At 62.7% G+C, this 57,092-nt stretch carries 52 protein-coding genes (1 of these 52 running past the window's edge); 23 read left to right on the top strand and 29 right to left on the bottom strand.

Features of this window, described 5'->3' with window-relative positions; all coding sequences use genetic code 11:
* Positions 1-562: 562 nt before the first annotated feature.
* The 3 genes from LMTR21_RS16885 to LMTR21_RS16875 all read left to right on the top strand — a co-directional run bounded on the left by LMTR21_RS16885 (position 563) and on the right by LMTR21_RS16875 (position 3,514).
* Complete coding sequence (locus LMTR21_RS16885) at positions 563-2,308, top strand: ATP-binding protein (RefSeq protein ID WP_141688315.1); 1,746 nt, start codon at positions 563-565, stop codon at positions 2,306-2,308.
* 108 nt (positions 2,309-2,416) lie between these two features.
* Positions 2,417-3,001, top strand: coding sequence for a peroxidase-related enzyme (locus LMTR21_RS16880; protein WP_065753111.1), 585 nt, complete (start codon positions 2,417-2,419; stop codon positions 2,999-3,001).
* A gap of 18 nt (positions 3,002-3,019) precedes the next feature.
* On the top strand, positions 3,020-3,514 hold the full coding sequence (locus tag LMTR21_RS16875; protein WP_065753092.1) for an MgtC/SapB family protein: 495 nt from the start codon (positions 3,020-3,022) through the stop codon (positions 3,512-3,514).
* A gap of 9 nt (positions 3,515-3,523) precedes the next feature.
* Here LMTR21_RS16875 and LMTR21_RS16870 read toward each other — a convergent pair whose 3' ends face one another.
* Positions 3,524-4,141, bottom strand: a complete 618-nt coding sequence (locus LMTR21_RS16870) for a ParB-like protein (protein ID WP_065753112.1) — start codon at positions 4,139-4,141, stop codon at positions 3,524-3,526.
* A gap of 279 nt (positions 4,142-4,420) precedes the next feature.
* Between LMTR21_RS16870 and LMTR21_RS16865 the strand changes: the two genes are divergently transcribed.
* Both LMTR21_RS16865 and LMTR21_RS16860 read left to right on the top strand, forming a co-directional pair.
* Entirely contained in the window at positions 4,421-4,759 is a 339-nt protein-coding gene (locus tag LMTR21_RS16865; protein WP_065753093.1) for a hypothetical protein, read from the top strand.
* A gap of 286 nt (positions 4,760-5,045) precedes the next feature.
* Complete coding sequence (locus tag LMTR21_RS16860; protein ID WP_084030614.1) at positions 5,046-6,086, top strand: alpha/beta hydrolase; 1,041 nt, start codon at positions 5,046-5,048, stop codon at positions 6,084-6,086.
* 91 nt (positions 6,087-6,177) lie between these two features.
* Here LMTR21_RS16860 and LMTR21_RS16855 read toward each other — a convergent pair whose 3' ends face one another.
* From LMTR21_RS16855 to LMTR21_RS40040, 3 genes are all read right to left on the bottom strand, one after another.
* Entirely contained in the window at positions 6,178-6,756 is a 579-nt protein-coding gene (locus tag LMTR21_RS16855) for a hypothetical protein (RefSeq protein ID WP_065753094.1), read from the bottom strand.
* Positions 6,757-7,015: 259 nt separating this feature from the next.
* A complete protein-coding gene (locus LMTR21_RS16850; RefSeq protein ID WP_084030612.1) occupies positions 7,016-7,618 on the bottom strand; it encodes a PEPxxWA-CTERM sorting domain-containing protein in 603 nt (200 codons plus the stop codon).
* A 287-nt stretch (positions 7,619-7,905) separates the two neighbouring features.
* The gene (locus LMTR21_RS40040; protein WP_187399361.1) at positions 7,906-8,043 is read right to left on the bottom strand and encodes a hypothetical protein; all 138 of its coding nucleotides are present in this window, start codon (positions 8,041-8,043) and stop codon (positions 7,906-7,908) included.
* Between the two features lie 107 nt (positions 8,044-8,150).
* On the opposite strand from LMTR21_RS40040, the gene LMTR21_RS16845 reads away from it, so the two are divergent.
* From LMTR21_RS16845 to LMTR21_RS16820, 6 genes are all read left to right on the top strand, one after another.
* Positions 8,151-9,140: an OmpA family protein gene (locus tag LMTR21_RS16845; protein WP_065753096.1), complete on the top strand. Its 990-nt coding sequence runs from the start codon at positions 8,151-8,153 to the stop codon at positions 9,138-9,140.
* A 307-nt stretch (positions 9,141-9,447) separates the two neighbouring features.
* Complete coding sequence (locus tag LMTR21_RS16840; protein WP_028346689.1) at positions 9,448-9,741, top strand: acyl carrier protein; 294 nt, start codon at positions 9,448-9,450, stop codon at positions 9,739-9,741.
* Between the two features lie 9 nt (positions 9,742-9,750).
* Positions 9,751-10,224 (top strand): 3-hydroxyacyl-ACP dehydratase FabZ family protein, encoded by a 474-nt coding sequence (locus LMTR21_RS16835; RefSeq protein WP_065753097.1) that lies wholly within the window; start codon positions 9,751-9,753, stop codon positions 10,222-10,224.
* Positions 10,217-11,416, top strand: a complete 1,200-nt coding sequence (locus LMTR21_RS16830) for a beta-ketoacyl-ACP synthase (RefSeq protein ID WP_065753098.1) — start codon at positions 10,217-10,219, stop codon at positions 11,414-11,416. The genes LMTR21_RS16835 and LMTR21_RS16830 overlap by 8 nt, the downstream gene beginning before the upstream one ends.
* A gap of 97 nt (positions 11,417-11,513) precedes the next feature.
* Positions 11,514-12,791, top strand: a complete 1,278-nt coding sequence (locus LMTR21_RS16825) for a beta-ketoacyl-ACP synthase (RefSeq protein ID WP_065753099.1) — start codon at positions 11,514-11,516, stop codon at positions 12,789-12,791.
* A 19-nt stretch (positions 12,792-12,810) separates the two neighbouring features.
* Positions 12,811-13,746: a lipid A biosynthesis lauroyl acyltransferase gene (locus LMTR21_RS16820; protein ID WP_065753100.1), complete on the top strand. Its 936-nt coding sequence runs from the start codon at positions 12,811-12,813 to the stop codon at positions 13,744-13,746.
* A gap of 755 nt (positions 13,747-14,501) precedes the next feature.
* On the opposite strand, the gene LMTR21_RS16815 is transcribed toward LMTR21_RS16820, so the two are convergent.
* From LMTR21_RS16815 to LMTR21_RS16795, 5 genes are all read right to left on the bottom strand, one after another.
* Positions 14,502-15,662, bottom strand: a complete 1,161-nt coding sequence (locus tag LMTR21_RS16815) for an IS110 family RNA-guided transposase (RefSeq protein WP_148635973.1) — start codon at positions 15,660-15,662, stop codon at positions 14,502-14,504.
* Positions 15,663-15,770: 108 nt separating this feature from the next.
* Positions 15,771-16,877 carry a polyamine ABC transporter substrate-binding protein gene (locus LMTR21_RS16810; protein ID WP_065753679.1) on the bottom strand — a complete coding sequence of 369 codons (1,107 nt, stop codon included), beginning with the start codon at positions 16,875-16,877 and terminating at the stop codon, positions 15,771-15,773.
* A 3-nt stretch (positions 16,878-16,880) separates the two neighbouring features.
* Entirely contained in the window at positions 16,881-18,053 is a 1,173-nt protein-coding gene (locus LMTR21_RS16805; RefSeq protein ID WP_065753678.1) for an aminotransferase, read from the bottom strand.
* Positions 18,054-18,061: 8 nt separating this feature from the next.
* Positions 18,062-18,394 carry a rhodanese-like domain-containing protein gene (locus LMTR21_RS16800; protein WP_057857062.1) on the bottom strand — a complete coding sequence of 111 codons (333 nt, stop codon included), beginning with the start codon at positions 18,392-18,394 and terminating at the stop codon, positions 18,062-18,064.
* 154 nt (positions 18,395-18,548) lie between these two features.
* A complete protein-coding gene (locus LMTR21_RS16795) occupies positions 18,549-18,998 on the bottom strand; it encodes a GNAT family N-acetyltransferase (protein WP_065753677.1) in 450 nt (149 codons plus the stop codon).
* A gap of 423 nt (positions 18,999-19,421) precedes the next feature.
* On the opposite strand from LMTR21_RS16795, the gene LMTR21_RS16790 reads away from it, so the two are divergent.
* The 3 genes from LMTR21_RS16790 (at position 19,422) to LMTR21_RS16780 (ending at position 23,712) form a co-directional block, all read left to right on the top strand.
* The gene (locus LMTR21_RS16790; protein ID WP_084030663.1) at positions 19,422-22,091 is read left to right on the top strand and encodes an AMP-binding protein; all 2,670 of its coding nucleotides are present in this window, start codon (positions 19,422-19,424) and stop codon (positions 22,089-22,091) included.
* A gap of 197 nt (positions 22,092-22,288) precedes the next feature.
* A complete protein-coding gene (locus LMTR21_RS16785; RefSeq protein WP_065753676.1) occupies positions 22,289-22,918 on the top strand; it encodes a L,D-transpeptidase in 630 nt (209 codons plus the stop codon).
* A 206-nt stretch (positions 22,919-23,124) separates the two neighbouring features.
* A complete protein-coding gene (locus tag LMTR21_RS16780) occupies positions 23,125-23,712 on the top strand; it encodes a GNAT family N-acetyltransferase (protein ID WP_065753675.1) in 588 nt (195 codons plus the stop codon).
* A 3-nt stretch (positions 23,713-23,715) separates the two neighbouring features.
* Here the strand turns inward: LMTR21_RS16780 and LMTR21_RS16775 are convergent, their stop codons facing one another.
* The 3 genes from LMTR21_RS16775 to LMTR21_RS16765 all read right to left on the bottom strand — a co-directional run bounded on the left by LMTR21_RS16775 (position 23,716) and on the right by LMTR21_RS16765 (position 27,444).
* Complete coding sequence (locus tag LMTR21_RS16775) at positions 23,716-24,465, bottom strand: ThuA domain-containing protein (RefSeq protein ID WP_065753691.1); 750 nt, start codon at positions 24,463-24,465, stop codon at positions 23,716-23,718.
* A 49-nt stretch (positions 24,466-24,514) separates the two neighbouring features.
* Positions 24,515-25,105, bottom strand: a complete 591-nt coding sequence (locus tag LMTR21_RS16770; protein ID WP_065753674.1) for a hypothetical protein — start codon at positions 25,103-25,105, stop codon at positions 24,515-24,517.
* A 146-nt stretch (positions 25,106-25,251) separates the two neighbouring features.
* Positions 25,252-27,444, bottom strand: a complete 2,193-nt coding sequence (locus LMTR21_RS16765) for an ATP-binding protein (protein ID WP_084030662.1) — start codon at positions 27,442-27,444, stop codon at positions 25,252-25,254.
* A 231-nt stretch (positions 27,445-27,675) separates the two neighbouring features.
* Here LMTR21_RS16765 and LMTR21_RS16760 point away from each other — a divergent pair, with 231 nt between their 5' ends.
* A complete protein-coding gene (locus tag LMTR21_RS16760; protein WP_065753673.1) occupies positions 27,676-29,052 on the top strand; it encodes an ABC transporter substrate-binding protein in 1,377 nt (458 codons plus the stop codon).
* 10 nt (positions 29,053-29,062) lie between these two features.
* Here LMTR21_RS16760 and LMTR21_RS16755 read toward each other — a convergent pair whose 3' ends face one another.
* The 10 genes from LMTR21_RS16755 to LMTR21_RS16710 all read right to left on the bottom strand — a co-directional run bounded on the left by LMTR21_RS16755 (position 29,063) and on the right by LMTR21_RS16710 (position 41,730).
* The gene (locus tag LMTR21_RS16755) at positions 29,063-29,620 is read right to left on the bottom strand and encodes a hypothetical protein (protein ID WP_065753672.1); all 558 of its coding nucleotides are present in this window, start codon (positions 29,618-29,620) and stop codon (positions 29,063-29,065) included.
* 404 nt (positions 29,621-30,024) lie between these two features.
* Positions 30,025-31,950, bottom strand: a complete 1,926-nt coding sequence (locus tag LMTR21_RS16750; protein WP_065753671.1) for a potassium transporter Kup — start codon at positions 31,948-31,950, stop codon at positions 30,025-30,027.
* A 156-nt stretch (positions 31,951-32,106) separates the two neighbouring features.
* Positions 32,107-34,005, bottom strand: coding sequence for a potassium transporter Kup (locus tag LMTR21_RS16745; RefSeq protein ID WP_065753670.1), 1,899 nt, complete (start codon positions 34,003-34,005; stop codon positions 32,107-32,109).
* A 162-nt stretch (positions 34,006-34,167) separates the two neighbouring features.
* Complete coding sequence (locus tag LMTR21_RS16740) at positions 34,168-34,995, bottom strand: OmpA/MotB family protein (protein ID WP_065753669.1); 828 nt, start codon at positions 34,993-34,995, stop codon at positions 34,168-34,170.
* A 33-nt stretch (positions 34,996-35,028) separates the two neighbouring features.
* A complete protein-coding gene (locus LMTR21_RS16735) occupies positions 35,029-35,802 on the bottom strand; it encodes a motility protein A (RefSeq protein WP_057857086.1) in 774 nt (257 codons plus the stop codon).
* A gap of 366 nt (positions 35,803-36,168) precedes the next feature.
* Positions 36,169-37,137, bottom strand: coding sequence for a Bug family tripartite tricarboxylate transporter substrate binding protein (locus LMTR21_RS16730; RefSeq protein ID WP_084030661.1), 969 nt, complete (start codon positions 37,135-37,137; stop codon positions 36,169-36,171).
* Between the two features lie 38 nt (positions 37,138-37,175).
* Positions 37,176-37,895 (bottom strand): RraA family protein, encoded by a 720-nt coding sequence (locus LMTR21_RS16725; RefSeq protein WP_065753667.1) that lies wholly within the window; start codon positions 37,893-37,895, stop codon positions 37,176-37,178.
* A 131-nt stretch (positions 37,896-38,026) separates the two neighbouring features.
* Positions 38,027-38,911: a CDP-alcohol phosphatidyltransferase family protein gene (locus tag LMTR21_RS16720; protein ID WP_065753666.1), complete on the bottom strand. Its 885-nt coding sequence runs from the start codon at positions 38,909-38,911 to the stop codon at positions 38,027-38,029.
* A 74-nt stretch (positions 38,912-38,985) separates the two neighbouring features.
* Positions 38,986-39,684 (bottom strand): phosphatidylserine decarboxylase, encoded by a 699-nt coding sequence (locus LMTR21_RS16715; protein WP_065753665.1) that lies wholly within the window; start codon positions 39,682-39,684, stop codon positions 38,986-38,988.
* Positions 39,685-39,738: 54 nt separating this feature from the next.
* Entirely contained in the window at positions 39,739-41,730 is a 1,992-nt protein-coding gene (locus tag LMTR21_RS16710) for an ABCB family ABC transporter ATP-binding protein/permease (RefSeq protein ID WP_065753690.1), read from the bottom strand.
* 212 nt (positions 41,731-41,942) lie between these two features.
* Between LMTR21_RS16710 and LMTR21_RS16705 the strand changes: the two genes are divergently transcribed.
* Entirely contained in the window at positions 41,943-42,563 is a 621-nt protein-coding gene (locus tag LMTR21_RS16705; RefSeq protein WP_065753689.1) for an LOG family protein, read from the top strand.
* Positions 42,564-42,574: 11 nt separating this feature from the next.
* Here the strand turns inward: LMTR21_RS16705 and LMTR21_RS16700 are convergent, their stop codons facing one another.
* The 4 genes from LMTR21_RS16700 to cysS all read right to left on the bottom strand — a co-directional run bounded on the left by LMTR21_RS16700 (position 42,575) and on the right by cysS (position 46,722).
* Positions 42,575-42,952, bottom strand: a complete 378-nt coding sequence (locus tag LMTR21_RS16700) for a VOC family protein (protein ID WP_065753664.1) — start codon at positions 42,950-42,952, stop codon at positions 42,575-42,577.
* 132 nt (positions 42,953-43,084) lie between these two features.
* Positions 43,085-44,683 carry a citramalate synthase gene (gene cimA, locus LMTR21_RS16695; RefSeq protein ID WP_065753663.1) on the bottom strand — a complete coding sequence of 533 codons (1,599 nt, stop codon included), beginning with the start codon at positions 44,681-44,683 and terminating at the stop codon, positions 43,085-43,087.
* Positions 44,680-45,189: a GNAT family N-acetyltransferase gene (locus LMTR21_RS16690; RefSeq protein WP_057857096.1), complete on the bottom strand. Its 510-nt coding sequence runs from the start codon at positions 45,187-45,189 to the stop codon at positions 44,680-44,682. Before LMTR21_RS16690 ends, cimA begins: the two co-directional genes overlap by 4 nt.
* Positions 45,190-45,306: 117 nt before the next feature.
* Positions 45,307-46,722, bottom strand: a complete 1,416-nt coding sequence (gene cysS / locus LMTR21_RS16685; protein ID WP_065753662.1) for a cysteine--tRNA ligase — start codon at positions 46,720-46,722, stop codon at positions 45,307-45,309.
* A gap of 459 nt (positions 46,723-47,181) precedes the next feature.
* Here cysS and LMTR21_RS16680 point away from each other — a divergent pair, with 459 nt between their 5' ends.
* Together LMTR21_RS16680 and LMTR21_RS16675 are read left to right on the top strand one after the other, a co-directional pair.
* On the top strand, positions 47,182-47,487 hold the full coding sequence (locus tag LMTR21_RS16680; RefSeq protein ID WP_065753661.1) for a hypothetical protein: 306 nt from the start codon (positions 47,182-47,184) through the stop codon (positions 47,485-47,487).
* Positions 47,488-47,655: 168 nt separating this feature from the next.
* Positions 47,656-48,822 carry a DUF2865 domain-containing protein gene (locus LMTR21_RS16675; protein WP_065753660.1) on the top strand — a complete coding sequence of 389 codons (1,167 nt, stop codon included), beginning with the start codon at positions 47,656-47,658 and terminating at the stop codon, positions 48,820-48,822.
* A 54-nt stretch (positions 48,823-48,876) separates the two neighbouring features.
* Here the strand turns inward: LMTR21_RS16675 and LMTR21_RS16670 are convergent, their stop codons facing one another.
* Positions 48,877-49,794 carry a DUF2189 domain-containing protein gene (locus LMTR21_RS16670; RefSeq protein ID WP_065753659.1) on the bottom strand — a complete coding sequence of 306 codons (918 nt, stop codon included), beginning with the start codon at positions 49,792-49,794 and terminating at the stop codon, positions 48,877-48,879.
* A 539-nt stretch (positions 49,795-50,333) separates the two neighbouring features.
* Here LMTR21_RS16670 and coxB point away from each other — a divergent pair.
* The 5 genes from coxB to LMTR21_RS16645 all read left to right on the top strand — a co-directional run bounded on the left by coxB (position 50,334) and on the right by LMTR21_RS16645 (position 54,858).
* Entirely contained in the window at positions 50,334-51,167 is an 834-nt protein-coding gene (coxB, locus tag LMTR21_RS16665) for a cytochrome c oxidase subunit II (RefSeq protein ID WP_065753658.1), read from the top strand.
* Between the two features lie 76 nt (positions 51,168-51,243).
* Positions 51,244-53,019 (top strand): cbb3-type cytochrome c oxidase subunit I, encoded by a 1,776-nt coding sequence (locus LMTR21_RS16660; protein ID WP_065753657.1) that lies wholly within the window; start codon positions 51,244-51,246, stop codon positions 53,017-53,019.
* On the top strand, positions 53,016-53,720 hold the full coding sequence (locus tag LMTR21_RS16655; RefSeq protein WP_065753656.1) for a cytochrome c oxidase subunit 3: 705 nt from the start codon (positions 53,016-53,018) through the stop codon (positions 53,718-53,720). Before LMTR21_RS16660 ends, LMTR21_RS16655 begins: the two co-directional genes overlap by 4 nt.
* Positions 53,721-53,730: 10 nt before the next feature.
* Complete coding sequence (locus tag LMTR21_RS16650) at positions 53,731-54,453, top strand: heme-copper oxidase subunit III family protein (RefSeq protein ID WP_065753655.1); 723 nt, start codon at positions 53,731-53,733, stop codon at positions 54,451-54,453.
* Positions 54,454-54,462: 9 nt separating this feature from the next.
* Positions 54,463-54,858, top strand: a complete 396-nt coding sequence (locus tag LMTR21_RS16645; protein WP_065753654.1) for a cytochrome C oxidase subunit IV family protein — start codon at positions 54,463-54,465, stop codon at positions 54,856-54,858.
* A 24-nt stretch (positions 54,859-54,882) separates the two neighbouring features.
* Here LMTR21_RS16645 and LMTR21_RS16640 read toward each other — a convergent pair whose 3' ends face one another.
* Both LMTR21_RS16640 and LMTR21_RS16635 read right to left on the bottom strand, forming a co-directional pair.
* Positions 54,883-56,631, bottom strand: coding sequence for an NAD+ synthase (locus LMTR21_RS16640; RefSeq protein WP_065753653.1), 1,749 nt, complete (start codon positions 56,629-56,631; stop codon positions 54,883-54,885).
* Positions 56,632-56,778: 147 nt separating this feature from the next.
* Positions 56,779-57,092, bottom strand: partial view of a diacylglycerol kinase gene (locus LMTR21_RS16635; protein WP_057839226.1) — the 3' portion only. Its footprint extends 40 nt past the window's final position; only the last 314 of its 354 coding nucleotides appear in the window; its start codon lies off the right edge, out of view — the gene reads right to left on this strand; it ends in the stop codon at positions 56,779-56,781.

The following is a 57,092-nucleotide window of genomic DNA, read 5'->3' as shown; positions in this document are numbered from 1 at the left end:
CAGCACCGCGAGCAGGATCCCGCACACCACAAGAAGCTTGACCGTTCCGCTTCCCAGCACGAATCCAGCCGAACCGACTGATATCTGATAACCACCCTTGTTGCTCACCCGACATGCCTTTGGAATGCGATGGGAGTCCCTGCAATGGAACTCAGACCGCAGATCGCGTCCCCCGCGACCATTGTTGCGCGGTACTAATGGAAGTCGCGTTACAACTTGCGGTTAGCAATCGGTTACCTCGCACACGCGCCGGCTCCGATCGGCAATCCCAAATCAAGAGGTTATCGGCAGGCGGCCCGCGGGCTGCGCCTCTCGTCTGAAGTGGTAAATGAACGATTAATTCAGAACATGCGGCGCGCGGGACCGAAAATGCAAGAAAGCCCTTGTTTTCCGGCACAACTCGCATCCGGCAGCGCTGACGGAGCTCCGCTGCGAAAACGAATCCTGACCGAGATGCCGCAGATTTAGCTGATACGGAAATGCGCCGGTTTAACCGTTTCGCTAGTCGGCGCCGCCCATAATGGAGATCAGACCCCAATTCTAGAGATCCAGGTTCAACACCGTGACATCCTTCGGACGTGTCATTTCCGTGCGTGGCTCGCTCGCCCGGGTCGGACTTCTGGCGACGGGCCAGATGCCCGTCTCCGAAGTCCGCGCTACCGTCGGCCGCTTCATCAGCATCCGCTGCAACCAGTCCACGATCGTCGCGATGCTCACCGAGGTGTCCTGCGAGGATCTGCCGAGCTCCGACAACTATATCGCCAGTGCCTCGGTCGATCTGCTCGGCGAAATTTCCGGCGGCGAGCGTCCAAAATTCCAGCGTGGTGTCACCAATTATCCGACGATCGGCGATGACGTCGACCTCATCACGGCCCAGGATCTGCGTACCGTCTATGCGCCGAGCGGATCGGACCAGATCAATGTCGGCACCCTGCAGCAGGACCGCTCGGTGATCGCCTATGTCGACGTCGAGGAAATGCTCTCCAAGCATTTCGCGGTGCTCGGCTCCACCGGCGTCGGTAAATCGACCAGCGTGTCGCTGCTGCTCAACGAGATCCTGAAAGCGCGGCCGAACCTGCGGGTTTTCCTGCTCGACGTGCACAACGAATATGGCCGCTGCTTCGGCGACCGCGCGCTGGTGCTCAACCCGCGCAATCTGAAACTGCCGTTCTGGCTGTTCAACTTCGAAGAGATCGTCGACGTGCTGTTCGGCGGCCGGCCCGGCGTGCCCGAGGAGCTCGACGTTCTCGCCGAGGTCATCCCGATGGCGAAGGGCCTCTACACCCAGTATCAGAACTCCGACCGGCTCGGGCTGAAGCGCGTCGACCCGAAGTCGGGCGGCTTCACGGTGGATACGCCGGTGCCGTACCGGCTGGTCGACCTGATCTCGCTGATCGACGAGCGGATGGGCAAGCTGGAGAACCGCTCCTCGCGCATCATCTATCACAAGCTGATTTCGCGCATCGAGACCGTGCGCAACGATCCCCGCTACGCCTTCATGTTCGACAACGCCAATGTCGGCGGCGATACCATGGCGGAGGTGATCAGCCATCTGTTCCGCCTGCCGGCCAATGGCCGGCCGATGACCATCATGCAGCTCGCCGGCTTCCCCGCCGAAGTCGTCGATTCCGTGGTGTCGGTGCTGTGCCGCATGGCCTTCGATTTCGGCCTGTGGAGCGACGGCGTGTCGCCGCTGCTGTTCGTCTGCGAAGAGGCGCACCGCTATGCCTCGGCCGACCGCAATATCGGTTTCGGCCCGACCCGGAAAGCCGTCTCGCGCATCGCCAAGGAAGGCCGCAAATACGGCGTCTTTCTCGGCCTCGTCACCCAGCGCCCGGCCGAACTCGACGCCACCATCATCTCCCAGTGCAACACGCTGTTTGCGATGCGCCTTGCCAACGACCGCGACCAGGCGCTCTTGCGCTCGGCGGTCTCCGACGCCGCCGCGAACCTGCTGTCCTTCGTGCCGTCGCTCGGCACCCGCGAGGTGCTGGCCTTCGGCGAAGGCGTGGCGCTGCCGACGCGCCTGCGCTTCAAGGAGGTGCCGGTCCACCAGCTGCCGCGCAGCGAAGCCACCATCGCGTCCGTGCCGTCGGTCGCCGCCGGCCACGACATGCACTTCGTCTCCGCCGTGCTGGACCGCTGGCGCGGCGCCACCTCCAACCGCGACGTGCCGAACGATCCCTCGGTCGGCGGTGGCGAGCGGCCCGCCGCCCGCCTCATGACGCCGGTGGAAGCGCCGATGCTGCAGCCCTCGATGGGGCTCGATCCCGACCGCTTCTCGCTGTTGAAGAAGCCGCTGCGCTGAGACGCTAAAGCCTCGCGCGATTCTTGCCCGCGCGGTATCCACCCGGCCGCAAAACGCGATATGGTTCCGGCAACGCCGCATCCCGCGGCCTTGAGCCGGAACCCTTCCATGACCAAGCCTGCCGCCCCGCGATTTCAGCCGCCCGCCATCGACAAGCTGCCGGAGGATATCCGCACCCGGATTCTTGCGGTGCAGGAGAAATCCGGCTTCGTGCCGAACGTCTTCCTGACACTGGCCTACCGTCCGGACGAATTTCGCGCCTTCTTTGCCTATCATGACGCGCTGATGGAGAAGGACGGCGGGCTGACCAAGGCCGAGCGCGAGATGATCGTGGTGGCGACGAGCAGCGCCAACCAGTGCCACTACTGCGTGATCGCCCATGGAGCCATCCTGCGCATCCGGGCCAAGAACCCGCAGATTGCCGACCAGATCGCGGTCAACTACCGCAAGGCCGACATCACGCCGCGCCAGCGCGCCATGCTCGACTTCGCCATGAAGGTGAGCCGGGCAGCGAACGAGGTGTCGGAGGCCGATTTTGCCGAGATCGCCGGCCACGGCTTTTCCGACGACGACATCTGGGACATCGCGGCGATTTCGGCCTTCTTCGCGCTGTCGAACCGTCTGGCCAACATCACCGCCATGCGGCCGAACGACGAGTTCTACATGATGGGCCGGCTGCCGAAGCAGGGCTGAGCCCGGAGGTTGCCCGCGTTGCTGGACTGGACCGAAATCATATTGCGTCTCGGCGTCGCTGCGCTTGCCGGCGGCCTGATCGGCCTCAACCGCGATCTGCACGGCAAGCCGATCGGGTTGAAGACGCTGGGGCTGGTCAGCCTGGCGACGGCCATGCTGCTGGTGATGGTCCATTCGGACGACGTCAAGATCGTCTCGGACGCCGGCAGCCGGGTGATCCAGGGAATTTTGACCGGGATCGGCTTTCTCGGCGCCGGGGTCATTGTGCACGCCGGACGTCATTTCAGGGTTCGCGGGCTCACCAGCGCCGCCTGCACGTGGCTTGCGGCCTGCATCGGAATTGTCTGCGGCCTCGGACAATGGCGACTGGTCACCGTCGCACTGGTCATCACCTTCGGCATCCTGACCATTGGCGGCCGAATGGAACGCTGGCTGCACAACAAGCTCGGCGGCGAGAACGAAGCCGCGCTGCAACCTCCTTCCGCGACTCCGTCGGACAAGCAGCCGACGTAGCGCCGCCACCTAGTCCGGCCCGCACCAGCCCGGCAGATAGACTGCATCCTTGCTCTTCGCACAGTCGAGCGCCTCCTCCATCGCCTTGGAGAAATCCTCCTCCACGCTTTTGCGGAAGACTTTCCGGCGCAGGAAATCCGCCCACAGAAATTCGCTGAACGGGGTGACGTCCTTTGCAAAGCCGCCGACACGGCGCAATTCCCCGGCGAGGCTGCGGAACGGATCATCCTTCAGCCCGGACACCGATTTCGGAAGATCCTTGTAGTGCCGGCGCTCGCCCGTGGCGTCATAGGGATAGGCCCATCGCTTGTGATCCATCACGGTCCAGAACGCGTCGGGTTCGACCATGGTGAGATCGCCGATGACCGTCACCAGGACATGCTCGACGCCCTCATCATGCAGTGCACGCGCCAGATGATGATGATCGACGACGTAATGGTGCTCGTCCGGCCCAAGCACGACGGGGATCATGTGCTTGCCGAGCAACTCGGCGCGTTTCTTGTCGGACTTGTGCTCCCGCCAGCGCTTGCGCTTTTCCTTCACCTCCCGCATGCCGACCGTCATCTGGGTCGGACGCAATGACAGGATCGGGATCGGCTTGAGGATCGGGTCGCGCGTATTGGCCATGGCTTGCCCCACTACGTCAATCTTCATGCTCTAACCGGCAAAATTGCCCCGCTGATTCACTATGCCGTGATGCGGGAGCCCACAAACGGGCCCAAGCATCCCAATTTTGCGGAAACCGCGATCGCCCGGAATGCCCGAAAGACCGCCGGGCCGCCAATCAAGGGCGGCAGGTTCCATCAAACGTTGCGCGGACGGATGGCTGCCACGCCGAAACATTTCATGTTGGAAGCGCAGCCGCCGTGCTAGAAAGACGGTCTGATTTCTCGCGGATCGACGGCAGTGAAAACCCAGCGGCCCATTAGCTCGGACGAAGAGCATGTCGTGCTCAAGTTCCGGCCGCGCACCTCCGCCCATCCGCCTGGCCGCCGCGATGAACACGAGCCGGCGAAGGCACAGCCGGCGGCGAACGATTTGTCCCGCTATGAGCGGCCGGGCGACGAGGGCGATGACTTCCGTCATCGCATGCTCGCCAACGTCGCCGCGCTCGCCTTCACCGTGGCGCTGACCGCGATCGGCATCTGGCTCGCCGTGAGCATCGCCGATCTGCGCAAGACCCAGGATTGCGTGTTGATGGGCCGCCGCGACTGTGCGCGGATCTCGGTGACGCCGCAGGGGTAGCTCCCATTTCGATGAAGCGGCCAAAGGCCGTCATATCCCGCGCATGCGGGGTTCCAGTACGCCGCGGCCTGTCGATTCATTCACTGGCGTCTCTGGGATACTGGGTCGCGCGGTCAAGCCAGGCAATGACAGCGAGTACGTGTCAGCGTTCTCGCGACACGATCCGCCCTTTCCGCTCCGATCAGGTCCCATCTGCCCTCGTCACCGGCCGAGAATTCGATGCATGGGAACGCAATTGCCGTTACATTAGCCAGGCCGAAACAAAGAGAATACGAGGGAGGCTATGGTGAGACTTTCGATCGCGACCGCAGGCTTTTTTCTCGCAACGCTGCTTTCCGTTCCGGCGCTGGCACAGACGAGGCCCCTGGTGACTGAAGAGATGATGGTCAAGACTGCCGATCCTGGCATCGAGATCTACGTCCGCAACAAGCGGCCGGCTGACATGACGTCGTTCCGCCCCGAGCAGACCGTACTCTACGTGCACGGCGCGACCTATCCCGCCGAGACCGCGTTCGACCTCAAGCTCGATGGCCTGTCCTGGATGGAATACATCGCCGCGCGCGGCTACGACGTGTGGCTTCTCGACCTGCGCGGCTACGGCAAATCCACGCGACCGAAGGAAATGGCCGACAAGCCCGAAGCCAATCCGCCGATCGTAACCGGCCAGACCGCGGTCAAGGACATCGGCACCGCCGTCGATTTCATCCTGCGTCACCGCAACATTCCGCGCCTCAACCTGCTCGGCTGGTCGTGGGGCACCACGCTGATGGCGACCTACACCACGCAGAACGCTGCGAAGGTCGAACGCCTCGTGCTCTATGCGCCGAGTTGGATCCGGCAAACGCCCTCGCTGGCTCAGGCCGGCGCCGGCAAGCTCGGCGCCTACCGCATGGTCAATCGCGATCAGGCACGGGAGCGCTGGTACACCGGCGTGCCCGAGGACAAGAAAGCCAGCCTCATTCCCGCCGGCTGGTTCGACGCCTGGGCCGATGCGACCTTCGCCACCGATCCGGACGGCGCAACGATGAATCCGCCGGTGCTTCGCGCGCCCAACGGCGTCGTGCAGGACGGCGCCGAATTCTTCGGCGCCGGCAAGCCCTATTACGATCCTTCGAAGATCACGGTCCCGACGTTATTGGTCGGCGCCGAATGGGACCGCGACACGCCGCCCTACATGGCGCAGACGCTATTCCCGCTGCTGGTGAACTCGCCGGACAAACGCTACGTGGCGCTGGCCGAGGGCACACACACCATCATCATGGAGCGCAACCGCCTGAAGCTGTTCGAGGCGGTGCAGGCGTTTCTCGATGAGGCGAAGCGGTCGTGAGAAGTGCGTAGCCCGCATGAGCGCATGCGATATGCGAGACCGCTGGACGTAAAGACCCGGATGTCGCTTTGCTCATCCGGGGTACGCTTGCTCATCGGGTTTTTATCGCCGCGCAGAACTGTTCCGTGACCGCCGTCGTTTCCTCGGTGACGTTCCAGCCGTTCGTCTCTGCCTTTTCCCTGGCCAACTTCTGCTCGTTCTGAAGCATCTTTTTGATGGACGCGTACGATTTCCAGTCGGCCCTGGACAGCCTGGCGGGGGGCGCACCGCAGACGTTGTGGGCGATCGCTTTCTGCACACCAGTGCTGACGTCGCCCAGTTCGCCCTCGACCACGGCGGTGAAGCGCGCCTTGGCGTATTGGCTGTTGTCTGCGATGAAGTCCCTGCAGAAGGCGACCCGTTGACCTCCGTCGCGGGCCTTGATGTAGGCCGTCTGCGTTTCGTAGTGGAGGCGGTAGGCGAGTTTGTTGGCGTTCGGGTCGGATTTCACCGCTTCGAGCATGGCGCGGTGTTCACCCAAGGTAGCGTCATTGATCCTGAAGTCACATACTTTGGCGAGGGAGACGACGGGAACGTAGGCCCGCATCTTGGCTTCCAGGGTATCGTCGGCGTGCGCAACCGGCGCGAACAGGCTGGCGGCGATTGCGAAAGCAGCAAGGCAGCGTTTCATTGTTGACGTACCTCCACAAGCGGTGGCGGTTTGTGAGCACAGCGGCCCAACCGGGGAGCGTCCAGCCCAAAGCGGATTACTTGAGGCGAATTCCTTGGGCGGCTGTCAAGCGCCCGTCTTGATCTGGATCATGCCGTTCCGCATCCGGACCGGGTCGTCGGTCCCGCCCATGTCTCACATGCGGAAAACGGAGACGGTCTGTATAACAAGAAAGCCGCCCCAAAAGGACGGCTTTTTCAGATTACATGCGCCGGTGCGATCAGGCGATGCGGAGCGCAGCATCCGACTTGCGGCGATAAGCGAGGAAACCGACGCCGAAGAAACCCAGGATCATCATCGCCCAGGTGGAGGGTTCAGGCACTGCGGCATTGATCGTGATCGTACCCGTAAGCGGATCAGCATCCTTACCGAACGGGCCCAAGGTACCCAGCCAGACATCATTGATGGCCAAGGTATAAGAATTGCCGCCGAAGGCAATCGTTTGCGGATCGAAATCGATGTGAACGACGCCAGCTATCAGAGTAACCAGGCCCTTCACATCGGCGAAGACGTCCGCGGTCGCAACGACCGGACTGGTGAACTTGACTTGCAGGTCGAACGTATCATCGAACAGTTCGAAGATTGCGCTGCTGAGCGTGAACTTGCCCAGGGTCACCGCAACAGACGTATCTGGAGACGACAGAGATTCATTAAAAGCAGCCCCCTTGAATTTCAACGGCCCGTCAGACGCATTGAGCGTAGGGGTGCAAGGTGTGCCAAAACATCCAGCAGTGCTGCCAGCGAAGACAATCGACGCGCTCGCTGCGGTCGAACCGATCATCAGCGCCAGCGCTGCTGCGCTCAGAATACCGAGCAATCTCATAAAACCCCCGAAAGCGAATTAAATCGAACCAGGCCGAATCAGTTTAGCCATTAATAATCGATTAAAATTTCCGGTATTGCCTTGTCAACATACCTTCCGGAAAGATTGCCGATAATAAATTTAATAACTTCAATCGAAGCGCGACATGAATATTAAATCGAGATGGATTGATTGCGCGCGTTTCATCCTTTTTGCAAACCCTGCCCCAATGAAAAGATTCGCGCGGAGTCCGCTAAGACGAGGTCGGCCATCGCCGACCTCATCCATCGTCACGTCTCGCAGGGCCTCTATTGGGTTCGTTCGCCGACGATCGCCGTCGCGGTTCGTAGCGCCTGCTCATAGCGCGGCAGCTGAGCCTGCGAATACGCCTGCATGGTTCCCGATTCGTCCGGCGTCTTGTTCTTCAACTGGGCGAGGCTGGGCATTGCAATGACAGTGCGCAGAGCGGAGAGCGGAGAGCCCGCAGCTTGGCTTGCCGCGCAAGCTATGCCACACACAGCGCCCCGATGGCCCGCCATTCGCGAGAGTTTCGATGTCCTTCGTTCGTTTGGTGATCGGTTGCAGTCTCATTTTCTCCGCATCCAGTGCCCTCGCACAGAACGTGCCCGCCGACGCGCCGAATGCGCGCGATCATGCGGTGCTGAGCCGCTATGCGGGCTCGTGGCTGGTCGCGCAGGAGATCAGGGAGTTCGATCAGGTCAGCGTGCCGTCCGGGCCGAAGGACAGCGATGTCGCGAGACTAGAGGGCCGGGTGACACGCCTTTTCTACATGGCGCCCGCCGGCAAGTCGGCGCTCGAGGTACAGCGCAATTACGAGCAGGCGCTGGAGCGCGCCAGCGCAACCCGGCAGGACGCCTGCACCGAAAAATGCGACGGCCGGGGTTTTGCGCCGTTCCGCGCGCAGCCCGTCAATCCGCAACTCTCCAAGGCCCAACTGGAAGGCTGGAGCGCGGAGACGCTTCTGCAAATGTGGCAGGAGACCGGCAGCGAGCGCTACTGGTATGGAACGTTGAACGCCTCCGGCAGCACGCTGCACGTGGCGGTGCTGTCGGCAAAGCCGGGCACCATCGCACTGGCCGGCAAATATGTCGCGACCGTCGTGGAGATCATCGAGCCGAAGGCGATGGACGGCGGCAAGGTGACCGTGGATGCCGCAGCCCTTGCCAAGGGCTTGCAGGCCGAAGGCAAGGTCGCGCTCTACGGGCTGTTCTTCGACACCGGCAAGGCGACCATCAAGCCGGAGTCCAAGGCGCAACTCGACGAGATGGCGCGGCTGTTGCAGTCGAATGCCGCCGCAAGAGTCTACATCGTCGGCCACACCGACAATCAGGGCGCGCTGGATGCCAACCTCACGCTATCCAAGGCGCGTGCGCAGGCCGTCATCGACACCCTGTCGAACACCTACAAGATCGACGGCAAGCGCCTGTCGGGGACGGGCGTGGCGAGCTACGCGCCGCTCGCCAGCAATGCCAGCGAGAGCGGCCGCGCCCGCAATCGCCGCGTGGAGATGGTGCTGCAGTAGCCGCCAGCCAGTAGCTCGCATGAGCGCACGCGACATGCGGGAACGCTTCCGCCTGCGCTCGTTGAGCTACGGCGGACAAGTCGCCGTCCGGGCTACGCTTTCTCAAGCCAGCCTGCCCCGGAACCAGAAACCGCCACCTCTGCCCATAAATCGGTCCCCTGTCGGCCCGCCTCCCTCCATTGAACTCAGCGCCCCGCTCCGATATACGGGCACTCGACTCCGGCCGAGGGAACAGGGCCTTCCGGGGCCGCGCACCCGCCTCCTCCAAGCCGTTCCGGAATTTCTCCAGTATATCAAAGGCTTAATGATGTCTTCCACATTCGATCAGATCGCCAACATTATCGCGGAGACCTGCGACATTCCGCGCGACACGATCAAGCCGGAGAGCCACGCCATCGACGATCTGGGAATCGACAGCCTGGACTTCCTCGACATCGCCTTTGCCATCGACAAGGCGTTCGGGATCAAGATGCCGCTCGAAAAATGGACCCAGGAGGTCAACGACGGCAAGGCCACGACCGAGCAGTATTTCGTGCTGCAAAATCTCGCCGATCGCATCGACGAACTGGTCGCCGCCAAGAATGCAGCCCCGGGCGCGTAATCGCCCGCCATGAACCTTGATTACTTCACGCTGATCGACCGCATCGTCGACCTGAACCTCGACGAGAAGAGGATCACGGTCGAGGCGCAGGTGCCGACCGCGCACACCATCTTCGAAGGGCATTTCCCCGGCTTCCCGATCATGCCCGGGGTTCTGCTGACCGAAGCGATGGCGCAGAGTTCCGGCTGGCTGATACTCGGCGTCCTGAAGTTCGAGCGCATGCCGTTCCTGGCCATCGTGAAGGAAGCCAAGATGCGCGGGTTCGTCAGCCCCGGCTCGCTGCTCACGATCGAGGCGAAGCTCGAGCATGAAGGTTCCGGTTATGCCGTCACCAAGGTCAAGGGGCGTATCGGTAAGGACTTGAAGTGCAGCGCTGAACTCACCTTCGGTCTTGCCCCCTTCCCCGACCCGGCCCTGCGCGTGCACATGGACGCGAAGGCCAACGAGATCGGCTTCCCACTGCAGGCGATAACGCATGACTGAGTCAAATTCCGCGCCCGCCAGGGAAGTCTGGATCACCGGCATCGGCATCGTCTCCTCGCTCGGCGAAGGGCTCGACGCGCACTGGGACGCGCTGAACGAGAAGAAGATCAACGTCGACGACAAGCGGTTCGCGCCCCACATCGTGCACCCGCTGGCGCCGGTTTCTTTTGACGCGCAGATCCCGAAGAAGGGCGACCAGCGCCAGATGGAAGCCTGGCAGCGCATCGGCACCTATGCCGCGGGGCTGGCGCTGGATTCGGCCGGCGTCAAAGGCAACAAGGAAATCCTTGGCCGGATGGACATGATCGTCGCTGCCGGCGGCGGCGAGCGCGACATCGCGGTCGATGCGGCGATCCTGAACGCCGATGCCAGGGGCAATTCGGGTCCGGGCTTCCTCAACGAACGGCTGATGAACGATCTGCGGCCGACGCTGTTTCTGGCGCAGCTCTCCAACCTGCTCGCCGGCAACATCGCCATCGTCCACGGCGTCTGCGGCACATCGCGCACCTTCATGGGCGAGGAAGCCGCCTCCATCGATGCGGCGCGGATTGCGCTGGCCCGGATCGAAAGCGGTCAAAGCGACATCGCGCTGGTCGGCGCCGCCCATAATGGCGAGCGGATGGACCTGCTGATCCTCTACGAATTCGGCGACTTCAATCTGACCGACAAGTTCGCTCCCGTCTGGCAACGCGAAGACAGAAGCGGCTTCGCGCTCGGCTCAGCCGGCTGCTTCCTGGTGCTGGAGTCCCGCGAGCACGCCGAAGCCCGCGGCGCCAAGCCCTATGCCAAACTGACCAGGGTGGTCGCCGACCTCGCGCAGCGCAAGCAGCCGGGCGCGGTGACCAGATCGCTGGAAGCGATGTGGCCAAAGCTCGGCGTCGGGGACAGCGGCACCTTGATCACGGGGGCGACCGGCGCCGAGCCGGCGACCTCGGACGAGAAGGCGTTTCTGCACCAGCACCCTGGCTTCGCGATCCGCGCCACCGGAACCATGTTCGGCCACACGCTGGAGACGCAGTTTCCGCTCGGCCTGGCGCTGGCCGCGCTCTCGATCTCCCGCGGTGCGCTGTTTCCGCCCAACGACCCGACCGGGCTCGAGGTTGAAAAGGCTGATAGCCCGGACCAGATAGTCGTGGTGGGGACCGGTCACTGGCAGGGCGAAGGCATGGCCCTGGTCGAGGCCATCAAGTAGAGCGTGATCCCCGCAAGGAAGCTTGCGGCATCACGGCCAGAGCAAGAGATGAGCGCGACAGCGCTTTCAATTACGGCGCAGCAGCGACGGGGGAACCATGTCAGCACCACGCGATAAACTCGGCAGGCCGATCGTCGTCGTCACCGGCATGGGCGTGGTGACCTCGCTTGGCGCCGGCAAGACCGACAACTGGACCCGGCTGACTGCAGGCGAATCCGGCATCCGGACCGTGACGCGCTTTCCGATCGACGGCCTGAAGACGAATATGGCCGGCACTGTCGACTTCGTCACCCTGGAGCCGTTCTCGTCGACCGGTCTCACCGAACGTCTCGCCGAAATGGCGACCGAGGAAGCGCTCGAACAGGCTGCCATCGGCGGCAAGGCCGATTTCCCCGGGCCGCTGTTTCTCGCAGTCGCGCCGGTCGAGGTCGAGTGGCCGCAGCGGCTCGAGCTCGGGCGTGCCGTCGGCAGGACCGAATTCGACTACGGGGATATGCTGCGCGTCAGCGGCGGCGGACGGTTCACCGCCTATCATCGTCGCTTCATGTTCGGGTCGGTGGCGAGCTTTCTCGCCGAAAAGTTCGGCACCAAGGGATCGCCGATCTCGCTTTCCACCGCTTGCGCTTCCGGCGCGACCGCAATCCAGCTCGGCGTCGAGGCAATCCGCCGCGGCGAGGCTGATGCGGCGCTGTGCGTTGGCGCCGACGGCTCGGTGAACCCGGAAGCGATGGTGCGTTTCTCGCTGCTGTCGGCGCTGTCGACGCAGAACGATCCGCCGCAGGCCGCCTCAAAACCGTTCTCCAAGAACCGCGACGGGTTTGTGATGGCCGAAGGCGCCGGCGCGATGGTGCTGGAAAGCTATGAGTCGGCGATGGCCCGCGGCGCGAAAATTCTCGGCGTGGTGGCCGGCTGCGGCGAGCTGACGGATTCGTTCCATCGCACCCGCTCCAGCCCGGACGGCAAGCCGATCATCGGCTGCATGCGCAAGACGCTGGCCGACGCCGGCCTCGAGCCGGAGCAGATCGACCACATCAACGCCCACGGCACTGCGACGCCGGAAAACGACAAGATGGAGTACAACACGACCGCGGTCGTGTTCGGCGATCATCTGCCGAAGATTCCGGTGTCGTCGAACAAGTCGATGGTCGGGCATACGATCTCGGCGGCCGGCGCGGTGGAAGCCGTGTTCTCGCTCTTGACGCTGGAGCATCAGCGGATTCCGCCGACCATCAATTACGAGATTCCGGATCCGTCGATCCTGTTCGACGTGGTCGGCAACACCGCACGCGATGCCAAGGTCACGGCGGTGATGTCCAACTCGTTCGGTTTCGGCGGGCAGAATGCTTCGCTGATCCTGACGCGCGAACCGGTCTAGCAGCACGTCACTCGTCACGATGAACCGCCTGCTCCTACGCACCAAGGCGCGCCTGCGCGATGCCGGAAAGCCGGTGGCGGAAGCCGCCGTCGGCGGGCTGACGATCGCCCTGCTCCGCACCACCCGCTATTTCGATCCCGACAAGACCGCCAATTTCTTCGGCCGCGTCACCCGCTTCATCGGGCGAAGGCTGCGTGAGGACCGCATCGGGCGCGAGAATCTGAAGGCCGCCTTTCCCGAGAAATCGCCGGAAGAGATCGAGACCATTCTCGCCGGCGTCTGGGACAATCTCGGCCGCATCGGCGCGGAGTTCGCCCATCTCGACCACATCTGGGACTACGATCTCGACCAGCCGGACAAGCCGAGCCGTATCGAATTCACCCCGCGCACCAAGGAAATCTTCGATTCCCTGCGCGACGACGGCAAGCCTGCGGTCATCTTTGCCAGCCATCTCGGCAATTGGGAAATCCCGGCGCTCGGCGCGGTCGCCCATGGGCTCGACTGCGCGATCCTGTTCCGCCGTCCGAACATCGAGTCCGCCGACCGCGCCATCGAGCGCATCCGCGCCGTCAAGATGGGCACGCTGGTGCCGGCGGGGCGCGAGGCGCCGCTCAAGCTGGCAGAAGCGCTGCAGCGGGGCCAGCACGTCGCGATGCTGGTCGATCAGTACATGGGCAACGGCGTCGAAGTGACGTTCTTCGGCCGCAAGACCAAGGCCAACCCAACGCTGGCGCGGCTCTTGCGCCAGGTCGAATGCCCCGTGCACGGCGTCCGCATCATCCGCCTGCCCAACCACCGCTTCCGCGCCGAGCTGTCCGAAGAGGTCAAGCCGGTGCGCGACGCGTCGGGCCAGATCGACATCCAGGGTACGATGCAGGCGGTGACATCAGTGATCGAAGGCTGGGTGCGGGAATATCCGGACCAGTGGCTGTGGCTGCACCGGCGGTGGCGGTAGTAAGGCGAGCGTAGCCCGGGTGAAGCGCAGCGCAACCCGGGGGCACTCTCTCAACCGGCTGAAGTCCCCGGATTGCGCGGAGCCTGTCATCGGGCGCGCGTTTGCGCGACCCGTTGGCTCCATCCGGGCTACAGGTTCTTCCCTATCCGCCGAACAGCAGGCCGAGGCTCCACGCCTTCATCGCGACGGTCGCTCCCAGAACGACGATGATCTGCAGCAGCGTGCGGGTTGAGAAGAAGGCGAGGATATTGGTCATGTGATGCTCCCGGACGGGAGCTATAGATTCCGCCTCGGGTTCCGGCAACAGAAGTTTGATGGAAGCAATTTGTAGGGTGGGCAAAGCGAAGCGTGCCCACCATTCCTGACGGTGATCTCGGAAAGATGGTGGGCACGCTTCGCTTTGCCCACCCTCATATGAGGCGTTTTGAGTCAAGCATCCCGGCGGGGCTTGGATGTGATTTTTACGTTCGGTGGAGCGGCGGCGCGCGGAGCCATGCGTAGCGCAGCGTGCCGCCGCGGTCGGTGCGCTCAGGGACTGGCTTCCGGCGATTTATGCAGTTGCTCACTGCATCACCTCATATCCGGTCGGACCGCTGTGATCCGCACCCACATTCCGCATGCATGCGGCGAGGAAGCCACGAGGATGAGACCCATCTACGAAACAGCCTGTTTGCTGGCCCAAGGGTGGCACGGTCACCATCCATCCCGCGCTGACCGCGGCAGATGCCGCGACGCTGACGCGTTCGTTGAAGTGGTTAGATCTTTACGGCCTTGAGCACCGCGCCTTCCGGCACGAGACCGGTCGTGAGGTAGCGCCACAGCGCCACCATCAGCTTGCGCGCCAGGGCGACGATGGCGACGCGCTTGATGCGCTTGCCGGCATCGAGCGTGCGCTTGCGGTACTCCAGGGTCAGCTTGCTGTCCGGCTGATGCCGCAGCCACAGCCAGGCCAGTTCGATCGCGGCACAGCGGGCGCGCGGATTGCCCGCCTTGCTGATGCCCTGGTCGCGGTCGATGCCGCCGCTCCGCCATGGACTGGGCGTCAGTCCGAAATAACTCCCGACCTCGCGGCGATTGCGGAAGTCCTTGTAGAACACCTCGCTGGTCAGCGTCGTCGCGAACGCCGGGCCGAGACATTTGAGCCGGCGCAGCAGTTCGCTGCGCCGGGTCATCTCGGCTTCCGCAGGCATTGGCTCCGCTGCGGCCGCCTCCTGCGCGAGCGCATCGAGCCGATCGCGCACCAGCATCAGCCGCGCGTGCTCGTGTCGGATCTCGCTCAGCATCCGCGGCGGGACCGCCTGGCCTTGCCAATCCCGCTGCGTTGCCAGCCAGCTCAGCCAGTCGCGCCGCCGCGGGTTCCCGACCGCCATGCCCCGCAGGCGCAGCAGTGCCTTGATCCGGTTGGTGTGAGCGGTTTGCTCCTTGATCAGCCGGTCGCGTTCGCGGCTGCCGCGGCGCGCGTCCTCCTGTTCGGCGGCAGGCACCCGGACGATCCGCACCACCCGCGGCTCGCCGCGCAGATACGCCATCAGCGTGCGCAGCATCCGCTCGCCATCGATCCGGTCGGTCTTCACCCGCCGCGCCCGCTGGTCCACCGCAATGCTGGCGGGATCAAACACGTAGTTCGTGATGCCGGCCGCCAGCAGCAGCCGGTGCAGCCAGAACCCGTCGTAGCCCGCCTCGTAGCAGCTCGCCACCGCCGGAACGCCTCCCAGCGTTCGAGCCGCCCGCTCCCGAACCCGACCCACCAACGCCAACAGCTCGGCATGATCGCCACCCTCCAGCTTGTGGTGCGATATCTTGTCCTTGTCCGGGCTGTGCAGCGCGACCCGCCAGCTCCGCTGGCTCAGTTCGATTGCAACGAAAATTGTGCCAATATGGCCGGCGGTGGGCGTGGCTACGGTGGATGCTTGCATCTGACTCTCCGAGGGGTTCGAGTGTGGAAACCCAAACCTTATCGGAAAGGCCACGCTCACCGCCTCATGGAATCTACGACGTCGCTGCGCTCGCAATAACGGGCGAAATCACTTCCCCGTCTTCACCCTGGTCCAGAGACGGTTGATGACACGTTGTGTCGCCGGATCGCGGGCCTGGATCACGAACAGTTTTTTCTGCGTCTCTTCGTCCGGATAGATATTCCTGTCGTTCAGAATCTTCGGATCGATCAGCTTCTGGCTGGCCAGATTGCCGTTGGCGTACGACAAAAAGTCGGAATTCTTGGCGGCGACGTCGGGGCGGTAGAGGTAGTTGATCAGCTCATAGGCTTCAGTGACATTCTTCGCATCCGCGGGGATCGCGAGATTGTCGAAGAACATTTGCGCGCCCTCTTTCGGAATCGTGTAGCCGATCTCGACGCCGTTCTTGGCTTCCGCGGCGCGGCTGCGCGCCTGCATGATGTCGCCCGACCATCCGACCACGAAGCAGATTTCGCCGGAGGCCAGCGCGCCCAGATATTCCGATGAATGAAACTTGCGGACGTTGGGCCTGATCTTGCTGACGAGATCGGCGGCTTTTTCCAGATCGGCCTGCTTGGTCGAGTTCGGATCGATGCCGAGATAGCTCAACGCCGCCGGTAGAATGTCGTCGGCGGAATCCAGCATGTGGATGCCACAGTCTTTGAACTTGGCGAGGTTCTCCGGCTTGAAGACGATGTCCCAGCTATCGATCTTGGCGTCGGCCCCGAGAATCTTCTGCGCGGTCTTGACGTTGTAGCCGATGCCCGTGGTGCCCCACATGTAGTTGGCGGCATAATTGTTGCCGGGATCGTAGGTGGCGAGCTGGCTGGTCACGACCGGCCAGGCGTTGGCGAGATTGGGCAGTTTCGACTTGTCGAGCTTGAGGAAGACCTTTGCCGTGATCTGGCGCTGCAGGAAATAGCCCGTGGGCGCCACGACGTCGTAGCCCGACTTCCCCGCCAGGAGGCGTGTCTCCAGGGTCTCGTTGGCATCGAACGTGTCGTAGACCACCTTGATGCCGGTTTCCCTGGTGAAGGCTTCCAGCACCCCCGGCGCCATGTAGTTCGACCAGTTGTAGAAGTTCACCGTGCGCTCCTGCGCCAAGGCGGGCGAGAGCGACAGCGCCACGGCGAGCGCGCCGAAAAGGCGCAGCGAAACTCCAGTCGAATCGCGCATGTCTTACCTCTTGCGGCGGCCGTGCACCGCGTCCGACAGCCGTTCCAGCGCGGTGTCGAGCGTTTCGTCCTTCTTGGAAAAACAGAAGCGCACCACCGAGGTCACCGCGTCCTGCTCGTAGAACGCCGAGACCGGGATCGCCGCGACCTTGTAGTCGGTCACGATGCGCTTGCAGAACTCAACGTCGGTCTCGTTCAGGCCCAGCGGCGACAGGTCGACGGTGAGGAAGTATGTGCCCTGCGACTTCAGCACGGGAAAGCCGATGCTCTCCAGCCCTTTTGTGAGGCGGTCCCTGCTCCGCGCCAGGTCCTTGCGCATGTCGTAGAAATATTCGTCTGATTTGTTGAGGCCGTAGGCGACGGCGGCCTGCAGGTTCGGCGCGGTGGTGAAGGTCAGGAACTGATGCACCTTGGCCGCTACCCTGAGCAGCGGCGGTGCGGCACAGACGAAGCCGACCTTCCATCCCGTCAGCGAAAAGATCTTGCCGGCGCTGCCGACCTTGATGGTGCGGTCGCGCATGCCCGGGATCGTGATCAGCGGGATATGCTCGCGGCCGTCGAAGATCACGTGCTCCCAGACCTCGTCGCAAATCGCGATGGTATCGAACTTCTGGCAGTACCGCGCCAGCAGTTCGAGGTCCTCGCGGGGATAGACGACGGCGGCCGGGTTGAGCGGATTGTTGAACAGCACCGCCTTGGTCTTCTCGTTGAAGACGCTGGCCAGCATCTCTTCCGTCAACCGCCAGCCTGGCGGCTCCAGCCGCAACAGGCGCGGAATGCCGCCGGCCTGGCGGATGATCGGCAGGTAGCTGTCATAGACCGGCTGGAAGCAGACGACCTCGTCGCCCGGCTCGACCACCGCGAGAATGGACGACGTCAGCGCTTCGGTGCCGCCGGAGGTCACCATCACTTCCGTCATCGGATCGAGGTTGAGCTTGTGCCAGCGCCCGTAATGGGCGGCGATCGCCTGCCGCAGTTCCGGGATACCCATCATCGACGGGTACTGGTTGTAGCCGTTCACGGTGGCATCGGCCGCGGCGCGGCGGATGTCCTCCGGGCCGGGATCGTCGGGAAAGCCCTGGCCGAGATTAATGGCGTTGTTGTCGCGGGCGGCCTGCGACATCGCCTCGAAGACGGTGACGGGAAGGTCGGCAAAGACCTTGTTCATGGAGGTCATGGTGGAGATCAGCCGCCGGTTCTGGTCGGCAATCCCGCAGCCTTCCAGCCGATGATGCCGCCGGCCAGATGCTTGTCGTAAGGCAGTCCTGCCGCCTGCGCTGCCAGCGATGCCGTCACCGAGCGTTTACCTGAACGGCAAGCGAAAACCACCTGCTTCCCCTTGGGATCCGGAATCGCCGCGGGATCAAAGCTCTGGAGCGGAACGACCACGCCGTCCGGATAGGCTTCCACCGCCACCTCATTGGGCTCGCGGACGTCGACCAGCAGATAGCGGCCCTCCGCGATCCCCTTCGAAACGTCTTCCGGGGTCAAATCGTGCACCTGATGGTCCGCCAACATATCCTCCTGACAAGGCGCCGCGAGGCTACGATAGGCCCCGCCAAGCGGCGCCAAAGTCGCCCCTCGCGGGGCGAAAATCAAGCGCCGCGAGCGGCTTAAACGGCCATCCAACGTGCGTCGGGCACAAGGCAGCAATTCTTCGCTCGCCCCCTGTTCAGGCCAGAAGTTCCTTCTCTATGGGCCAGGCGCCTGCCGGCGTCTGCGGGCCGCTCGCTCGGTAGCCTCGCCGCAGATAGAAATCGCGAGCGTTCAGGCTTGCCTCAGCGCGCACCGATGGGAACTGCCGCTCGCGCATCAGTCCTTCGAGCATGGCAAGCAATCCGGCACCTATCCCCTGCCCGGCAAACTCCGGCGTCGTATACAGGCCCTCCAGCCTGTCACCGGAAATGGCCCCCCACCCCGCGACGATGCCATCCAGCTCGGCAACCCATACTTCCAGCTCTCGCAGCTTTCGCTCCATACCCGAGAGCGTAAGATTCGACGCCCACTCCTGCGCCTCGGCGGCGGTCATCGTTGGAGGCGCGAGATCAAGGATCGATCGTCGCCGAATGTCGCGGAGGCGGCTCGCGTCATTGAACATCGCCCTGCGGTAAACGGTCTCCATGCCATCTGCCCCTGGTCAAACGGATCTGTCGAGCCCCCGGCAACGTTCGCTATCGAGGAATGCGGAATCGATATTCAATGGGAAAGCAGTTGTCCTGTTTTGCTACAGGCGATCCGTCGCTGCGGCCCCGGCGGCTGTCAACATTTGACCTCACGCTGAGGCCAATTCGTTTCGATGTACGGGGAGCCGAGAGCTATTCGATTAAACGGCCCCAACCGGGGGGCCGCCAACCCGAACGATACGGGTTTTCTTCCAGCAGTCGGGGGGGCACCTTTCGGCTGGAAGCATTGATATCAACCCTCAGCGACGCCGGTTGTTCCTTTATTCCGTGACAATCATGGAAATTAGGGAGTAGTGGCGCCTTCTTCTCACCACCTACCATTTTTTTCCCGCTACGTTTGAGGTGTCAGAGGGGGCATCCTAATGAGCGATGGGAAAAAGGCTAAAGCCGAATTCACACTGGCCCAAGTCATCGGTCGAACTGCAGCGCTGTTTCCCCACCGGCCTGCAATTGTCTCCTCCACGTATGCGCCACTCACATACCGAGATCTTCAGCGCCAATTGGATGGCATCCGCCGGCAGTTGCGTTTGGCCGGGTTCGATTGCAACGCGCGGATCGGGATCCTGATGCCGAACGGCGCGGACGCGGTTCTCACCATCGTTGCCGTAGCCTGCTGCAGCATCGCGGTTCCTCTTGATCCGCGGCTGTCCCAGACGGAGATCGATCAGCGTCTCGACATGCTGCGCCTGAACGCGCTTCTCGTGCCGCAAGGCAATGCCTCTGAAGCCCGCCGGACCGCTGAGCGGAGAAAGCTCCCCATCATCGAAGCCGTTCCGGTCGGACCCGGTCAGCTTGGAATCAATATCGTAGCGCAAGCCTCCAACGTCCCTGCGATCGACGCTGAGCCTGATCCGAGTTCGCCCGCCTTCATCCTGCAGACGTCGGGCACGACTGCGCAGCCGAAGCTCATTCCGTTCAGCCATGGCAATATGCTGGCGGCGGCCGCACGGCTTCAGGCCTGGTTTGGACTCACACACCAGGACCGTTGCCTGAGCGTTTCGTCGCCCCACTACTCCCATGGGCTCAAAGTTACGGTCTTCACACCGCTCTTGACAGGCGGCAGCATTGCCCTTCCAGCGAACAGTGCCGTCGTGGCGCTGGATGAGTGGCTCGATGTCCTGCGGCCAACCTGGTACTCGGCAGGTCCTGCGCTTCACGCTGCCCTGCTGGACAAGGCAAGAAACCTTGAGAATGCGCAGACGGCGCACACGCTGCGATTTGTCGTATCGGGTGGCGCGCCGCTGCTGAAAGACATGCAGAACGATCTGCAGCGCATTTTGGGCGTGCCGATGCTGGAGCACTACGGCTCCAGCGAAGCCGCGCAGATCGCCGCCAACGTGCCGCCGCCCGGGCCGAACAGGCCAGGAACTTGCGGGCAACCCTGGCCCGATACCGTGGCCATTGTTGGTGAGGATGGACATCCCGTGCCGGCCGGTGAGCGGGGTGAGATCTGGGTTCGTGGTCCCACCGTGACGTCCGGCTATCTCGATGCGCCGGAACTCAATCAAGCTGCTTTTACGGAAGGTTGGCTTCGCACGGGCGACATCGGCAGCCTCGACGCAGACGGCTTCCTGACGCTACACGGCCGCCTGAGTGAAGTAATCAACCGCGGGGGTGAGAAGATCTCCCCTGCCGAGGTGGAATCCGCGCTACTACGCCATCCGGCCGTAGCCGAAGCCGCCGCCTTCGCAATCCCGCACCCACGCCTTGGCGATGACGTCGCAGCCGCCGTCATTCCCCATTCTGGCGCGCAAACGACACCCGCGGAGCTTCGCCAGTTCCTGCAGCGCGAGTTGGCCTCGTTCAAGATTCCGCGGAGCATTCTGATCCTCGACCGGCTGCCAAAGGGGGCGACGGGAAAGGTCCAACGGCGACGGCTGCGTGAGGCGCTCGACGTAGATCATCGGGCGACGAAGCCTTTGCCTGCCGTGAAAAAAGCGACATTGGATCTGCAAGCTGAATTGCTGACCCTGTGGCGCAGGCTTCTCAAGTCCGAGACCGTGACGATCGACGATGATTTTTTTGCGCGCGGTGGCGACTCCCTTCTAGCGATGGAAATGCTCATTGAGGTCGAGCGGCTCATCGGCCAGACCGTACCGGAAACGATCCTGTTCGAGGCAGAAACGATCCGGCAACTTGCTCCAAAAATCCTCATGCAGACGGGCGCGCCGACGACGCCATTCTTCCAGTTCAGTCCCTGTGGCCGTCGCCCTCCCCTGTACTTCTTCAATGGAGACTCCATCAGCGGCCATGAGAGTATGCGGCGGATGGTGGAGCTTTTCGGGCCCGATTACCCGATCATCTCCATCGATCCCCATGGTCTCCGTGGGGAACCGGTTCCGCCATCGATCGAGGCGATGGCCGCCGACCGCCTGCCGCACATTCTGGAGAGGCAGTCCAGCGGTCCTTTCCTGCTGGGCGGCAAATGCAACGGCGCCATGGTGGCGTTCGAAGCAGCCCGCCTGCTGATGGCGGCCGGCCACAGGGTTGATTTGATTGCGATGGTCGATCCGCCGACCGTCGCTGCCCGTCCGGCGCCACGGGCGATCATCGGGCTGATGAAGCCAATAGCTTCGCCTTACCTTCTGCGCTGGATGTACGAGCGAATGGCGCAGTTGGAGCGATACGCCAATGCGTGGAGTCGCAAGCGGAATGTGATCGTCGAGGGCAAGTTTCTGCCCGCGTTGTGGGACGCTTATTCAATTGCAATGGCGCAATATCTTCCGGCACCGCTCGAGGTCGCCGTGACATTTTACGCGGCCGAACATGACGGCCGGGCGTGGCGGCATCTCAGCTCTCAAGTCGAAGTGCTTCAGGTGCCCGGGGGACATGGTGGCTGCCTGACTATCGGCGCTGACCTGCTGGTTGGTCATCTGCGGCAAAGAATTGACGCTCTGGCTGATGGCGGGCTTCCGAGGGAATCAGCCGCGTTCGAGCAAGCATTGCAAACTATCGGTCTCGTTGACTCGAACGACCCAAGTGGGCGAGTTGGCCGCCAAGACGTTCGGGCAAATTGGCGTGCATTATCCTGAGATATCGCGGCCCTGGCAATCAAGGAGCTTGGCGCGCGGTAAGGTCGCCACAAGCGAAGGGGCGCCGACACGGCCCTTAGGGCGGCCCACACGCTCGCGGCGAGTTGCGGGAAAAACGAATAATTAGTCGGCCGCCTTGATTTCTGCACTTTTTGAGCAACAAATCGAAACATGTAAGACGGGTAGGAGGACACGCCATGATGAAGCGTGGGCTCGCGTTGTTACTGGTGGGGCTGCATGGCCTCTTGCTTGGTGGCTGCATGCAAGCGACGCTTGCGCCGTCATCGAATGCCAGCTTGACCCCAAGGGACCGGCAGTTACTCGCCCACGCGCGCTATGCGCAGGCGAGCATTCCGGAGACTTATCGCCGGCATATTGTCGACTACACGCGCAAGGAGCAGCCGGGAACCATCCTGGTCGATACCAACTCGAAGTATCTCTACTATGTCCTGCCGGGAGGCAAGGCGATCCGCTACGGCGTGACGGTGGGAGAGGAAGCGCTGGCATGGTCCGGCATCGCTACCGTTGGCAAGACGGCTGAATGGCCGGATTGGATCCCGACGGCGGAGATCCAGGCCCGGCTGGGCCCCTACCCGAAGCGCGTCGCCGGAGGTCCGGACAATCCGCTTGGCGCGCGGGCGCTTTATCTCTACGAGGGCAACAAGGACACGCTGTACCGCATCCACGGCACCAACCAGCCGGAATATATCGGTCAGGCCATCTCGTCCGGCTGCATCCGCATGACCAACGAGGACGTCATCGATCTCGTGAACCGGGTGAAACTGGGCGCGATCGTCGTCGTCCTGCCGCCGGGCCGGAGTGCGTAGCAAGCTACGCTGCGTGAAGCGCCCGAAACTCACAGCCCTGCGACTTGGCGGGAACTTTATCCGCCAGGATGATGGGCGTCGGGTACAGACGACACGCCGAACGTTCGTACGCGCCTCCTTGATGACGAACGCTGCGGCGCTCTTGCCAATTTCCCTGCGTGCCCCGGAAGGTTATTAGATTGGCGGGCGATCGAGGGAACGACACCATGTCAACGGCGCCGGAAGTCAGATCTGCGGATGCAAACATCCGGGCCAACGCGATCAGCACCATCGTGCTCGGCTTTGCGGCCGACCCGATGGCGCGCTGGGCCTGGCCCGATCCGTCCGAATACCTCAGAACAATGCCTCGACTCGTCAATGCTTTTGGCGGCCGGGCTTTTGAGCATGGCACGGCCTATATCACCGAAGGGGCTCGCGCCGCCGCGTTGTGGCTGCCGCCAGGCGTCGAGCCGGACGAAGCGGAAATGGATGCCATCATGCAGGAGACCCTGCGCCCGGAGATCGCCGAGGATATTGAGGCCGTCAAGAAAGGCATGGCCGAACATCATCCCCGCGGCCCGCATTGGTATCTACCCCTTATCGCCGCCGACCCGAACTGGATCGGGCAAGGGCTCGGCGCATTGCTCATGAAACACGCGCTTCGACGATGCGACGAGGAAGGCATCGCAGCCTACCTCGAAAGCTCGAACCCGCGTAACATGTCCTTCTATGAGCGCCATGGCTTTGAGATTGTCGGCAGGATCCAGAGCGGCTCTTCTCCCGTGCTGACACCGATGCTGCGGCCCGCATCATGAGGGTTACCTTCGCATCGACCAGAGGATGGCATTCGTGAGGATTTGCTGGTAGCGGGCGTCGCGCCAGACCGATGCCTCGTGGCCTAGCGCCGTATAGAATACCCGCCCCTTGCCGTATGTTCGTTTCCAGGCGAGAGGCCAGCCATAGGATCGTCGATGCACGCCGGTCCTGCCGATATCCACCGAGCTTGGGTCGAGGCGAAGGAGCACGCGTGAACCACGATCATCAAAGTCTCTGATCTGATAGATTTCGTCCTCGACCCGCAACGAATTTCCGAGAAACGCCACCAATGGATCGCTGGGATCAACCACGTCGATCGTCACGGCCTGATGCCAGGGATGACCATTGAAATAGCCGCCGACCAGATCAAGATAGTCCGGCCAGGCGTAGAATGTGTCGGTGGCCGAATGAACGCCGATGAACCCGCGGCCCGAGCGCACGAAGTTGAGCAGAGCCGCCTTCTGATCGCCGCTCATCGGAAGTTCTCCTGACGTGTAGAACATCACCGCGGCGTAGCGTTGGAGGTTGTCGGTCGAGAATTCAGAGGCGTCTTCGGTTGCAGTGACATCAAAGGCGCCGGAATTCGTTCCGAGCTGCGCCAGGATTTCCCTGGAAAGCGGTATGACGTCGTGCCGGTAGCCGGCCGAGTGGGTGAAATAGAGGATGCGCTCTCGCAGGCGCTCCGCGTGCGCGCCGAGCGGCCGGATTGCCGCCGCGCCGCCGAGGAGCGCGATGAACTCGCGTCGCCTCACAATCCTCTCCTTGAAGCCATCCATTTGGATTGCAGCAGTTACGGAAAACTCAAGACAGCGTCGCATTGTCGAGAAATGGTTGCCAGGAGAGCGCCTCGCTGTTGGCCTTGTCGAATTGCCCATCCTCCAGGAGCTTGCCGACAGACCTGAAGTACTCGCAAAGGAACGTCGCATCCGGCAGTTGATAAACGTGCTCATTCGGCACCCACAAATCAAATTTCCTGGCGGAGTTGAACGCAGACAGGATTGCAGGTTTGAGATCACGTACGTTGTCCGGCCATTCTGACGAAGCATTCCGAGTTTTGATGCTGTCTGAAAGGCTGCGAAATTTGGTGCCCAGGCTTCGGAGCTCGGAAGCTTTTCTTTCGTCCGACTTCCGGTTCAGCCATTCCAATGAGATGCCAACCAGCACTCCGGTCAAAAAGACCATCGCAAATTTGAACCAGCGCTGCTGGCCCAGTGCGACCAGATTGTCAGTAACGGTCGTGACCACAGCGTTACTAAAAACCGTAGCTGCCACACCACTGGGATCGGTGAAGATATTTGCCGCCTTCAATCCTTTTTCGAGGATAGGCATGACCAGCGGGATCAGCAGAAGACCCCAAATCCCAAACAAAAACTGTTTAAGCCGATTGGACATCGAGCCCTATGGTTGCACGCGGACGAGCCGCTCAGCCGAACTAACGCTTGAACGAGCCATCCGGCCTCTCCCAAAAAAAGATAGAGATGCATATTGCTGCAGTGCATGAATCCGATTGTGGACACTTGGCGGGCATCCCTGCAATCTCATGCCGCGGGATTGGACCGAACCCGAGGGGCCGGAACGCTCTCCTCCCGCACCAGCGGCAGGGAAAACTGAAAGACGGCGCCTCGGGGTTCGTTCGCGCTCACCCACATCCGCCCCCCGTGAGCCTCGACCATCGACTTGCAGATCGCAAGGCCCATGCCCATGCCCTTGGCCTTCGTCGTATAGAAGGCCTGGAATACGCGCTCGGCATCCGCCGGGTCGAGGCCGGGCCCGGAATCGCTGATCGTGACGAGCACGCCGGTCGCCTCCGTCTCGGTGTTGATCCGCAGTTCGCGTGCGCCCTCGTCACTGCCGTCCATGGCTTCAATGGCATTGAGGATCAGGTTCAGGATCACCTGCTGCAGCTGAGTGCGGTCGCCTTCCACCATGGGCAAACCCGGCGCGAGTTCGGTTTGCAGCGCGATGCCATGCTTGAACATTTCGCTTCGGGTCAGCGCGACCATCTCAAGGATGGCTTCGTTGAGGCCGAACCAATCTTTCCGGGACGGCACCTTGTGGATCAGGGCCCGGATGCCGCCAATGACGTTGCCGGCGCGCTTGCCGTCCTCGACGATACGGTCGAGCGAATAGCGGACTTCGTCGAGATTGGGCGGCTGCGCACGCAGCCAGCGTAACGCCGCCTGGGCGTTGGTAACCGTCGCGGCGATCGGCTGATTGACCTCATGGGCGATCGAGGCCGACAACTGTCCCATCGTGGTGACGCGGTTGGAGTGCGCAAGCTCCGCCTGCACCGCGCGCAAGGCTTCTTCGGCTCGCCTGCGTTCGGTGATGTGCCGCCCGACGCCGCGATAGCCGACGAAGCGCCCTCTCTCGTCAAACACCGGCAACCCGGAGACCGACACGTAACGCTTGCTGCCATCTGGAGCATACCGCGCGAGCTCAAAATCACGGAACGGCAGGTGGGCATCGAGCGTCTCCCGGTGCTTGCGCCAGGCCTCCTCATCAGGCTCCAGGTAAGGCACTTCCCAACGTGTCTTGCCGATCTCGGAGCCCAACGCCGGCGCGTCGGAAAGACTGTCCGCGAACTCCTGATGAATGAAGCGATGTTGCGCATCGGTCTCCCAGTACACGTCGAAGGAGAAATGCACGAGGGTGCGAAAGCGCTCCTCGCTCTGCCGCAGCGCCTCTTCCGCCCGCTTGCGCTGGGTCAGATCGAGGACAAAGCCAACACCTTGGCTTGTACCTTCCCCGAACATCGCCCCACCGATCAGCACCGGCACGCGGCTTCCGTCTTTCCGCAAGTACTCTTTCTCGAATGGCAGGGCCATCCCGACCCGCTTGAGCTCCGCCACGGTATGTGCGTCGCGGTCGCGCCATTCCGGCGGTGTCAGCGTAGTCCGATGCAGGCGCCCCGAGACGAGATCGTCCCGGTCGTATCCCACCATACGGAGAAACTCGTCATTGGCCTCGAGAATACGCCCCTCGATTTCCCAAATGATGATGCCGACGATGTTGGCGTCGACCAGGCGGCGGATCATCTTGTCGCGCGCCAACAGATCGCCGTGGAGCGCGATGTTCTCTGCGATCGCCTTGCGCCGCCGGATCGCCTCGAGCCGCGCGAGCGCCAACGCCATCCCCGCCAGGATTGCGACAATGACGACGGCGATCGTGATCAGCCAAGCTTTGCGATGCTCGAGCGCCTCGGCGCGTTTCTCCTGATCCACGCGCAGGAAGCGCTCGTGGTCCACCATCTGGTCGATCTGCGACCTTATCTCGTCCAGGCTGCGGATCATCGCCATCGCGGCCGGCCCGGAATAGGTGCGGGCCGTTTTGACGATCTCATCGATTTCGCGCAGCTTTGCTGCAACGGTAGCCGCCAGATGTCCGGCGCGATGGCTCTGCAATGGATCGCCCGCGACCAGAGCCTGGAGCGCCTGCGCGTCCCGTCGCACGCTTTCGTCAGAGACGCCATAGGCCTTGAGATAGTGCGGATCGAGAGTCAGCAGATAGCCGCGCCTTTGCGCCTCCACGTCGGCGATGATCGTTTTCAGCCGATCCAGCGTCTCGAGCACCTGCCGGTTGCGCTCTTGCGCAAGATTTGCCGCTTGACGCTCCTGCCAATATCGGAAGCCGAGAATCCCGGTCGCGACAACCACAGTTAGAAGCGCCCCAACCACCAGCGCCAGCGGGCGAGCAAACCACCGAAAGGACTGGCTCAGAGGAACTGACATTGGCCTAAAGTCTTCGATGCTCGCGTGAGCAATTGTTTTCTGATGCCGACGCAGAGTATTGCTAATATAATGAAAATACAGCTACGGTCCGCGTAGATGAGACGGGAACCGGCGCGCTCAACCGCGCAGATTACACCGGCCCGTCAGTCCCCTCGCAAGGGGCCACAACGTCACGGCTAAGACCCGGCCTTTCGTGTTGCGAAGGCCGATCCACTGGCAGGAGCAGACGACATGGCTCCAAATGAAAAATTGCCGGAAAAGTCGCGGCGTAATTCAGGGTCGGCCAGCCGACGCAGCTTCGTCAAGGCATTGGGTGCGGCGGGTGCCCTCACCATGCTGCCGAGGCGAGGTTTCGCAAAGGACGCCGCCGCGGACTATGCCGGCGCCGCGATCGGCTGGAAACAATTTTCCGGGCAGACGATCACGCTCGCAGGCGCGATCCATCCCTGGACGAACGCGATCACTCCGTTCTTGCCTGATTTCACCGAGCTCACCGGCATCAATGTCGTTCCCGACTTCCGGTTGGAGACCACGTATCTGGGCGCGCTGCCGATCCAGCTCAACCGTCGTGACAGCACACCCGACGTCTTCATGTACACGACCTATGGCCAGGGCATCTCGGGAGGATGGCTCGAGCCGCTGAGCGCCTATTATGCCGACAAGTCGCTGACCGATCTCGCCTGGTATGACGAGGGTGACCTTCTGAAGACGGCCCGCGCCTTTCCGCTCTGGCGCGACGGCGAACGCTACGCCATGCCGATCACCTCGGAGGCGGTGACCTTGTTCATCAACGGCGATGCGTTGGCCGCCAAGAACCTGTCTGTCCCCCGCACTTTCGAAGAGCTGCTTGTCACCGCCAACGCAATCAAGACCAATGAGATGTCCGGTATTGCCATGCGGGCGCAGGCCGGCGGCAATTCGTCGGTGCCGGCAATGAGCTTCGTGTTCTCTTATGGCGCCGACATGGTCAAGGACAACAGGGCCGCATTCGCGAGCCCCGAGGCAATCGCGGCCATCGAGATGTACGGTCAGTTGCTCAGCCAGGCCGGGCCTGGCGGCATCAGCGGCTACGAATGGTACCACGTGCTGGACGACTTCCTGCAACGCAGAACGGCGATAGCGATCGACAGCAGCAATTTCGCTACCGACATCTCCAATCCGGCAAGAAGCCAAGTTGCCGGGCGGGCCATGTTTGCTCCCTTCCCACATGTCCCGGGACGCACGTCCGTGCCGTTCATGTCGCACTGGCAGGCGTGCATCAATTCCAGGTCACGACACAAGCGGGCGGCTTTCCTGTTCCTGCTGTGGGCGACAAGCAAGCCGACCTCGATGCTGACCGCCGCGGCGGGACTGGCGACGACACGCGTGTCGGCCTGGTCGAGCAATGGCTTCAAGAAGGCGTTTGGCGCGCAAGCCGCGGAGGCAGCGCTGACCAATTTGCAGAATGCCGATGTCGACCGCGCCAAGGCGATCCTTTTCCATCCGCTCTCGAGACCTATCCTGGACGCCTTCATGATCGGCGTGAATGAAGTGGTCACTGGCGCAAAACCGGCCAAGATTGCGATGACGAACGCCGCCGAGAAAGCCAATGCGGCAATCCGCGGATAGCAGCGTTTCGCTATTTCCTTTGCTCCCACTGAATGAATTTTTCGAGCAAGGGTTTTTCGGGCGCTGCTTTGGCCGCTCCACCGGGTTCGGAAGCAGCCGGATCTTCGCTTCCTTGCATTGATTGAAACTGCTTGAATCCCTGGAGCAGTGCCTGGGAGTCTTCCTTGGACGTCGCTTGCGCCGGCGTAGCCAATGCAGGGGTGGAAATGGAAACGGCCAGTTCCGAGGGCTCACTTTTCGACCTCGGAGGCATATTTAGCAACACGAGCGCCACGATCACAGTTGCGCCGACCACTGCAGCAATGGCACCCGCGGCGAGCAGTCCGCGTGACGGACGGCGTTCGTAAATGAACTGGGATTCCAGCGGACGGGTGGATTTGGCGAAGGCCTTTTCGCGCATCTCGTCAAAACGCGACAAAGGGGGATCGGCAGGAAAATGGTGCGATCCCGTCTGCGGTGTCTCGTTGGGTCGCGGGTTCGCCATGCTGCGCGCCGAGCGCGGGGCGTAGTACAGCGGATCTTGGGGATCATCGGGGTTGGGATGGTCGTTCGCGCGGATGAAACTCATTTGCGCTACTCCTCACAATACCACATCATCGCATCGGAATATTTGCCACTCAAGGCTTCAGCCTGAGCTTCCGAGCACTGTCCCACGGTCTGGCATGAAATGCCGCAAGCATTCGCGCCTGCGGCCGGCGGGACGAAACTTCGATCCGCCGCCCTCCGGTGTCAAGAGCCTGATCCAAACCGGGATGCGTGTGGAGTCAGATGTTCTGCTCCGCCTCAGAAACAGTCAAGCTGTTGCCGTCTTGCGACAACATAAGCGGAACTTGTGGGGTCCGGGCCCCTGGAGCGGGAATGACTTTTCTTCGAAACGTCATCCCGCTCTATCTCTTTGATTTGAGCATGATCTTTTCGGAAAATCGGTACCCACTTTGCGCTAACGCGGCCCTGCGGGTCCAGATCATGCTCTTAGATCGTGACCTGCGTTCCCACTTCGACCACGCGCCCGGTCGGGATCTGGAAATAATCGGTGGCATCGTTGGCGGAGCGGCTGAGGCGGATGAACAGGAGATCCTGCCAGCGCGGCATGCCGGAATGGGCGGCCGGCTTCAGCGCGCGGCGGGACAGGAAGAACGAGGTCGACATGATGTCGAACTGCCAGCCGAGCTTGCGGGCGATCGCCAGGGTCTTCGGCACGTTCGGCGATTCCATGAAGCCGAATTTGAGCGTGACCCGCGAGAACGTCTCGCTGAGCTGCTCCATCCGCACCCGCTCGACATCGTCGATCCGCGGCGTCGGCGCGGTCTCGATGGTCAGAATGACGTTCTTCTCGTGCAGCACCTTGTAGTGCTTGAGACTGTGCATCAGCGCCGTCGGCGCGCAATCGGGATCGGAAGTGAGGAACACCGCGGTGCCCGGCACCCGCTGCGGCGGCCGCTTCTCCAGCATCGCCACCAGGTCGGCCAGCGGGAATTCCAGCTTGCGCGATTTCTCGAACAAAAGCCGGCTGCCGCGCCGCCACGTGTACATCAAGAGCATCACGACACCACCGAGCGCCAGCGGCACCCAGCCGCCCTCCAATACCTTCAAGAGGTTGGCGGCGAGGAAGGTGACGTCGAGGAACAGGAACGGCGCGATCAGGGCGGCGGCCGCGATCGGCGACCATTTCCAGACCCGCCAGATCACGACGAAGCCCATCATCGCCGTGACCACCATGGTCCCGGTGACGGAGATGCCGTAGGCCGAGGCCAGCGCGCTCGACGAGCGGAACAGGACCACCAGCAGGATCACCGCCAGAAACAGCAGCAGGTTGATGCGGGGAATGTAGATCTGGCCGGAATGGGCTTCCGAGGTGTGGCGGATTTCGAACCGCGGCATCAGGCCGAGCTGGATCGCCTGGCGCGTCAGCGAATAGGCGCCGGTAATGACGGCCTGGCTCGCGATCACGGTCGCCACCGTCGCCAGCGCCACCATCGGGATCAGCGCCCACTCCGGAAACATCAGGAAGAACGGATTCTCGATCGCCTTGGGATTGGCGATCAAGAGCGCGCCCTGCCCCAGATAATTCACCGCCAGCGACGGCAGCACGATGAAGAGCCAGGCGGTCTGGATCGGTCGCTTGCCGAAATGGCCGAGGTCGGCATAGAGCGCCTCCGCACCGGTCACGGCGAGAAACACCGCGCCCAGCGTCACGAAGCCGATCAGGCCGTGATGGAGCATGAAGGAGACGGCATAGAGCGGATTGAAGGCCTGAAGCACTTCGGGATGGCGCGCGATCTGCGGCACGGCCGCGATCGCGATCACGGCGAACCAGACGCACATGATCGGCCCGAAGAACGCAGCCACGCGGGCGGTGCCGTGGGACTGCACGGCAAACAGCGCAACTAGAATGACCAGCGTCAGCGGCACGACATAATGTTCGAAGGACACGGTGATCAGCTTCATGCCTTCGATCGCGGACAGCACGGACAGCGCCGGCGTCAGCACAGCGTCGCCGTAAAACAGCGCGCCGGAGATGATGCCGAGCAGCACGATCGTGGCCCCGCCCTTCCCCACCGCGCGCTGCGCCAGCGCCATCAGCGCCAGCGTCCCGCCCTCGCCATTATTGTCGGCGCGCAGGAGGATGACGACGTATTTCAGCGTCACCACCACGATCAGCGCCCACAGGATCAGCGAGAGCACCCCGAGCACGGCCTGCGACGTCGCCGCGGTCGAGCCCTCGCTCGCCGCCACCACCGCTTCGCGCAGCGCGTACAGGGGGCTGGTGCCGATGTCGCCATAGACGACGCCGATGCTGCCGAGCATCAGGGCCTTGAAGGTAGCGGTGGAATGCGCTTCGCCATGACCGTTGGCCGCGGGCGTTTCCGCCGCGGTGATCGCAAACTGGACTGACATGGGGGCTAGGGCCTCGGCTGTTTACCGCACTGCACAAGTGCAGAAGCGCAGCCCTATACTCCCGGGACCGCCGGGAGGTTAGCCGGAATTCAGGCCTCCGGTATGCGCCGTCCGCATGGATGACGACAGGTTCCGACGAAAATTTTCGAAGTTAATTCAGATGGTTACCTGAGTTCCGACCTCGACCACCCGTCCGGTCGGGATCTGGAAGTAGTCGGTCGCGTCGTTCGCCGACCGGCTCATCGCGATGAACAGATGATCCTGCCACAGCGGCATGCCCGACTGCGCCGACGGCTTCAGCGACCGCCGCGACACGAAAAATGACGTCGCCATGATGTCGAACTGCCAGCCGAGCTTGCGCGCGATTACCAGCGCCTTCGGCACGTTCGGCGATTCCATGAAGCCGAATCGCAGCCGCACCGTGGAGAACTTCTCGCTGATGCTCTCCATCTTGACCCGCTCGGACAGGTCGACGCGCGGCGTCTGTGCCGTCTCGATGGTCAGGATCACATTGTGCTCGTGCAGCACCTTGTTGTGCTTGAGATTGTGCATCATCGCGGTCGGCACGAAGCTCGGATCGGAGGTCAGGAATACCGCCGTGCCCTTGACGATGTGAGGCGGACGCTTTTCCAGGCTCTTGATCAGGTCCGCCAGCGGCACCTCGATGCGGCGCGTCTTGGCGGTCAGGATCGCGGCGCCGCGGCGCCAGGTCCAGATCATCACTGCGACCGCAACGCCAAACAGCAGCGGCACCCAGGCGCCTTCGAGCAGCTTCAACAGGTTTGCGGCAAAGAAACTGGTGTCGACGATGACGAGGGGCAGGATCACGGCCGCGGCCGTCGCCGCGCGCCAGTTCCACAACTTCCAGATCACGACAAAGCCCATGATGCCGTCGACCACCATGGTCGTGGAGACGGCGATGCCATAGGCCGAAGCGAGGCCGCTCGAGGTGCGGAACAACAGGACCAGCAGCACGACTCCGATCAACAGCAGCCGGTTGACGCGCGGCAGATAGATCTGGCCGGCATGCGACTCCGAAGTGTAGCGCACCTCGAATCGCGGCAGGAGGCCGAGCTGCACCGCCTGCCGGATCAGCGAAAACGCGCCCGTGATCACCGCCTGGCTGGCGATGACCGTCGCCGCAGTCGCCAGCACTACCATCGGCAACAGCAGCATTCCGGGAACCAGCCGGTAGAACGGATTTGCGATCGCCGACGGGTCGGCCAACACCAGCGCGCCCTGCCCGAAGTAGTTGATCAGGAGCGCCGGCATCACGAAATAGAACCAGCCGGTCTGGATCGGCTTGCGTCCGAAATGGCCGAGGTCGGCATAAAGCGCCTCGCCGCCGGTCACGGCCAGAAACACCAGGCCCATCGTCACCAATCCGATGGTGCCGTGGGAAAGCATGAACTGGATCGCGTACCAGGGATTGATCGCGTAGAGCACCGTGGGATCGTCGCTGATATGGATGAGACCCAGTAGGGTCAGCGTCGCAAACCAGACCACCATGACCGGCCCGAAAGCGGAGGCGACGCGCGCGGTGCCGCTGCTCTGCACTGAGAACAGCACGACCAGAATAAAGATCGTCAGCGGCACGACGTAATGCTCGAACGCCGGCGTGACGAGCTTGAGACCTTCGACCGCCGACAATACCGAGATCGCCGGCGTGATCATGGAATCGCCGATGAACATCGAGGCGCCGACGACGCCCAACGCCAGCAATACCCAGCTCCGGCGGCCCAGCGCCCGCTGCCCCAGCGCCATCAGGGATAGCGTACCGCCCTCGCCGTTGTTGTCGGCGCGCAACAGCAGCAGCACGTATTTCGCGGTCACGACAATGAACAGCGACCACAGGATCAGCGAGAGCACGCCGAGCACGATGATGCGCGATACCGGCTGGCCCTCGGCCGCGTGCGTGACGGCCTCGCGAAACGCGTACAGCGGCGAGGTGCCGATATCGCCGAACACCACGCCAATACTGCCCAGCGTCAGGGCCCAAAAGCCTGAGGTCGCGTGCCCCTCATGGGCCTCGGTAGATGTGACGCTGACAGTCATGGTGGAAGAGAACGTTCTCGTCGTTGAATTGATCCGCGCGGCTATCGACGCTTCCGCGCTAGCTGTCAATCTCGGACAAGCATAACACCACCAGCGATGCGGAGCTTACGCAAAGCTGATTCCATCGAAATGGCAAGATGGTATTATGGTAGTTCCGACGTGTTACGGTTTCAGATTCGGCGGCAGCGGTGGATTCTCGCGCATCAATGTGATGGTGACGCGACGGTTTGCCGGCAATGTCGGATCGTCGGGAAATAGCGGCTGGCTGTCGGCGCGACCGCCGACGGCGTAGATATGAGATGACGGCAGCCCCTCGCGCTCGAGGATCTGGCGCACGGCATTGGCGCGGTCTGCCGACAGATCGAACGCACTATATTCGCCCCGCGATGGCACGAATCCCGCTGAGGTATGGCCGACGATGTTGACGCGCAGCGGCGTCGCCTTCAGCGGCACCGCCAGTTTCTGGATCAGCCGGCGGGTGCGGTCATACGGGACCTTGGAGCCGTCGGCGAACATCGAGCGGCCATCCTGGTCGACGATTTCGAGATTGAGGCCCTCTTTGGTCTCCTCGAACATGATGTGCTTGGACATTTCGGTCAGTTCCGGCATGTCCTGCAGCGCCTGGCGCAACGAGGCCGCGGCGAGCGCGAACTCGCGGTCGACCTTCAGGCGGGCGCCGAATTCGCGCTGACGATCCTTCTCGTCGGGCGTCGGAGTGTTGGAGGCCTCCTCGGGCGAAATATGCGCGACATTCTTCAGCTTCGGCCGCGTCGGCAGGCCGTCGGATTCGACGATGCCCGAATGCCGCGATTCGGTCTGCACGCCGAACGCCTCGCGCATCGAGCCCGCGACGATCTTGAGCTTCTGCTGGTCCTGGCTGGAGAACGCCACCAGCATCACGAAGAACGACAGGAGCAGCGCCATCAGGTCGGCGAAGGTCACGAACCAGCCGTGACCGCCATGCGCCTCTTCGCGTTTTTTCTTGGCCATGCTTTATGTCCGCGCCTTGATGCTTTCAGCCGATCAGGCCGGAACCAGCTCGCCTTCCTCGTGGCGATGCTTTTCGGGCAGATAGGCCAGCAGCATTTCACGCACCAAGGCCGGGCTTTTGGAATCGCGGATCATCAGGATGCCGTCGATGATCAGCGTGCGGTTGGTTTCCTCGTCGATCAACTTGCCATGCAGCTTGTCGGCGATCGGCAAACAGATCAGGTTCGCAACCACCGCGCCGTACAGCGTCGCTAGCAGGGCGACCGCCATGAACGGACCGAGCTTCGATGGGTCAGACATGTTCGAGAACATCTGCACCATGCCGAGCAGCGTGCCGATCATGCCGAACGCCGGCGCGCAGTCGCCGATCGCCCGATAGATCTTCGAGCCCTCGTTGAGGTGCATCAGGAAATTGTCGCGGTCACGCTCCATGTTGTCTCTGATAAATTCGAGATCGTAACCGTCGGCGACGTAGCGGATGCCCTTGGCGAGAAACGGCTCGTCGGTCTCGACCTTTTCCAGCCCGACCGGGCCCTGCTTGCGAGCGATTTCGGCGATGCGCGCCAGTTCGTCGACCAGGTCGCGCGCCGCGAGCCGGCTCATGGTGAAAGCGAATTTCGCGCCGAGCGGCATGCCGTGCAGGATCGCGCTGAGCGGAAAGCGGATCATCGTCGCTGCGAACGAACCGCCGAAGATGATGATGACGGCGTGGATGTCGTAGAACATCCGGAAATCACCGCCCATCAGGATCAGCGTCGACAATACGATGACGCCGGCGAGCAGACCTACGAGCGTGGTGATATCCATTCTGAACTCCAACGCATACGCGAAGTACCGGCCATCCTGACCGGTCGCGCGCCCCCTCCGGAGCTTGCGCAAGAGGAACCCTACGTCGGCGCAATTAAAGAGCCGTAAAGGTTAAACTCGAACAGGGATCGTAAAATTGCGGGGCCTGCGAGTCGCGGTCGCAAGGATTCGCTAACCATATTGCGCTGGTCGATTCTTCGTCGCGCCCGAGCAATCTCGCCGTCATTGCGAGCGAAGCGAAGCAATCCATCGCGCGGCATAACGGAAGGATGGATTGCTTCGTCGCTTCAGCGCAAAATTGCCTTGCAATTTTGTCGCGAGCTCCTCGCAATGACGGGGATCAGGCCGAACGATCGCGGCCGACGCTCACTGAGCCTGCGTGCCGATGCCGGCGGCCTTGATGATCGGCCACCATTTTTCGATCTCGGCCTTCTGGAAGGCGGCCAACCCTTCCGGTGTCTGCTGGTTGCGTGGCGCGACGTCGAGGCCCAATTCCGAAAAGCGCTTCTGGATCGCCGGGTCGGCCAGCGCCTCCGTTGTCGCCGCGTTGAGTTTGGCGATGATTTCCTTCGGCGTCCCCTTGGGCGCCCAGAAGCCGAACCAGCCGGACATATAGAGGCCCGCCACGCCGCTCTCGTCCGCGGTCGGAATATCCGGCATCGAGGCCGAGCGTGCGGGAGAGAGATTGGCGAGCGCCTTGATCTTGCCGGCGCGGATTTGCGGCAGTGCCACCGCGCCCTGCACCACCAAAAGATCGACCGTACCCGAGACGAGGTCGGTCATCGCTGGCCCCGCTCCGCGATAGGGAATGAACTGCACCTTCTGCCTGGTCAGGTTCTCGAACAGCACGCCAGTGACGTTCGCCGCCGCGTTCTGGTTGACGAAGTTGATCTTGCCGGGATTGTCCTTCATCCACGCCACGAGTTCGCCGAGCGTGTTGGCCGGCAGGTCCTTCTTGGCGACCATGAGCTGCGGATTGTTCGAGACCAGCGCGATCGGCTCAAAGTCCTTTTCGAGATCGTAGTCGAGCTTGTAGATGATGCTGCCGACATGGGTGTCCCACTGGCCGATGTCGAAGGTGTAGCCGTCAGGCGCGGCGCGCGCGACGCGGCCGACGCCGATGCTGCCGCCGGCGCCGCCGACATTTTCGATGACGACGGACTGGCCAAGCGTTGCGCGCATCCGCTCGCCCATGATGCGCGCGGCGGTGTCGGTCGAACCGCCGGGCGGGAATGGGACGATCAGGGTGATGGGACGAGAGGGATAGGTCTGTGCCTGCGCGGCTGCGAGGCTGAGAAGGAACGATAATGACAGTGCCGCCCAGAACCCTCTCATCACGCTCCCCCTCGCTGTTTGCTAGATCCGACTTTTCATCAGTGGATTTCCGCCGAGCGCTTCAGCGCCTCTTTCAGTTTTTCCAGGGTGAAGTCCGGGCTGCGCGCGATCTCCAGGATCGGCGTCTCGCGCCGGCCGCAGAGTTCGGCGGCTTCCGGAATCTTGGCCGCGATATCGTGCGGGATGACGATGGCGCCGTGCTGGTCGGCGTGGATGAGATCGTCGGAATGCACAGTCATGCCGGCGACGCGGACTTCGCCGCCCCAGGCTTCCGCATGCACCCAGGCATGCGACGGTCCGACCGAACCGGCCAGGGCCTGGAAGCCCGGCGCCCATTGCGGGATGTCGCGGATCGAGCCGTCGGTGATGACGCCGAGGCAGCCGAGCGCCTTGTGCACGTTGCTCTGCACCTCGCCCCAGAACGCGCCGTAGCCGACATCGGCGCCGTCGATATCCTGGATCACGGTGATGCGCGGGCCGAAACCGGTGCCGACATATTCGTAATAGGCGATGCGACGCCGCGCCTGCTCGTCGGCGGGAAGCGTGGATTTGAGCACCGAGCGGATCGTCACCGTGCGGGCATAGCCGACCATCGGCGGCAGATCGGGAAACGGGCAGACGAGTTGCTTGGTGGTGTAGCCGATCAGGCGGCGTTCGGGCGCGACGATCTCCATCGCATTGCAGATGGTCGGCGTGTCATAGCGCGCCAGCGCCTCAAGGACGGAAGCAGGCAGCGGGGCGGTAACGGCTTTGTTCACGGCGTTCTCTCCTGATTATTTGGCCCGGCTCTTTCAGGCCGTACGTCGCTTGAGCCCCTATAGCCGAGATTGGCGGAGAACCCAACTCGGCAGCGGCTCATGGCAGCTATATCGGAGAGTGGCGCGGACGCTCAGTTGAGCCGCGCCGGCCGTTCGTCCTCGCTATCGGAAGGGGCCGGCGAGAACGGCGCCGCGGCGGATGACGGTGCGGCAGCTTCTGCCGTTGCAGCCGGCTGCGCGGCGGCGGCATTGCGCTCGTGGTCGCGATAGGACTTCCAGCCCCAGGGCAGGCTCAGGAGATAGAGCACCGAGCCGATCGACAGGATGTGCCAGGGATAGCCGATCAGAAGTGCGACGAAGAACACGACGGAGACGAAGACCGGCAGCACCATTTCCGGCGGCACCCGCATCTTCACCGTCTTGCCGGAGAAGACCGGCAGCCGCGACACCATCAGGAATCCGATGAGAAGCAGATAGGCTGCGGTCAGCGTGGCCGGCGGTTTCGAGATGCCGAGAAACGCCAGATAGAACGGCAACATCGCCAGGATCGCGCCGGCCGGCGCCGGAACGCCGGTGAAATAATTCGCCGCAAAGGCAGGCTTGTTCGGATCGTCGATGCTGGCGTTGAAGCGCGCCAGGCGCAGGCCGCCCGCGATCGCAAACACCATCGCCGCGATCCAGCCGCCATTGTTCAATTCCTGGAGCTGCCAGAAATACAGCATCAGGCCCGGCGCGACACCGAAATTGACGAAATCGGCGAGACTGTCGAGTTCGGCGCCGAATTTCGACTGGCCCTTGATCATGCGGGCGATGCGCCCGTCGACGCCGTCGAGCACGGCCGCGAATACGATCGCGGCGACCGCGAGCTCCATCCGCCCCTCGATCGACAGGCGGATCGCCGTCAGGCCGGCACAGATCGCCAGCAGGGTGATGACGTTGGGCACCAGCATCCGCACCGGGATCGGGCGAAACCGGCGGCGGCGCAGTTCAGGGTCTTTGGGGTCCGGGATCAGCATGCGAGCTATTATATAGCAAGCACCCGCCCGGTCCGCCATTGGGCGGCTAGGCGGCAAATCAGCCGTTCGGAGGGTTAATCGGCGCGAAAGGTCCGGCCCTGCTCGCTGGAGCCGAAATCGGCCAGAATCGTCTCGCCGGCAATTGCGGTCTGGCCCTCGGAAACCAGCGCCTTGGTGCCTTCCGGCAGGTAGACGTCCAGACGCGAGCCGAAACGGATCAGGCCGAACCGCTCGCCGGCGCCGATTGACTGGCCTTCCCGCACGAATGAGACAATCCGCCGCGCCACCAGGCCGGCGATCTGGACCACGCCGATCCGGCCGTTGGTGGTCGAGATGACAAGCGAGTTGCGCTCATTGTCTTCGCTGGCCTTGTCGAGCTCGGCGTTGATGAAGGTGCCGGGCCGGTAGGCGATGCGGTCGATACGGCCCGCCACCGGACTGCGGTTCACGTGGCAGTTGAACACGCTCATGAAGATCGAGACGCGCGGCAGCGGCCGATCGCCAAGCCCGAGTTCGGCCGGCGGCAGCACCTGCGCCACCATCGAGACACGGCCATCGGCCGGTGACACCACGATGCCGTCGCGCACCGGCGTGACGCGAACGGGATCGCGGAAGAACAGCGCACACCAGACGGTTAGCCCGGTGCCGATCCAGCCGAGCGGCGTCCAGATCCAGAACAGGATCAGGCTGGCCAGCGCAAAGGCGCCGATGAAGGGATAGCCCTCAGGATGGATTGGCGGGATCTGCGCGCGGATGGAATTCGCAATCGACATTAGGGCTCGCTGTTATCTGGCCGACTTCCGTGGGGAATTAGCGCCGTATTTGGATTATTCCGCGGCTGTTGCCAAGGAATCTTTGGATTTGGGCGGGTCCTTGGAGGGATCACTGAGGGGATCATCGACCGGCGGCGGCGCGCGGTTCGGCGCTTCGTTGCCCTCGTCCATCTGCGCCAGCTTCTCCCGCGCCTCCTCGGCCTCGCGCTGCCTGTTCCACATGCTGGCATAGAGCCCGCCCGCCGCCAGAAGCCTGACATGGGTGCCACGCTCGGCGATGCGGCCTTGATCGAGCACGATAATTTCGTCGGCGCCGACGATGGTCGAAAGCCGGTGCGCGATCACCAGCGAGGTGCGGCCACGCGAGACGCGCTCCAGCGCTTCCTGGATTTCGTGCTCGGTGTGGCTGTCGAGCGCCGACGTCGCCTCATCCAGCACCAGGATCGGCGGCGCCTTCAGTACGGTACGCGCGATCGCGACGCGCTGCTTCTCGCCGCCGGACAGTTTCAAGCCCCGCTCGCCGACCTGGGTTTCGTATCCCTTCGGCGAGTTGCGAATGAAGCTGTCGATCTGCGCCAACTGTGCCGCTTGCTCGACCTCGGCGTCGCTGGCGTCCCAGCGGCCGTAGCGGATGTTGTAGCGGATGGTGTCGTTGAACAGCACGGTGTCCTGCGGCACCATGCCGATCGAGGCGCGGAGCGACGCCTGCGTGACGTTGCGGATGTCCTGGCCATCGATCAGGATCTTGCCGCTGGAGACGTCGTAAAGACGGAACAGCAGTCGCGAAATCGTCGACTTGCCGGCGCCGGAGGGACCGACGATCGCCACCGTCTTGCCGGCGGGCACCTCGAAGCTGAGACCTTTCAGGATCGGCCGCTCCGGATCGTAGGCAAAGCGCACGTCGTCGAAGCGCACATTGCCGGCGCTTACGGTCAGCGGCGCCGCGTCCGGGATGTCCTTGATCTCCGGATTTCGCGACAGCACGTTGAACATCTTCTCGATGTCGATGATCGCCTGCTTGATCTCGCGATAGACCATGCCCATGAAGTTCAGCGGCTGGTAGAGCTGGATCATCATGGCGTTGATCATGACGAAATCGCCGACCGTGTTGGTGCCGTTGCGCACGCCGAGCGCGCACATCAGCATGGTCGCGGTGAGGCCGATGGTGAAGATGACCGCCTGCCCGGTGTTGAGCACCGCCAGCGACGTATAGGTCTTGATGCTGTTGTGCTCGTAGCGCTCCATCGAGCGGTCGTAGCGTTCGGCCTCGCGCGTCTCGGCGCTGAAATATTTCACCGTCTCGTAATTGAGCAGCGAGTCGATCGCCTTGGTGTTCGCTTCGGTGTCGGAATCGTTCATCTTGCGGCGGATCTCGATCCGCCATTCGGTCGCGATATAGGTGTAGTACATGTAGATCACGACGGTAACAGCGGTGACCAGCACGTAGCGCCAGTCGAACTGCCACAGCAGCACCGCCATCAGCAGCGAGACCTCGACGATGGTCGGGATCAGCTGCAGGATCACCATCCGCACGATCACCTCGATGCCGGTGCGGCCGCGCTCCAGCACGCGCGTCAGGCCGCCGGTCTTGCGCTCCAGATGAAAGCGCAGCGACAATTCGTGCATGTGAACGAAGGTGATGTAGGCGAGCTTGCGCACCGCATGCATGGCGACGCGGGCGAAGATGCCGTCGCGCCACTGCGTCAGCACCGCCATCAGGACGCGCACCGCGCCGTAGCTTGCGGTCATCAGCAAGGGCGAGGCGATCAGCCACAGCATCCAGTTCGACGGCTCGACCGGCGCGGTGCCCATGCCGTTGAGCGCATCGATCGCCCATTTGAAGGTGAAAGGCACTGTCAGCGTCGCGAGCTTCGCGGCCAGCAGCAGCACCATCGACCAGACCACGCGCATCTTCAGGTCGGCGCGGTCGCCGGGCCAGATATAGGGCCACAGATGCACCAGCGTCCCGATCAGGGTCGCCTTGTCAGGGGAAGCGCCGGCCGGCTCGGCAGTAACGGCATCGGAACGCGAATCAGGATCAGCCATTGGCGTCGCGCTCACAGCAAGGTGGCGCACCGGTCGCCTTCAGGGAATTTTCGGTAGTCTGCATATGGTCGTCATATAGAGCGTTTACCTCTCCCGTACAGCCTTGAAAGATAAATCTTTCCCCCGTTTGGTTTGATTTCGGGCCTATTTGTGCTGCATCACCGAATTCCACCGGACTTGAGCTTTACCGAGTGCAGTGCCACATGATCTCCATGGATCAAATCAACACCGATCAAATCAAAACCGTTTGTGTCTATTGCGGCTCCGGCCCTGGTTCCAACCCCCGCTTTGTGGAAGCTGCCCAAGCCTTGGGAAAGGCTTTCGCCGAAAACAATATCCGCCTCGTCTATGGCGGCGGATCGGTCGGGCTGATGGGCGAGATCGCCAAGTCCACGCTGGATCACGGCGGCCTGGTCACCGGCATCATCCCGGATTTTCTGCGGTCGCGCGAACATATGCTGACACACGTTCAGGAAATGATCGTCACGCCCGACATGCACGAGCGCAAGCGTCTGATGTTCGAACACTCCGATGCGTTCGTGGCGCTGCCGGGCGGTGTCGGCACGCTGGAAGAACTGGTCGAGCAGATAACGTGGCAGCAACTCGGCCGTCACACCAAGCCGGTACTGCTCGCCAATATCGACGGCTTCTGGGAACCACTGTTTGCGCTGCTCGCGCATATGCGCGAAACCAAATTCATCCGCCCGCCGTTCGAGATCGACATTCTCAAAGCCGAACAGGTCGAGGACATCGTGCCACGGCTGCGCGCCGCCGCTGCCCGTGCTCCGGCAGGCGCCAAGGAGATGGCGCCGGAATTGGCGCGGAAGCTGTAGTCGCTACGCCTTCACTCCGCCGGAAACGTCACCGCCTCGATGCGGTTGCCGTCGGGATCGATGACGAAGGCCGCGTAATACTTCACGCGATCATGCGGACGCAGGCCCGGCGCACCATCGGAACGGCCTCCGGTCTTTAACGCGGCGGCATGAAACGCATCGACATCGGCAGATGACTTCGCGCGAAGGCAGATGTGTGTGCCGCTTTCGGGCGACACTGGTGCCATGCCGGCGCGAAGGTTGATCCAGAACTCGGGATAGGTCTTGCCGAAACCGACGGTAGCAGGCCGCGTGACGAGGCGCGTGAGGCCGAGGGCGGCGAGCGCAGCTTCATAGAAGCGCGCGGCGCGTTCGAGATCGCTGACGCCGACGGAGATGTGGTCGATCATGGAATAGCCCCTGCTCTCTCCCCGTCGCGGTCACTTGTAGCCCGGATGGAGCGCAGCGAAATCCGGGGGCACTCAAGCCACGTGTGAGAATCCCGGATTGCGCTGCGCTCCATCCGGGCTACATCTTCAAACTCACACCGGCGCGCCTGATTTCACCAGCTTGTAGACCACCGAATCCATCAGCGCCTGGAACGAGGCGTCGATGATATTGGGTGAGACGCCGACGGTGGTCCAGCTCTCGCCGTTTTCGTCTTCGCTTTCGATCAGAACCCGCGTCACCGCTTCCGTACCGCCGTTGAGGATACGCACGCGGTAGTCGATCAGCTTCAGGCCCTCGATGTATTTCTGGTACTTGCCGAGGTCCTTGCGCAAGGCGACGTCGAGCGCGTTGACGGGGCCGTTGCCTTCCGCCGCCGAGATCAGTCGCTCGCCGGCAACATCGACCTTCACCACCGCGAGCGCCACCGTGACGCGCTGGCCGTTGGCGTTGTAGCGCTGCTCGACATTGACGTCGAACTGCTCGACCTTGAAATATTCCGGCACCCGGCCGAGCGTGCGCCGCGCCAGCAGGTCGAACGAGGCGTTGGCGGATTCATAGGCAAAGCCCGCCGCCTCCCGCTCCTTCAGTTCCTCGACCAGCCGCGCCAGTTTCGGATCGCTCTTCTCGTAAGGAATGCCGGCGCGATCGAGCTCGGCCATCACGTTGGAGCGGCCGGCCTGATCCGAGACCAGCACCTTGCGGTGATTGCCGACGGATTCGGGCGATACGTGCTCGTAGGTCTGCGGATCCTTCAGGACCGCGGAGGCATGAATGCCGGTCTTGGTCACGAAGGCGCTTTCGCCGACATAAGGCGCATGGCGGTTCGGCGCGCGGTTGAGCATGTCATCGAGCGTCCGCGACACCTTCATCAGCGTCGCCATCTTCTCGTCCGTGACACCGATTTCCAACGCGCTGGAAAATTCGTTCTTCAGGCGCAGCGTTGGGATCAGCGAACAGAGATTGGCATTGCCGCAGCGCTCGCCGAGCCCGTTCAGTGTACCCTGGATCTGCCGCGCGCCGGCGCGCACGGCGGCGAGTGAATTCGCCACCGCCTGCTCGGTGTCGTTGTGGGCGTGGATGCCGACATGGCTGCCCGGGATGTGTTTTGTCACAGCGCCGACGATGGTCTCGACTTCATGCGGCATGGTGCCACCATTGGTGTCGCACAGCACCACCCAGCGCGCGCCGGACTCATAAGCGGCCTTCGCACAGGCGAGCGCGAAATCGGCATCTTCCTTGTAGCCGTCGAAGAAGTGCTCGCAATCGACCATCACCTCGCGGCCCGCTTCCTTGGCCGCGCTGACGCTGTCGCGGATCGAGGCAAGATTTTCCTCGTTGGTGGTCTCAAGCGCCACCCGCACCTGATAGGCGCTGGATTTCGCGACGAAGCAGATCGCATCGGCCTTGGCTTCCAACAGCCCCGCCAACCCCGGATCGTTGGAGGCCGAACGGCCCGGACGGCGCGTCATGCCGAACGCGGTGAATTTGGCGTGTTCGAACTCCGGCTTCTCGGCAAAGAATTCGGTGTCGGTCGGATTGGCGCCGGGATAGCCGCCCTCGACATAGTCGATGCCGAGATCATCGAGCATCTGCGCGATGATCTGCTTGTCATGCAGCGTGAAATCGACGCCGTTGGTCTGCGCGCCGTCGCGCAGCGTGGTGTCGAAGAGATAGAGGCGTTCGCGGCTCATTGTGGCGCTCCCGGCGCGGCATCTGCCAGCGTCTTCTGCATCGTGGTGTTGGCGAGCCATTCGCCATTGAGCGAGACGGTGTTGCGCTGCTTGGCGGTATAGCCGCGCTTCCGGAACAGCGGCTCCGCGGTGTCGCTGGCGTCTACCGTCAGCGTCTTTGCGCCGCGCGCCCCCGCCAGTTTCTCCAGCGCATCTACCAGCATCGAGGCGACGCCCTGCCCCGCCACGCTCGGATGGACGAACAGCATGTCGATATGGTCAGCGCCCTTCAGCGAAGCAAAGCCGACCGGCGCATTCTGGATGGTCGCGATCAGCGTCAACTGGCCGGCGAGTTTCTTGCCGAACTTTTCCTCGTCCTCGGCAGCGGCAGCCCAGGCTTCCTGCTGCGCCTCGCTATAGTCATCGCCGGTCAACCCCTCGATGGCGGCGACAAAGATCGCCGCCAGCATCGGAACATCCGCCGGCAGAAACGGCCGCAAGCCGGGTTTGGGCAAGGCCTGTCCCATCGCGTCAAATCACTCCGAACAGTCGCAAGGCGAGTATGACCGCGGCAACGATCAACGCCCATTTGATGAAGATGTAGTAGCGCCAGTGTTTCGGGAAAGGCGTATCGGGTTTTTCCATCACGCGACCTCCCATGTGGTAACCGGTTTTCCGTCCTTGTCCTTGCCATCCTTGATGGCAACGCCCATCGCGGCAAGCTCGTCGCGGATGCGGTCGGACTCCTTGAAGTCCTTCCGCGCCCGAGCGGCTGTGCGGTCGGCAATCAGGCGATCAACTTCTGCCGCATCGATGCCGCTCGCCTGCTGCTTGCGCCCTTTCCACGCTGCGGCGCTCACCGAGAGGAAGCCGAGCAGCCGGAGCGAGGCGGCAAACTCGCCGCGTTCGCGCGCACCACCGGACGCCGCGGCGTTGCGCAAGCCGTGCAGGACCGCCATTGCCTGCGCCGTATTGAGGTCGTCATACAGCGCTTCGACCACCGCCGGCGACGGCTCGCCGCCTTCGGCGTCGGCCGCGATCGCATACCAGTCGTCGAGCGTCTTCGCGCTCTCTTCGGTACCCTTCGAGGTCCAGTCCAGCGGCGAGCGATAATGCGTCCTCAGCATGCTCAGGCGCAGCACCTCGCCCGGCCAATCCGCCAGCAGATCACGGATGGTGAAGAAGTTGCCGAGCGACTTCGACATCTTCTCGCTCTCGATCTGCAGGAAGCCGTTGTGCATCCAGACATTCGCCATGCGGTCGGAATGGAAGGCGCAGCAGGTCTGGGCGAGCTCGTTCTCATGATGCGGAAACACCAGGTCGATGCCGCCGCCATGAATGTCGAATTTTTCGCCGAGATGCTTCCAGGCCATCGCCGAGCATTCGATGTGCCAGCCGGGGCGCCCCTCGACCTTGATACCCGATGGCGACGCCCATGACGGCTCGCCCGGCTTCGACGGCTTCCACAACACGAAGTCGGTGTTATCGCGCTTGTAGGGCGCGACGTCGACACGGGCGCCCGCGATCATCTCGTCGAGCGAGCGTTTCGACAGCGCGCCATAGCGCGGCATCACCGAATTGGCTTCGTTCATCGCCTGCGGCGAGAACAGCACGTGATCTTCCGCAACATAGGCGAAACCGCCGGCAACCAGCTTCTCGATGATCGCCCGCATCTCCGGAATGTGCTCGGTCGCGCGCGGCTGCACCGTCGGCGCCAGGCAGCCCAGCGCGGTGACGTCGTCCTGATACTGCTGATAGGTCTCTTCGGTGACCTTGCGGATCGCCTCATTCAGCGGCACGCCGGGATAGTCGCGCGCGGCGCGGACGTTGATCTTGTCGTCGACGTCGGTGATGTTGCGAACATACTTCACGTGATCGGCGCCATAGCGATGGCGCAGCACGCGAAACAGCACGTCGAACACGATCGCCGCGCGGCCGTTGCCGATATGGGCGAAGTCATAGACCGTCGGTCCGCAGGCATACATGCCGACGTTCTTCGGATCGATCGGCTCGAACGGCCGCTTCTCCTTCGTCAACGTATCGTAGAGGCGCAACTGCATGACAAACCCATCCCAGTGCCGTGGGCGATTTGAAGTTCCTGCAGTGGTAGCAGCGAGACCTTCAGGAACTTCAAATCGCAGGCGGCACTAAACTTTAATTTTTTGCAGCGTACCGACCCTCGCATTCGCAACCCCATTCGCCGCAAGAACATGCGAATGCGAGAGCCGGTACGCTGCCGGCCGGGCGTCCAGTGATCTCATTTTTGAGAAAAGACGGCCTCAGCCAGCGAATCGCTAGCTAATAATCTCGCGGCAAATGCTGCAGATGGCGAGGAGACCGTTCATGGTTCCACCATTGCGGTATCGGAAGGATGCCGTCAAGGCCTTGCTTGTGCCCAATTTGGAGCCGATCAGGCCGCGGAACCTTCCTTTCCACCGCCGCTCGGCCCTCATGGTTAATCATTGTTAACTCTTTGGGCCTATTCCTGAGCGCGGTCCATCCCCCTGCCGGTGTCACCCATGCGCTCCTCCGCACTCATTGCCTGTGCCTTCCTGCTTGCCGCGTCGGCCGCATCCGCCGACAGTCGCGTTTTCATCGTTGCCAACCAGGCCGATGGCTACGGCGTAGACGAGTGCCTCGCGAGGGGCGACAAATGCGGCGCGCACGCCGCCCGCGCCTACTGCCAGTCACGGGAATTTGCGCAGGCCACCGCCTATCGCCGCATCGAGCCCGACGAGGTTACCGGCGCGATTCCGGCCGGCGGCGGCGAGAAATGCTCAGGTCCGGCGTGCGGCGACTACGTCGCCATTACCTGCCAGCGGTAGTGGTACTTCTCCCGTAATTTCAAGGGCCGGCTTGCCACATCCGCGCCCCGGAAACGACGTGACGTTGCCCCGAGAAGCAGGTATTGGATGCGGCCTTGGCCGCAGAATGCCGCCTTGGCCGCGCCACCAGGCTTGCAAGCTGCGCGGATCAGCCCTCAATGGCCGGATATGCTGGAAATTCGCAACCTTCCCTTCTCTCTCCGGATTTTGACCTGCGCCCTCCTGCTCGGCATCGCCGCGCCTGGCGCGCCCGCTTTGGCGCAGCCGAACGACGACGCCATGGCGCAGATGCCGCCCGGCGCCGTACCGCCTCCGCCGCAGGGAGCGCAAACCAATCCGATCTGCATCCGGCTCGAGGGACAACTGGCGACCATCGACCGTGGCGCCGGCACCGGCGATCCCGCCAAGGATGAGCAGATCCGCCGCTATCAGGAGGCCCAGGCCAAGCAGCAGTCCGAGCTGGATCGCGTCACGCTGCAGGCCAAGCGGATGGGCTGCGAAAGCTCGGGCTTCTTCTCGCTGTTCAACGGCCGCTCGGCCGAGTGCGGTCCGGTGAACAACCAGATCCAGCAGATGCGCGCCAATCTCGAGCAGATCACCACCAGCCTGGAGCGCCTGCGCAGCGGCGGCATCGGCGGCGCCGACCGCGAAAACCAGCGCCGCTCGGTGATGGTGGCGCTGGCGCAGAACAATTGCGGCCCGCAATATGCGGCCGCCGCCCGCGGCCCCGGTAATTTCATCGACAGCCTGTTCGGCAACAATAACAACAACCCGATCCCGCCACCCAGCGGCGAACTCGGCCCGCCATCCGGCACCTTCCGCACCGTCTGCGTCCGCAGCTGCGACGGCGCCTATTTCCCGGTGTCGTTCGCCACCTACCAGGCGCGCTTCCAGGACGACGAGAGGACCTGCAAGGCGCTTTGCCCGGCGGCGGAGGCGAATTTGTTCACCTATCGCAATCCCGGCGAGGACATCAATCAGGCGGTCTCGATCAACGGCCAGCCCTATTCCTCGCTGCCCAACGCGTTCAAATTCCGCACCGAGTTCAACGCCTCCTGCTCCTGCAAGGCGGCGGGCCAGACCTGGTCGGAAGCGCTGAAATCCGTCGACGACAAGGCCTCGGTCGAACAGCAGGGCGACATCATCGTCACCGAGGAAAGTGCGAAACGGATGCAGCAGCGCGCGCAGTCGAAGGGTGCGCTGCCGCCCAAGAAGGGCGCTGCTCCCGCGAGCACCGCCGCGGCGCCGGCTGCTGCTCCGGCCGATACGACGGCTGCGGCCAGCGACAAGCAGATCCGCACGGTCGGACCGACCTTCATCCCGTCGAAGCAATAGCTCCCTGACCAGCGCCCCGAGACGGACGCTGGTCGCTAGCGCTCGTTTTCGCGGCTACGGCTCGCGCTCACGGCTCCACGGGAAGAGATTGGCCGGGAAATCCGCCGCGTAGCGATGTCCTTTGCGCAGGTGAGGCTCCTCTTCCTGTGGCGGATTGGGATCCGGCTCCACCGCTTTCCGGTACAGATGCCAGGTGGCATGGCCGAGCACCGGCAGAACGACGGCGAGGCCCACAAAGAGCGGTATCGAACCGATCACCAGCAGCGCGGCGACGATCAGGCCCCAGGCGGCCATCGCAACCGGATTCTTCATCACAACGCGCAGCGAGGTGCGGATCGCGTCGATCGCCGTCGCGTGCCGGTCGAGCATCAACGGGAACGACACGGCACTGACGCAGAGCGCCACGACTGCGAACAGGAAGCCGATGCCGCAACCAACGATGATGAGCGCCCACCCGTCTGACGTCGTCAGCACGCGCGTTGCGAAATCAGGGATGCTTGCAGCCGGCGCATGGCCGAAGATCGAAACATAGATCGCGTTCGCGACCCCGATCCAGGCCCCGAACAGAACGAGCAGGAGCACGCCGAGTTCGATCATGCCGCCGAAAGCGGGAGCACGCAGCACGTGAAGTGCATCCGACACCGAAGGTTCCTCACCGCGCTCGCGGCGGCGGCTGAGCTCGTAGAGACCGATCGCGGCAAAGGGTCCAAGCAAGGCAAACCCGGCTGCCAGCGGAAACAGCAGCGGCAGTATCGAATAGCCGAGGACCATCCTGAACAGGGCAATACCGAGAACGGGATAAATCACGCACACGACGACGGCGTGACTCGGCATTGCCTTGAAGTCTTCCCACCCCAGGCGCAGCGCCTCGCCGAGGTCGGACAGTTCGATTTTGCGAACCGGATATGTGGCGGCCTCGCCGAATACGTGCCGTCCTACCCTTGCGATGCTGTCGGAATACAGAGTGGCCATGCGCACCCTCCCGTGCTTTCAAGTTGCGGCGGTCAGAACGACGCGCCGCAACCGCGCGCCTCCGCCCTGATGTGCGAAAGTCGCGGTCGAGCCGGGTACGGCAAACCCAAGTTCAGCGAAAGGAGCTTAGCCGGACGAAACTTGTCGCGACCTGCGTTGCGAGTTTAGCGCGATTGGGAGCAGAAAGCACGCACTGTTGGGTGAATTGTGAACGCGCGGTCGTTTGGTGCGGCGCATCATCAGACGATCTGCCGGCTGATGCTCGCCGGCTTGTGCATCGTGCAGCGCATATCCACGAGCCGCAGGTTCCTCATTGCTCTATTGACGCCGGCCTCGACGCGTATCATCTTAATTTCCGACGCCCGATTTGATGATTTGCGGTCGTAACGTGTGCTCGGTGCCACGTTTTGATGTCGCGACCGGTCATAGTGGGCGAGGCAAGGCGCACTGCGATGGCGCATGTGAAGTCGGCCATCGAGACAGTGCGAGCTCCGCCCTCGATTCGTCTCCATTGCCTTTAGTGGCAAGGAGGAATGAGGATGGCTGTTGCTATCATACTGCTGTTGGTCGCAGTCGGCTCGGTGCTGTTTCACATCTACAGCCCGTGGTGGTGGACGCCGATCGCCACGAACTGGAGCTACATCGACCACACCATCAGCATCACCTTCTGGATCACCGGCGTGGTGTTCTTCGCGGTGATCGCTTTCATGGCCTATTGCGTCTTCCGCTTTCACCACAAGGAGGGAAGACAGGCCCACTACAATCCCGAAAACAAAAAGCTCGAATGGTGGCTCAGCATCGGGACGGCGATCGGCGTCGCGGCGATGCTGGCACCGGGCTTGTTCGTCTGGCACCAGTTCGTCACGGTTCCGGCTGACGCCACCGAGATCGAGGTGATGGGCCAGCAGTGGCAGTGGAGCTTCCGCCTGCCGGGCAAGGATGGCCGGATGGGCACAACCGATGTGCGCTACATCAGTCCCGAAAACCCCATGGGCGTGAATCGCGACGACCAGCACGGGCAAGACGACGTCGTGATCGAAAGTGGTGAGCTGCACCTGCCGGTCGGAAAACCCGTCAAGGTCCTGCTCCGCTCCGTCGATGTCCTGCACGATTTCTATGTGCCCGAATTCCGCGCCAAGATGGATATGGTGCCCGGCATGGTCACCTATTTCTGGATGACCCCGATCCGCACCGGAACGTTCGATGTGCTGTGCGCCGAACTGTGCGGCGCAGCGCACGCGCAGATGCGTGCCAAGGTCATCGTCGACGAAAGAAGCGAATATGACGCCTGGCTGGCGCAACAGAAGACGTTCGCAGAATTGTCAGGCCGAAACGCCGTTACGAAGGCGACGTACAGATCCGGCGGCAAGTAGGTGCCGCAGCGAAGATAGATCGGGCGCGTGAAGCCAAATCTTCACTCCCGATGGAAGCGACCGAGGAGGTATTTCTATGGTCGATGTTCCATATGATGCTGTCACAGAAGTCCCGCCTGCCGAAGTAGCAGAGGTCGATCTCTATCACCCCAGGAGCTGGTGGACGCGCTACGTCTTTTCGCAGGACGCCAAGGTCATCGCCGTCCAGTACTCGCTCACAGCGACGGCCATTGGATTGGTCGCACTGGTGCTGTCGTGGCTGATGCGGCTGCAACTGGGATTTCCCGGCACATTCTCCTTTATCGACGCAAATCAATATCTCCAGTTCATCACCATGCACGGCATGATCATGGTGATCTACCTGCTCACGGCATTGTTTCTGGGAGGCTTCGGCAATTACCTGATCCCGCTGATGGTCGGCGCGCGGGACATGGTCTTCCCCTATGTGAACATGCTGAGCTACTGGGTCTACCTGCTCGCCGTCCTGGTACTGGCTTCGACGTTCTTCGTGCCCGGCGGGCCCACCGGCGCCGGCTGGACGCTGTATCCGCCACAGGCGATTCTTGCCGGCACCCCCGGGCAGGATTGGGGCATCGTTCTCATGCTGGCCTCGCTGATCCTGTTCATCATCGGCTTCACCATGGGTGGATTGAATTATGTCGTGACCGTGCTGCAGGCGCGCACGCGCGGCATGACATTGATGCGTATGCCGCTGACGGTATGGGGCATCTTCACGGCGACCATCATGGCGCTGTTGGCCTTCCCGGCGCTGTTCGTCGCCTCCGTCATGATGCTGTTCGACCGCCTCCTCGGAACCAGCTTCTTCATGCCGGCCCTGGTCGAGATGGGACAGCAGATGAAGTATGGCGGCGGCAGCCCGATCCTGTTCCAGCACCTGTTCTGGTTCTTCGGCCATCCAGAGGTCTACATCGTCGCCCTGCCCGCCTTCGGCATCGTCTCCGATCTGATCAGCGTCCATGCGCGGAAGAACATCTTCGGCTATCGCATGATGGTCTGGGCGATCGTTGCGATCGGCGCGCTCAGCTTCGTCGTATGGGCGCACCACATGTATGTGAGCGGCATGCACCCGAAATTCGGGTTCTTCTTCGCCACCACGACGCTCATCATCGCCATCCCGACCGCCATCAAGGTCTACAACTGGGTGCTGACCCTGTGGCGCGGTGACATCCATCTCACCGTCCCGATGCTGTTTGCGCTCGGCTTCATCATCACGTTCGTGAACGGCGGGCTCACCGGCCTCTTCCTCGGCAACGTGGTCGTGGATGTCCCGCTATCGGATACGATGTTCGTCGTCGCGCATTTCCATATGGTGATGGGCGTAGCGCCGATCATGGTCGTGCTGGGTGCGATCTATCATTGGTACCCCAAGATGACGGGACGGATGCTCAACGATGCGCTGGGCAAGTTTCATTTCTGGGTCACGTTCCTCGGTGCCTATCTGATCTTCTTCCCGATGCATTATATCGGACTGCTGGGCGTTCCGCGCCGCTATCACGACATCGGCGAAGCGGCGTTCATCCCCTCATCGACCCACACGCTCAATGCCTTCATCTCCATCATGGCCTTGATCGTGGGCTTCGCCCAGATGGTGTTCCTGTTCAACCTTGCCTGGAGCTACTTCAAGGGCCGGCCTTCGGGCGGCAATCCATGGCGGGCGACGACTCTGGAATGGCAGACGCCGGAGACTCCGCCCGGACACGGCAACTGGGGCAAGGAGCTCCCGGTGGTCTATCGATGGGCCTATGACTACAGCGTGCCGGGTGCCCCGCAGGACTTCATTCCGCAGAACCAGCCACGCGCGGCGCCGGTCCTTCAGGGAGCTGCGCCGTGAGCGCCATTGTCCTGTTCATGGCTGTGATCGCGGTGATCGCCGGATGGTGGCTGTCGCAGCAACGGCTGATGTCCAAACCGTGGCTGGAAGAAGGTGCGCTTGGTGATTTTCCCGCTACGCACGAAACGACCTGGCCCGCAGCGAAGATCGGGCTGGGCGTGTTTCTCGCTGTCGTCGGTTCGCTGTTCGCCCTCTTCATCAGCGCCTACTCCATGCGCATGAACATGACGGACTGGCGGACACTGCCCGTGCCTGGACTGCTGTGGTTCAACACGGCCGTCCTTGTCCTGAGCAGCGTCGCCCTGCAATGGGCCTATGTGGCCGCGCGGCGCGACGACATGGAAGATGTACTCATCGGCCTGTGTGCGGGAGGCGTAGCCGCCGTTACATTCCTGGTTGGGCAATTATTGGCGTGGCAACAGCTGAGGGCTGCGGGCTATTTCGTCGCGTCCAATCCAGCCAATTCCTTCTTCTATATGATCACGGCTGCGCACGGACTGCACCTGATCGGCGGCCTGGTGGCGCTGGGGAGAACAACCGCCAAGGCCTGGCGTGGCGTTGAAATGCCCCAGTTGCGCCTGAGTGTGGAGCTCTGCGCCATCTACTGGCACTTCCTGCTGTTGATCTGGCTGGCCTTGCTCGGCCTGCTGACAGGCTGGACGGACGATTTCGTCGACATCTGTCGCCGGTTGCTCACCTAGGAGAGGCCAGATGGCGGAGACTGCACTGACAACCCACGGATTATCTCCTGCACGGCCGGACGGCTGGGAGGGCATTGCGGCCGATTGGTCCTCGGATCAGCGCGCCTTCAAGAACGTCTCCTGGGGGAAGGCCATGATGTGGATCTTCCTCCTGAGCGACACCTTCATCTTCAGCTGTTTCCTGCTGTCCTACATGACGGCGCGCATGTCCACGACCGTGCCGTGGCCGAATCCGAGTGAGGTGTTCGCTCTCGAGATTGCGGGGCATCATATCCCCCTCATCCTGATCGCCATCATGACCTTCGTCCTGATCAGCAGCAGCGGGACCATGGCGATGGCCGTCAATTTCGGTTACCGCCGCGATCGCGTCAAAACCGCGGTCTTGATGCTGGTCACGGCGGCGCTTGGCGCAACGTTCGTCGGAATGCAGGCATTCGAATGGACCAAGCTGATCATGGAGGGCGTGCGTCCCTGGGAAAACCCCTGGGGAGCGGCGCAGTTCGGCTCCAGCTTCTTCATGATCACCGGCTTCCACGGCACGCACGTGACCATCGGCGTCATTTTCCTGGTCATCATCGCGCGAAAGGTCTGGCGGGGAGACTTTGACGTCGGAAGGCGCGGCTTTTTTACGAGCAGGAGGGGGAATTACGAGGTCGTCGAAATCACCGGCCTTTACTGGCACTTCGTCGATCTCGTGTGGGTTTTCATCTTTGCCTTCTTTTATCTGTGGTGAGGTCAGCACATGACAAATGTGGCACTCGATTTAGAAGTACAACGACCTTCGCTGCATGCCCATGTGCATGACGCTGTCGCACCGGCGCACGTAGAGGGGCAGCAGCACCCAATCAAGGTCTATCTTGTCGTCTGGGGATGGTTGTTCGTCCTCAGCGCATGCTCCTATCTCGTCGACTACTTTCATCTGCAAGGCTACCTCAGATGGTCGCTGATCCTGCTGTTCATGGTGTTGAAGGCCGGCCTGATCGTCGCCGTCTTCATGCACATGGCCTGGGAACGGCTGGCGCTCGCCTATGCCATCCTGCTGCCGCCGGTGCTGGTGCTGGTGTTCGTAGCCATCATGGTATTTGAATCCGAGTACACGCACCTCATACGGGCGCTGTTCTTCTCGGCGCCGGCTTAGATCCTGCCGCTCGTTGGCTAGCGTTTACCCGTCGAATACATCGGCCGACGCACGGCCGGCGCGGGCAACCAGCTTCTCGTCGGGCGCGGGCAGCGCCTTGCCGTTGTCGCGAAAGCGGTTGGTGATGGGATAGCGGCGATCGCGGCCAAAATTCTTTTCCGTCACCTTGACGCCGGGCGCCGCCTGACGCCGCTTGTATTCGGCGACGTTGAGCAGCCGGTCGATCCGCGTCACCACGTCAGCCGGGAAACCCGCCGCGATGATCGTGGCCAGCGGCTCCTCGCGCTCCACCAGCCGTTCGAGGATGCCATCCAGCATCTCGTAAGGCGGCAGCGAATCCTGGTCGGTCTGGTTTTCGCGCAATTCCGCCGTCGGCGGCCGGGTGATGATGTTGACCGGGATCACCTCGCCCGAGGGTCCGAGCGCGCCGTCCGGCTTCCACTCGTTGCGCAGGCTGGAGAGGCGAAACACTTCAGTCTTGTAGATGTCCTTGATCGGGTTGAAGCCGCCGTTCATGTCGCCATAGATGGTGGCGTAGCCGACCGACATTTCCGACTTGTTGCCGGTCGTCACCACCATCGCGCCGGTCTTGTTGGAAATCGCCATCAAGAGCGTGCCGCGGGTGCGCGCCTGCAGATTCTCCTCGGTGATGTCGCGCGGCAGGCCGGCGAACGGGCCGGACAGGATTTTTTCGAAGCCGTTGACGGCATCGGCAATCGGCAGCACCTCGTAACGGATGCCGAGCGCTTTTGCCAACTTCGCCGCGTCATCCAGCGACACCTGCGCGGTGAAGCGGAACGGCAGCATCACGCCGCGAACCTGGTCGGCGCCGAGCGCATCGACCGCAATCGCGGCACACAGCGCGGAATCGATACCACCGGAGACCCCGAGCAGCACGCCGGGAAAACCGTTCTTGCGGACGTAGTCGCGCAGGCCGAGCACGCAGGCCGCGTAATCGCCCTTGTCGCCCTCGACCAGCGGCACCACGGGGCCCGAACAGCGCCAGCCTTCGGCGCCCTTGTTCCAGCGCAGCGTGACGATGCTCTCCTCGAACGCCGGCAGTTGCGCCGCCACCGAAAGATCGGCGTTGAGCGCGAATGATGCACCGTCGAACACCAGTTCGTCCTGCCCGCCGATCTGGTTGAGATAGACCAGCGGCAGCCCGCTCTCGGTGACGCGAGCCACCGCGATCGAAAGCCGCAGATCGTTCTTGTCGCGCGCGTAGGGCGAGCCGTTCGGCACCACCAGAATTTCCGCGCCGGTCTCGGCGAGGCACTCGACGACGTTTTCGTATTCCTCGGACTCTTCGAGCCAGATGTCTTCGCAGATCGGGACGCCGACGCGGATGCCGCGGACGGTCACCGGGCCTGCGGCCGGACCGCGCGCGAACAGGCGCTTCTCGTCGAACACGCCATAGTTCGGCAAATTGGCCTTGAAGCGAAGCGCGGCGATGCGGCCCTGATCGAGCAGCGCGCAGGCGTTATAAAGTTTGCTATCCTCAACCCAGGGCGTGCCAATCAGTACCGCCGGGCCGCCGCCTGCGGTCTCGCGCGCCAACTCCTCGACCGCGGCGCGGCAGGCGGCCTGGAGCGCCGGCTTCAGCACCAGATCTTCCGGCGGATAGCCGCAGATGAACAGTTCGGGCAACACCATGAGATCGGCGCCGTCGGCCTTGGCCTTGTCGCGCGCGGCGCGTGCCTTGGCGGCGTTGCCCGGGATATCGCCGACCGTCGGATTCAACTGCGCCAGCGTGATCGTAAAGGTGTCGGTCATGGGGCGATGGTGCCTTGCACAAGAGCAAACTGCAATTGCTTGCTTTGACAGCGTTTTCGAGCGAAGTGGACACCGGTTCGCGTGAAGAAAACCCGTCAAAACAAAAACTTAGATATGCGGTTCTGACCCGAAGTCAGCACGGCATATCTAGAACGCGCCTATGCGTTCGGCGATGGCAAACAGCCAGAACGCCCCGACCATCAGCAGCGCGACGCCGACCGCCGCCGAACCCATGTCCTTGACCCGCCCGATCTGCGGATCGTGATCGGTGGTGAGGCGGTCGGCGAGCTTCTCGATGGCGGTATTGAGGATCTCGACCACCAGGACAAAGGCGACGGCAGCGACCAGTTCCACGCGGCGCATGACGGTCGCGCCGACCAGCCAGGCCAGCGGCACCGACAGCGCCAGCGCGAACAGTTCCTCGCGGACGGCCTGCTCCGAGCGGATCGCAAAAGCGAGGC

Origin of the sequence: Bradyrhizobium paxllaeri, assembly GCF_001693515.2 — a bacterium.
GTDB classification, from domain to species: Bacteria; Pseudomonadota; Alphaproteobacteria; order Rhizobiales; family Xanthobacteraceae; genus Bradyrhizobium; species Bradyrhizobium paxllaeri.
The sequence above is the reverse complement of the archived record's forward strand: the minus strand, read 5'-3'. Positions and strand labels throughout refer to the sequence as shown.

Coding starts and splice junctions, on each gene's coding strand:
- LMTR21_RS16880 (WP_065753111.1), top strand. CDS start 2,417: ATGACCAAGCCTGCCGCCCCGCGATTTCAGCCGCCCGCCATCGACAAG.
- LMTR21_RS16870 (WP_065753112.1), bottom strand. CDS start 4,141: ATGGCCAATACGCGCGACCCGATCCTCAAGCCGATCCCGATCCTGTCA.
- LMTR21_RS16855 (WP_065753094.1), bottom strand. CDS start 6,756: ATGAAACGCTGCCTTGCTGCTTTCGCAATCGCCGCCAGCCTGTTCGCG.
- LMTR21_RS16850 (WP_084030612.1), bottom strand. CDS start 7,618: ATGAGATTGCTCGGTATTCTGAGCGCAGCAGCGCTGGCGCTGATGATC.
- LMTR21_RS40040 (WP_187399361.1), bottom strand. CDS start 8,043: ATGCCCAGCCTCGCCCAGTTGAAGAACAAGACGCCGGACGAATCGGGA.
- LMTR21_RS16845 (WP_065753096.1), top strand. CDS start 8,151: ATGTCCTTCGTTCGTTTGGTGATCGGTTGCAGTCTCATTTTCTCCGCA.
- LMTR21_RS16840 (WP_028346689.1), top strand. CDS start 9,448: ATGTCTTCCACATTCGATCAGATCGCCAACATTATCGCGGAGACCTGC.
- LMTR21_RS16835 (WP_065753097.1), top strand. CDS start 9,751: ATGAACCTTGATTACTTCACGCTGATCGACCGCATCGTCGACCTGAAC.
- LMTR21_RS16830 (WP_065753098.1), top strand. CDS start 10,217: ATGACTGAGTCAAATTCCGCGCCCGCCAGGGAAGTCTGGATCACCGGC.
- LMTR21_RS16825 (WP_065753099.1), top strand. CDS start 11,514: ATGTCAGCACCACGCGATAAACTCGGCAGGCCGATCGTCGTCGTCACC.
- LMTR21_RS16820 (WP_065753100.1), top strand. CDS start 12,811: ATGAACCGCCTGCTCCTACGCACCAAGGCGCGCCTGCGCGATGCCGGA.
- LMTR21_RS16815 (WP_148635973.1), bottom strand. CDS start 15,662: ATGCAAGCATCCACCGTAGCCACGCCCACCGCCGGCCATATTGGCACA.
- LMTR21_RS16810 (WP_065753679.1), bottom strand. CDS start 16,877: ATGCGCGATTCGACTGGAGTTTCGCTGCGCCTTTTCGGCGCGCTCGCC.
- LMTR21_RS16805 (WP_065753678.1), bottom strand. CDS start 18,053: ATGACCTCCATGAACAAGGTCTTTGCCGACCTTCCCGTCACCGTCTTC.
- LMTR21_RS16800 (WP_057857062.1), bottom strand. CDS start 18,394: ATGTTGGCGGACCATCAGGTGCACGATTTGACCCCGGAAGACGTTTCG.
- LMTR21_RS16795 (WP_065753677.1), bottom strand. CDS start 18,998: ATGGAGACCGTTTACCGCAGGGCGATGTTCAATGACGCGAGCCGCCTC.
- LMTR21_RS16790 (WP_084030663.1), top strand. CDS start 19,422: ATGAGCGATGGGAAAAAGGCTAAAGCCGAATTCACACTGGCCCAAGTC.
- LMTR21_RS16785 (WP_065753676.1), top strand. CDS start 22,289: ATGATGAAGCGTGGGCTCGCGTTGTTACTGGTGGGGCTGCATGGCCTC.
- LMTR21_RS16780 (WP_065753675.1), top strand. CDS start 23,125: ATGTCAACGGCGCCGGAAGTCAGATCTGCGGATGCAAACATCCGGGCC.
- LMTR21_RS16770 (WP_065753674.1), bottom strand. CDS start 25,105: ATGTCCAATCGGCTTAAACAGTTTTTGTTTGGGATTTGGGGTCTTCTG.
- LMTR21_RS16765 (WP_084030662.1), bottom strand. CDS start 27,444: ATGTCAGTTCCTCTGAGCCAGTCCTTTCGGTGGTTTGCTCGCCCGCTG.
- LMTR21_RS16760 (WP_065753673.1), top strand. CDS start 27,676: ATGGCTCCAAATGAAAAATTGCCGGAAAAGTCGCGGCGTAATTCAGGG.
- LMTR21_RS16755 (WP_065753672.1), bottom strand. CDS start 29,620: ATGAGTTTCATCCGCGCGAACGACCATCCCAACCCCGATGATCCCCAA.
- LMTR21_RS16750 (WP_065753671.1), bottom strand. CDS start 31,950: ATGTCAGTCCAGTTTGCGATCACCGCGGCGGAAACGCCCGCGGCCAAC.
- LMTR21_RS16745 (WP_065753670.1), bottom strand. CDS start 34,005: ATGACTGTCAGCGTCACATCTACCGAGGCCCATGAGGGGCACGCGACC.
- LMTR21_RS16740 (WP_065753669.1), bottom strand. CDS start 34,995: ATGGCCAAGAAAAAACGCGAAGAGGCGCATGGCGGTCACGGCTGGTTC.
- LMTR21_RS16735 (WP_057857086.1), bottom strand. CDS start 35,802: ATGGATATCACCACGCTCGTAGGTCTGCTCGCCGGCGTCATCGTATTG.
- LMTR21_RS16730 (WP_084030661.1), bottom strand. CDS start 37,137: ATGAGAGGGTTCTGGGCGGCACTGTCATTATCGTTCCTTCTCAGCCTC.
- LMTR21_RS16720 (WP_065753666.1), bottom strand. CDS start 38,911: ATGCTGATCCCGGACCCCAAAGACCCTGAACTGCGCCGCCGCCGGTTT.
- LMTR21_RS16715 (WP_065753665.1), bottom strand. CDS start 39,684: ATGTCGATTGCGAATTCCATCCGCGCGCAGATCCCGCCAATCCATCCT.
- LMTR21_RS16710 (WP_065753690.1), bottom strand. CDS start 41,730: ATGGCTGATCCTGATTCGCGTTCCGATGCCGTTACTGCCGAGCCGGCC.
- LMTR21_RS16705 (WP_065753689.1), top strand. CDS start 41,943: ATGGATCAAATCAACACCGATCAAATCAAAACCGTTTGTGTCTATTGC.
- LMTR21_RS16700 (WP_065753664.1), bottom strand. CDS start 42,952: ATGATCGACCACATCTCCGTCGGCGTCAGCGATCTCGAACGCGCCGCG.
- cimA (WP_065753663.1), bottom strand. CDS start 44,683: ATGAGCCGCGAACGCCTCTATCTCTTCGACACCACGCTGCGCGACGGC.
- LMTR21_RS16690 (WP_057857096.1), bottom strand. CDS start 45,189: ATGGGACAGGCCTTGCCCAAACCCGGCTTGCGGCCGTTTCTGCCGGCG.
- cysS (WP_065753662.1), bottom strand. CDS start 46,722: ATGCAGTTGCGCCTCTACGATACGTTGACGAAGGAGAAGCGGCCGTTC.
- LMTR21_RS16680 (WP_065753661.1), top strand. CDS start 47,182: ATGCGCTCCTCCGCACTCATTGCCTGTGCCTTCCTGCTTGCCGCGTCG.
- LMTR21_RS16675 (WP_065753660.1), top strand. CDS start 47,656: ATGCTGGAAATTCGCAACCTTCCCTTCTCTCTCCGGATTTTGACCTGC.
- LMTR21_RS16670 (WP_065753659.1), bottom strand. CDS start 49,794: ATGGCCACTCTGTATTCCGACAGCATCGCAAGGGTAGGACGGCACGTA.
- coxB (WP_065753658.1), top strand. CDS start 50,334: ATGGCTGTTGCTATCATACTGCTGTTGGTCGCAGTCGGCTCGGTGCTG.
- LMTR21_RS16660 (WP_065753657.1), top strand. CDS start 51,244: ATGGTCGATGTTCCATATGATGCTGTCACAGAAGTCCCGCCTGCCGAA.
- LMTR21_RS16650 (WP_065753655.1), top strand. CDS start 53,731: ATGGCGGAGACTGCACTGACAACCCACGGATTATCTCCTGCACGGCCG.
- LMTR21_RS16645 (WP_065753654.1), top strand. CDS start 54,463: ATGACAAATGTGGCACTCGATTTAGAAGTACAACGACCTTCGCTGCAT.
- LMTR21_RS16640 (WP_065753653.1), bottom strand. CDS start 56,631: ATGACCGACACCTTTACGATCACGCTGGCGCAGTTGAATCCGACGGTC.